The sequence below is a fragment of the Streptomyces sp. NPDC126503 genome, from assembly GCF_040302405.1.
In the GTDB taxonomy this organism is placed as follows: Bacteria; Actinomycetota; Actinomycetes; order Streptomycetales; family Streptomycetaceae; genus Streptomyces; species Streptomyces gulbargensis.
On the sequence record NZ_JBEORS010000006.1, the window covers coordinates 1 to 57,671 of the forward strand.

The window sequence follows — 57,671 nt, forward strand, 5'->3', positions numbered from 1 at the left end:
CGCCGAAGCTGCCCATGGTCCAGTATCGGGGCGCGGCGCCTTTTCCGGCGGTGCCGGCCGACTGTCAGGCGTACTGGGCGACGAGGCTGCGCGGGCGGATGTCGGTCCAGTGGGCGGTGACGTACTCCAGGGCTTCGCCCCGACCACCGGGGCCCCAGACGCTGGTCCAGCCGGCCGGGACGGCGGCGAACGCGGGCCACAGGGAGTGCTGTCCCTCGTCGTTGACAACGACGTGGAAGGTTCCCTCGGCGTTGTCGAACGGGTTGACGGAATCGCTCATGACTGGCTCCTCATTTCATTCTTCTGCAGGGCGGAGAGCTTCTCCGAGATGATGCTTCCGACACGGGCGAGTGGTTCCGGTTCAGCCATCCGGAGATGGTCGCATTCCAGGGTGTGGTTCTCGACGATTCCTTCGGAGAAAGGAATCCAGGTGGCCGCGAGAGCGCCTTCCGGCTCCCCCGGCCGGCGGGCGGTGAAGAACACCACGTCCGTGTCGGCGCGGCCGGGGACGTGCCGGGCCATGAGCCGGGCGTGGGTGTCGGAGGCGGCGAGGACGGCCCGGAGTTCGGCGGTGGTGAAGCCGGCGAGCACGGGGTCCTCGTGGCGGAGCCGTTCCACCGCGGCGGCGAGGTCGTCCGCGGGGGTCGGGCCGGGCCGGTCCCCCGGCTCCGGGGCGGGGCGCTCCCCGGGCGGCAGGACGGGGACGCTGCCGGGGCCGGTGTGGTGCGCGTCCATCAGGGCGAGCAGTTCGACGCGCTCGCCGGCCTCCCGGAGCCGTACGGCCATGGTGTGGGCGACGAGGCCGCCGAAGGACCAGCCGAGCAGCCGGTAGGGGCCCCACGGCTGGACCTGCCGGATGCGTTCCAGGTAGGCGTCGGCCATCTCCTCGACGCTCTCCGGCCGGTGGCCCGGGTCGCTCAGGGCGCGGGCCTGGAGGGCGTAGAGCGGCTGGTCGGGTCCCAGGTGCCGGGCGAGGCCCGCGTAGGCCCAGCCGACGCCGGTGCCGGGGTGGACGCAGAAGAGGGGGCGGCGGGCGCCGGCCGGGCTCAGCGGCAGCAGCACGCCGAGCGCGGAGGCGGACGCCCCGGCGGCCGGGCCGTCGCCGAAGGGGTCCAGGTCACCGCCGAGGAGACCGGCGGGGGTGGGGGCGCGGAACAGGTCCCGGACGGTCCGTTCGACGCCGAGGACACCGCGCATCCGGTTGACGAGGCGGACGCCGAGCAGCGAATGCCCTCCCAGGGCGAAGAAGTTGTCGTCGACCGAGACGCGGGGCACGTCGAGGATCTCGGCGTAGAGCGCGCAGAGCACCTCCTCCCGGGCGTTGCGCGGCGGGCGTCCGCCCGGCGCGGCGGCGGGCCGGTGGGGCGCGGGCAGGGCCGTACGGTCCGGTTTGCCGTTGGCGGTCAGCGGGAGGGCGTCGAGGACGACGACCGCGGCGGGCACCAGGTGGCCGGGCAGCACCCGGCGCGCCTCGGCGAGGAGTTCGGCCTCGGTGACGGTGTCGCCGGCGCGCGGGACGGCGTAGGCGACGAGGCTCCTGTCGCCCGGGCGGTCCTCGCGGACCACGACGAGGGCCTGGCCGACGGCCGGGTGGGCGGCGAGGGCCCGCTCGATCTCGCCGGGTTCGATCCGGACGCCGCGCAGCTTGACCTGTCCGTCCGCCCGTCCCAGGAAGCGGAGTTCGCCGTCGGGGGTCCACAGGACGCGGTCGCCGGTGCGGTACATGCGGCTGCCGTCGGCCTCGAAGGGGTCGGGCACGAACCGTTCGGCGGTGAGGCCGGGGCGGCCCACGTAGCCGCGCGCGAGGTGCCCGCCGGAGATGTACAGCTCGCCCGGAACGCCGGGGGGTACGGGGCGCAGGGACTCGTCGAGGACGTGGCTGCGGGTGTTGTCCATGGGGCGGCCCAGGTGCAGGCCGGTGCCGCGCAGCTCGCGCTGCCGGGTGGTGAACCACTGGTTGTGGGAGGCGAAGGTGGTCTCGGTGGGGCCGTAGGAGTGGACGAGGACGGTGTCCGGGCAGTGGGTCAGGACCCGCCGGACGGCGGCGGGCGAGGCGACGTCGCCGCCGGTCCAGACCTCGCGCAGGAGGCGCAGGGTGTCCAGGCCCTCGTCGGCCATCACGTGGAAGAGGCCCACGGTGAAGTAGGCGGTGGTGACGCCGTGGTCGCGGACGGTCCGGGCGGTCTCGGCGAGGTCGGTGCCGTCGCCGCGCATCAGGACGAGGCAGCCGCCGGCCAGGAGCGGGGCCCACAGTTCGAAGACGGAGGCGTCGAAGCCGGTCGCCGAGTGGACGAGCATGCGCCGGCCGGGGCCGAAGGAGAGGTCGCGGTCGGCGGCGAGCTCCACCACGTTGCGGTGGGTGACTCCGACGCCCTTGGGCCGGCCGGTGGAGCCCGAGGTGAACATCACGTACATCAGGTCGTCCTCGGAGGCGGTCGCCTCCTCGGCGGGTGCGCCGGCCGCGGGCTCCCCCGCCGGCGCGTCCACGAGGAGCACCCGTACGCCCTCCGGCCGGGGATGGGCGCGGTCGGTGGCCACGAGGCGGGCGCCGGAGTCCTCGAGCAGGAGCCGGAGGCGGGCCTCGGGCAGCCGGGGGTCGAGCGGCAGGTAGGCGGCGCCGCACTTGAGCACGGCGAGCGCCGTCACGACGAGGGGCACCCCGCGGTCGAGCAGTACGCCGACGGTGTCGCCGCGGCCCGCCCCGGCGGTGCGGAGCCGGGCGGCCAGGGCCTCGGCGCGGGCGTCGAGTTCCCCGTACGTGACGGTCTCCGCGTCCGTGACGAGGGCGGGCGCCCCGGGGGTGCGGGCGGCGCGGCGGGCGACGAGCGCGTGGACGGTGCCCCGTTCGGTGACGACGGCGGCGGTGTCGTTGTAGGCGTCGACCAGCTGGAAGCGGTCGGTCTCCGTGAACAGGGGCAGCTGCCCGAGGCGTACGGAGGGGTCGGCCGCGGCGGCGCGCAGGGTGCGTTCCAGGTGGGCGGCGAGGAGGGCGGCGGTGGGGGCGTCGAAGAGGTCGGTGGCGTATTCGAGTCCGCCGGTGAGACCGGCGGGCCGGCCGTCGGCGTCCCGCCGCTCGTCCAGGGCGAAGGTGAGGTCGAACTTGGTCGTGACGGTGGTCAGGAGCGCGGGCCCGTCCTCCCGGAAGAGGTCCTTCGCGGCGGCGGCGCCCGCGACGCCGCGGGTGTAGTCGTGGTGGAGCTGGACGACGACCTGGGCGAGCGGGTGGTGGGCGGTGGTGCGGGGCGGGTTGAGGTGCTCGACGACCCGGTTGAAGGGGAGTTCCTGGTGCGCGTAGGCGGCGAGGTCGGTGCGCCGGACGCGGTCGAGGAGTTCGGTGAAGGCGGGGTCGCCGGAGGTGTCGGTGCGCAGGACGAGGGTGTTGACGAAGAAGCCGACGAGTCCGCCGAGGAGTTCGTCGTCGCGGCCGGCGGTCATGGTGGCGACGGGCAGGTCGGTGCCGGCGCCGTGCCGGGTGAGGACGGCGGCGAGCGCGGCCTGGAGCACCATGAAGAGGGTGGCGCCGCTGTCGCGGGCGAGGGTCTCCAGGGCCTCATGGGTGGCGGCGTCGACGGTGACGGGGGCGCGGGCCCCCCGGTGGCTCGCCTCGGCGGGGCGGGGGCGCGCGGCGGGCAGGTCGAGGGCGGCGGGGGCGCCGGCGAGGGTCCGCTCCCAGTACGCGCGGTGGGCGTCGGCCCCGGGTCCTTCGAGGAGGTCGTGCTGCCAGAGGGTGTAGTCGGCGTACTGGACGGGCAGCGGCTCCCACGCGGGGGCGTGGTGCTCGGCGCGCGCCCGGTAGGCGGTGGCGAGGTCGGCGAGGAGCGGGCCGGTGGACCAGCCGTCGGCGGCGATGTGGTGGACGAGCAGGACGAGGACCTGTCCGGTGCCGTCGTCGGGGGTGAGGAGCGTGGCCCGCAGCGGGGTCTCCCCGGCCAGGTCGAAGACGTACCCGGCGGCCTCGGCGGCTTCGGCGGGGAGCCGTCCGGCCGGGACGGTCCGGTGGTCGAGGGCGGGACGGACGCCGGTGAGGATCTCCTGGTGGGGTTCGCCGTCGACGGCCCGGTAGCGGGTGCGCAGCACCTCGTGCCGGTCGGAGAGGTCGGTGAGGGCGGCGGCCAGGACGGCCGGGTCGAGGGGCTCGGCCGGGCGCAGGACGAGCGGGATGTTGTAGGAGGCGCTGGGGCCTTCGAGGGTGTCGATGAACCAGAGCCTGCGCTGGGCCGACGAGAGGGGGAGGCGGTCGGGCCGGTCGGTGCGCGCGACGGGCCGGGTCCGGCCGGTGTCCGCGGGGGCGCCGTCGGCGGCGGGGGCGGTGGCGCGGGCGGTGATGCGGCGGGCGAGGGCGTCGGGGGTGGGCGCCAGGAGCAGGTCGCGGACCTGGACGTCGGCGTCGAGGCGGGCGCGGATCCGGTTGGCGAGCCGGACGCCGCTCATGGAGTGGCCGCCGATGGTGAAGAAGCCTTCGTGCGGGCCGACGCGGTCGAGGCCGAGGACGTCGGCGAACAGGGCGCGGAGGGTGTCGACGAGTTCCGTGGCGGCGGATCCCGCCGCCTCGGGGCCGGCCGGGGCGGGCGCGGCGGCGGCGGGCGCGGCGGCGCGGGCCTGCCTCGCGTCCAGGGCGCGGCGGTCGGCGGCGGGGATCAGCGTCTCGTCCCGTACGGGTGTGCCGGGGGTGTCGGCGGCGGCGCGCAGGGCGCGGGCGAGGGCGGTGAGGAGGAGCCGGGGGACGTCCTCGTCGAAGACGTCGCGGGCGTACTCGAGGGCGAGGCTCAGCCCGGTGGGCGCGCCGGTCGCGTCGCGGTGGTCGACGCAGGCGGCGGTGAGGTCGAACTTGGTGGTGGCGGGGGCCTCATCGGTCGCGAAGCGGCCCGTGAGGCCGCCGAGGGTGAAGGTGTTCTCGTCGGGTCCCGCCGTGCGCAGGGTGAGCATCACCTGGAAGACGGGGTGGACGCCGGGCAGGCGGGGCGGGCCCAGCCGTTCGACGAGCAGGTCGAAGGGGAGCCCCTGGTGGGCGAAGGCGTCGAGGTCGGTGTCGCGGACCCGGTCGAGGAGGGCGGTGAAGGCGGGGGTGCCGGAGGTGTCGGTCGGCAGGACGACCGTGTTGACGAAGAAGCCGACGAGGTCGTCAAGGGCCTCGTCGTCGCGGCCGGCGACCGGGGTGCCGAGGGCGGTGCGGTCGCCCGCTCCGGCGGCGCGCAGCGCGAGGGCCAGGGCGGCCTGGAGGACCATGAGCACGCTGGCGTCGTGGGCCTCGGCGAGGCGGAGGAGCCGGGCGTGGACGGCGGGTTCGAGGACGGTGGTGACCAGGCCGCCGGCGTGGTCGCGGACGGCGGGCCGGGGCCGGTCGAGCGGCAGGGCGGTGACGTCGGGCAGGGCGGAGAGGGCGGCGCGCCAGTGGGTGAGGCCGAGGGCGGCGGCGGAGCCGGGATCGCCGGGGTCGCCGAGCACGTCGTGCTGCCAGAGGGTGTAGTCGGCGTACTGGACGGGCAGCGGCTCCCACGCGGGGGCGCGGCCGGCGGCGCGGGCCGTGTAGGCGCGGGCGAGGTCGGCCGTCAGGGGGCGCAGCGACCAGCCGTCCCCGGCGACGTGGTGGAGGAGGACCGCGAGGGTGGCGCCGGGCCCGTCCTCGGGCTCGAAGAGGCAGACGCGCAGGGGGAGTTCGCGGGACAGGTCGAAGGTCTCGGCGGTGAAGCGGGCGATCGCGGCGGGGAGTTCGGCGGCGGGCAGGCCGACGGTCCGGAGCCGTACGGCGCCGGCGGTGAGGACGTGCTGGTACGGCTCGTCCTCGGGGGCGAGGAGGACGGTGCGGAGGACCTCGTGCCGTTCGGTGAGGTCGGTGACGGCGGCGGCGAGGGCCGCCCGGTCGGGGGCGGCGTCGAGGTGGAGGACGATCGGCATGTTGTAGGCGGCGGAGGGTCCCTCGAGCTGGTTGACGAGCCACAGGCGCCGCTGGGCGTGGGAGAGCGGCACCCGGTCCCCGGGCGGCAGCGGGTCCTCGTGGACGACGGGCAGCCGGGGGTCGGTGGTGCGCAGCACCTTGCGGTTGATCTTGCCGGAGCTGGTGCGGGGCAGGGCGACGACGACGGAGACGGCGGCCGGTACGGCCGCGGCCGGCATCCGCTCGCGTACCCACGCGCGCAGCTCCTCGGCGCCGGTGCCGCCGTCGGTGACGGTGAAGGCGACGAGCCGCTTGACGCCGTCGGTGTCCTGCTGGGCGACGACGGCGGCCTCGCGGACGGCGGGGTGGCCGGCGAGGACGGAGTCGACGGCCGCCGGGTCGATGCGCTGCCCGCCGATCTTCACCTCGTCGTCGAGACGCCCGTGGTAGAGGATCTGCCGGTCCTCGGAGAGGCTGACGAGGTCTCCGGTGCGGTAGGCGCGCTCGCCGTCCAGCTCGGTGAAGCGGCGGGCGTTGAGTTCGGGGCGGTGGAGGTAGCCGCGGGTGAGGCCGCCGCCGAGCAGCCACAGCTCGCCGGCGACGACGGCGGCGCGGACGCCGGCGAGGGGCCGTCCGATGGGGACGGGGCCGGCGGCGTGCCGGGTGAGGTCGGCGACGGTGGCGACGACGGTGGTCTCCGTCGGCCCGTACGCGTTGAGCAGTCGCACCGAGTCCCCGACGAGGCCGCGCCACTGGGCGATCCGCTCGGGCAGGGCGGCCTCGCCGTAGATCATGACGGTGCGCAGGCAGGCCGGGAGGCGGACGGAGCCGGTGGTGAGGACGTACACCAGCTCGTGCCAGTAGGCGGCGGGCAGGTCGAGGAACGTGATGCCGTGCCGCGCGCAGCCGGCGAGGAGTTCGCCGACGTCGAGCATGTCGTCGGTGCGCAGGACGAGGGTGCCGCCGGCGCCGAGGGTCGTGAAGATCTCCTGGATGCTGGCGTCGAAGTGCAGGGGGCTGAACTGCAGGACGCGGGCGTCGGCGCCGATGCCGTAGGCCGGGGTCGCGCCGGCGATGAAGTGGGCGAGGGAGTCGTGGGCGACGACGACGCCGTTGGGGGTGCCGGTGGAGCCGGAGGTGTAGATGACGTAGGCGGCGCCCTCGCCGGCGCCGGGCCCGTCGAGGACGAGTTCGCCGTGGCGGGCGACCTCGGCGGGTGCGGGGGCGGCGTCGCCGCAGGCGTCCCGGAGGATGGCGGCGTTGCGGGCGTCGGGTGCCTGGATGTCGAGCGGCAGGTAGGCGGCCCCGGTGGTGAGGACGGCGAGGAGGCCCACGATCGCGTCGGTGCCGCGCGGCCGGTGGAGGGCGACGAGACGGCCGGGACCGGCGCCTCGGGCGGCGAGTTCGGTGGCCCGGGCGCGGACGGCGGCGCCGAGTTCGGCGTAGCTGAGCCGGATATCGCCGTGCACGAGGGCGGTTGCCCCGGGGCGGGTCCGCTCCTGCCGGGCGATCAGGTCGAGCACGGGCGGGGCGGTGGCGGGAGAGGGTCCGCCGTCGAGCAGGTCGTCCGTTCTGGGGGGCATGCCGAGTTCCTCCGGTAGGGGCAGAGAGACCGGGGCGAACGGTTCCTCTCGCCTCCGTGGCCTCCACGCTAGGGGCGGCCCGGGGCCGTCCGGGGCAGGAGACGCGGCAGCTCCGGGCGGCAGAAGGAGCCGCCCGGAGCTGCCGGTCGCGGATGCGGTCGGGATGCGGAGGGGACGCGGTCGGGATGCGCGGTGGGTACGGAGCCGTGGGTACGGGTCAGGGGCGCGGGTCCGGGGTGCGGCGCGCGCCGGCGCGGGTGCGGCGGGCGAGGGCGGGGGCCCGGCCGGGCGTGCCCGGGGAGGGCGTACGGGAGGCGTCGCGCGCCCCGGGCGCCTCCCCGGCCGCGTCGGCGAGGCGGCGGGCGAGGGCGGCGGCCGTCGGGTTGCGGAAGACGTCCTTCAGGGTGAGGTCCTGGCCGAACTCGCCGCGGATGCGGTTGAGGAGCCGTACGGCGAGGAGCGAATGGCCGCCGTTCTTGAAGAAGTTGTCGTCCCGGCCGACCGGCCGCCCGCCGAGCACGTCCCGGAAGAGGGCGAGGAGCCGTTCCTCCCGCGCGTCGGCGGAGGCGGTGCGCTCCTCGTCCCGCGCCGGCCCCTGCGGCGTGCCGGTGTCGACGGCGACGCGGACGGGGGTGAGGTACTCGGGCAGCCGCCGCGCCGCCCAGGTCAGCAACTCGGCCTCGGTGGTACGCGCGCCGGGCGCACGGGTGACGGAGGCGTGCAGGCGGTCGTCGTGGAGCTCCAGGCTCGCCCCCGTCACCGCCGGGTGGGCGAGGAGGGCCTCCTCGACCCGGCCCGGTTCCACCGGATAGCCGCCGACGGTGAGCGTGGCGACGGGCCGCAGGGTGCCGTCGGCGGCGACGTACGCCCGCCGGCCGGTGGCGCGCGGGGTGCCGCCCGGCTCCGCGCTGTGCAGTTCGCCGGGCACGCGGACGGGGGCGGGGCGGCCCCGCTCGTCGAGGACGGTCGGCCCGCCGCCGGCCGGGGCGGGTGGGGTGTACGGGGCGTACGCGGGCTCGGAGAGGGCGGCGCCCGGGTCGGCGGCGAAGGCGTCGAGGGTCTCGGTCAGGCGCCGGGCGAGGAGTCGCGCGGTGGCGGGGTCGTACAGGGCGGTGGCGTACTCCAGGGCGCCGCGCAGCCCGCCGGGGCCGCCGTCGGCGTCGGTCCGTTCGGTGAGGGCGAAGGTGAGGTCGCTCTTGGCGCCGGTGCCGGTGAGGGGAACCGGGTCGCCGTCCAGGACGGACCCGGAGCGGCGGCCGGCCGGGCCGGCGGGGGCGTGGACCTGGAGCATCACCTGGACGAGCGGCGCGTGCGCGGCGGAGCGGTGCGGGCTGAGGTGCTCGACGAGCCGGTCGAAAGGCAGGTCCTGGTGGCTGTAGGCGGCGAGCCCGGCCTCGCGGACGCGCCGGACCAGATCCGTGAAGGCGGGGTCGCCGGAGGTGTCGGTGCGCAGCACCAGGGTGTTGACGAAGAATCCGACGAGCGGGTCCAGGGCCTGGTCGGTGCGCCCGGCGACGGTGGTGCCGAGGGCGATGTCGGTGCCGGCGCCGTGCCGGGTGAGGAGGGCGGCCAGGGCGGCCTGCACGACCATGAAGAGGGTGGCGTCCTCGGCGCGGGCGCAGCGCAGCAGGGCGCGGTGGGTGGCGGCGCCGACCTCGAACGTGGTGACGGCGCCGGCGCCGTCGCTCTCCGGGGGCCTGGGCCGGTCGGTGGGCAGGGCGAGCAGCGGCGGCAGGCCGGCGAGCGCGTCGCGCCAGTGGGCGAGCTGCTCGGCGGCGACGCCGTGGGGCCCGTCGAGGAGTTCCCGCTGCCAGAGCGTGTAGTCGGCGTACTGGACGGGGAGCGGCCGCCAGTCGGGCGCGCGGCCCTCGGCGCGGGCGCGGTAGGCGGTGTCGAGGTCGGCGAGCAGGCAGGGCGTGGACCAGCCGTCGCCCGCGATGTGGTGGACGAGCAGGACGAGGGTCTGGGGGGCGGGACTTGTACGGTCGGCGGTGCGGGGGGAGCCGGGGGCCCCGGCGGTGCGGGCCCCGGTGGTACCCGTCGTGCCGGCCGCCGCGGTCGTCGCCCCCGCGTCGGTGACGAGCGTGGCCCGGAAGGGCGGCTCCGCGGCGAGGTCGAAGACGTACCCGGCGGCCGCGTCGACCGCCGCCCGCACCGCCTCTGCTCCCCCGGCGCGTACCAGGTCGAGGACGGGCGCCCGGTCCGCGTCCAGCACGACCTGGTACGGCTCGCCGTCCGCCGAGCGGTGGACGGTGCGCAGCACCTCGTGGCGGCGGGCGACGTCGGCGAGCGCGGCGGCCAGGACGGCCGGTTCGAGCGGGCGGCGGAGCCGGATGACGACCGGGATGTTGTAGGTGGCGCCGGGTCCTTCGAGGCGGTCCACGAACCACAGGCGCCGCTGTGCGGCGGAGAGCGGGAGCCGGGCCGGGCGGAGGGCGGCGGGTACGGGACGGAGCGCGGGCCGCGCGGGTCCGTCGCCCCGCTCGTCGAGGCGGCGCAGCAGCTGCCGGGGGGTCGGGGCGAGGAAGACGTCGCGGATGGCGGCCTGGAGGCCGAGCGCCGCGCGCACCCGGTTCGTCAGCTTGCCCGCGAGCAGCGAATGGCCGCCCAGTTTGAAGAAGTTGTCCTCCGGGAGGACGTCGTCGCGGTCGAGCACCGCGGCGAAAAGGCCGCACAGGATCTCCTCGCGGGGGTCGGCCGGGGCCGTGCTCCCCGCCCGGCCGCCGCCGTCCGCACCGGTCGCGGCGCGCGCCGACTCCGCCTCGGCGCGGGCGGCGGCGAGGGCCTCGTGACGCCGGTCCAGCGCGCGCCCCTGCTCCTCCGTGACCAGCGCGACGGCGCTGACGGGCGTGTCGCCGGGGTGCCGGGCGAAGGCCGTGAGGGCGCGGCGGAAGAGGCCGAGGAGGAGGCGGGCGGTGTCCTCGTCGTACAGGTCGGTCGCGTACTGCAGGGCCAGGAGCAGCCCGCCGGGTCCGCCGCCGGTGCCGGTCCGCTCCTGGCAGTGGAAGCTCAGGTCGAACTTGGCGGTGGCGAGGTCGGTGTCGGCCGGGACCGCGGGGATGCCGCCGATCTCCGTCCGCGTCTCCTGCCGGGCCCCGGTGGCCACCATGACCTGGAAGAAGGGGTGGCGGCCGAGGGACCGCTCGGGGTTGAGGTCCTCCACGAGGAGGTCGAACGGCAGGTCCTCGTGCGCGAAGGCCGCCAGGTCAGCGTCCCGTACCCGGCGGACGACCCCGGCGAGGGTGGGCTCCCCGGAGAGGTCGGTGCGCAGGGCGAGCGTGTTGACGAAGAAGCCGACCAGGTCGTGGAGCGCCTCCTCGGGCCGGCCGGCGACGGGGGTGCCCACCACGAGGTCGGGGCCCGCTCCGGCGGCGCGCAGGGCGAGCGCCAGCGCGGCCCGGACGACCATGAAGAACGTGGCCCGTTCGGCACGCGCCACCGCGGACAGCGCCCGGTGGGTCGCCGCGTCCAGCTCGGCGGTGACGCTCGCGCCCCGGTGGGTCGGCTCGGTGGGCCGGGGCCGGTCGGCGGGCAGCCGGGTCTCGGCCGGGATGCCGTCGAGGGCCGTACGCCAGTGGGCGAGTTGCTCGTGGGCGGTGCTCCCGGGGTCTCGCGGGTCGCCGAGCATGTCCCGCTGCCAGAGGGCGTAGTCGGCGTACTGGACGGGCAGCGGTTCCCAGCCGGGGGCCCGGCCGCCGGCGCGGGCCCGGAAGGCGGTGTCGAGGTCGCGCAGGAGGAGTCCGGCGGACCAGCCGTCGGTGGCGATGTGGTGGACCGCCAGGACGAGGACGGCCGCGCCCTCGCCGGGGGTGCTGAACAGGGCGCAGCGCAGCGGGAGTTCGCGGGTGATGTCGATCGGCCGGCGGGCGAACTCCGCCGCCCTCTCGTCGGTCTCCCCCGCCGCGCACTCCACCGTCCGCAGGCGCACGTCGGGATCGGTGACGACGCGCTGGTACGGCTCCCCGTCCACCGCCGGGTACACGGTGCGCAGCACCTCGTGCCGCTCCACCACGTCCCGTACCGCGGCCTCCAGGACGGCCGGGTCCGGCCGCGTGGCGAGCCGGAGCACCACGGGCGCGTTGTAGGCCGGGGAGGAGCCCTCCAGCCGGTTCAGGAACCACAGACGCCGCTGGGCGTAGGACAGGGGGATCACAGGTGCTGCCTCTCGTGAGTGGCGGGGCGGGTGGGTGGGGCCGGTGGCGGGGACCGCCCCGGTGCGGCCGGGGTCAGGCGTCCCGCGCGGCCGTCAGCTCCTCGATGCGGGCGGCGAGGTCGCGCAGCCGGGGGTGGGCGTAGACGGCCTTGACGGGCAGGGCGACGGAGAGTTCGGCGCGGACCCGGGAGACCAGCTTGATGGCGAGGAGGGAGTGTCCTCCGAGTTTGAAGAAGTTGTCGTCGGGGCCGATGGAGTCGGCGCCCAGGACCTGCGTCCAGACACGGGCGATGAGTTCCTCGGCGGGCCCCCGGAGGCCGGTGTCGTCCGTGGGGGCGGCGGCGTCGCCGGCCGCCGGGGTGTCGGCGCGGGTGGGCAGGGCGGAGCGGTCGAGCTTGCCGCTGGGGGTGGTGGCGAAGCGGTCGACCGCGACGAAGGCCGAGGGCAGCATGTAGGCGGGCAGCGTGTCCGCGAGGGCGGCGCGCAGGGCCGCGGCGTCGCCGCCGCGGTGGTAGGCGAGGAGGGCGGGGCTGCCGCCCGCGTCCTCGCCGAGGATCACGGCGGCCTCGGCGACGCCGTCCTGCCGGGTGAGGACCGCCTCGATCTCGGGGAGTTCGATGCGGTGGCCGCGCAGCTTGATCTGTCCGTCGGCGCGGCCGAGGTGGACGAGCCGGCCGTCCGGCAGGAGGCGGCAGCGGTCGCCGGTGCGGTACATGCGGGAGCCGGCGGTCCCGGCGGCCGGGTCGGCGACGAAGCGCTCGGCGGTCAGGGCGGGCCGGTTGCGGTAGCCGCGGCCCACGCGCGGTCCCGCCAGGTACAGTTCGCCGGCCTCGCCGGGGCCCACCGGGGCGAGGTCGTCGCCGAGGAGCCGCGTCCGCAGGCCGGGCAGGACGGTGCCGATGTGCGGCTCGCCCGGCCGGTCGATCCAGCCGGCGGTGGCGTCGACGGTGCACTCGGTCGGCCCGTACACGTTGAGGGCGCGCAGGACGCCGGCGCCGTGGGCGGCGGCGAGCCGGTCCCAGAGGGCGGGGCCGATGGCCTCGCCGCCGACGAGCAGGGTCAGCGGGCGGGCGCCGCCGGCGGGGGTGAGGAGGTCGAGGAGGGGGTCGGCGTGCGAGGGGGTGATGTCGAGGTCGGTGAGGGCCTGCGCGTCGATGAACGCGGCGAGGAGCGCCGGGTCGCGGCGGGTGTCCTCGTCGATCATGACGAGGGTGTCGCCGCGGCAGAGCCGTACCCACTGCTGCACGGAGGCGTCGAAGGACGGTGAGGCGTTCCAGCCGACGCGGCGGGCCTCGCCGGTGGCGGCACCGGCCCGCTCCAGTTCGGCGAGGAGGAGGGAGGCGGCGGCGCGGCCGATCTCGACGCCCTTGGGGCGGCCGGTGGAGCCGGAGGTGTAGATGACGTACGCGAGGGTGCCGGCGGTGACGGGGGCCGGGCGGTACGGGCCGGGGCCGGCGGCCTGCCCTGCGGGGGACGCGGTCAGCTCGGCGAGCGTGACGGTACGGGTCCCGGGGGCGGCCGGACTGTCGCCCGCGCCGTCCACGACGACCAGGTCGGCGCCGGAGTCCTCCAGGAGGTAGCGGCGGCGTTCGGCGGGCAGGGCCGGGTCGACGGGCAGGTAGGCGGCACCGGCGGTGAGGGTGCCGATGAGCGCGGTGACGAGCCCGGCTCCGCGCGGCAGGCAGAGGGCGACGACGCTCTCGGGTCCGGCGCCGAGGGAGGTGAGCCGGGCGGCGACGCCCGCGGCCTCGGCGCGCAGCTCGTCGAAGGTGAGGTCGCGGTCGGCGGCGACCACGGCCGTGCGCCCGCCGGGGGCGGTGGCGAGCCGCGCGAGCAGGTCGGCGTGGCCGGTGCCCGCGGCGCAGGCGGCGCAGGAGCAGCCCGGGGCGGCGGAGACGGCGGAGGCTCCGGGCGCGGGAAGGACGGCGGTGACGGGCTCGGGGAGGACGGCGGTCATGGCGCGGCTCACATTCCGTACGGGGTGGCGGAGGGGGCGACGGTCGGGGCGCAGTCGGACAGCGGCACGGGCTCGCCCATGGCGACGAGGATCTTGCGGGCGCCGGTGTACGACTCGCGTCCGTGCGCGCAGAGGATGTTGTCGACGAGCATCAGGTCGCCGGCCTGCCAGCTCTCGCGCACGGTCACGGCTTGGTAGGCGTCGTTGACGGCGTCGACCTCGGCGTCGGTGAGGACGGTGCCGTCGCCGAGCCGGGTGTCGAAGGGCAGGCCGTCGGCGCCGAAGGTCTCGGTGAGGACCTCGCGGACGTCCTCGTCCAGGCTGCGGGCGTTCCAGAAGGCGAAGTGGTTGAACCAGACCCGCTCGCCGGTGACCGGGTGGGTGACGATCGCGGAGCGGAGCTGGCGGGTCCGCAGGGTGTCCTCGTCCAGCCACTCGTAGCCGATGGAGTGCGCGTCGCAGTATTCCTCCGCGCCCGACGGCGCGTCGGAGGAGAACGCCTTGCGCCATGGCATGCCCGCGAGGTCGGAGTAGTTGCGGACGAGCAGCCAGCCGGCCTTCTCGAAGCGGGCGACGAGCTCGGGCGGCAGCAGGGCGAGCGCCCGGCGCATGTCGCCGATGGTGGTGGCGCCGCCGGTCTCGGGGGCGGTGACGCAGCCGAACAGCAGCACACCGGGGAAGTCGAGGGTGTAGCTGTTCTCGTTGTGGAGGCGGATCGGCTGGGCGGCCGGAAGATCGGTGGAGGAGAAGACGCCCTCGCCGAAGTCGGTGCGCGGGGTGGCCTTCTCCTTGTAGCCGGCGCGCTCGGCGACGAGCGCGTCCCGGGCCTCCGCGAAGGTGGCGGCGTCCGTGACGGGCAGGCCGCGCAGCATGACCGCCCCGGAGCGGTGGAGTTCGGCCTGGATGGCCGGGCGGTGCGCGGTCAGCCAGGCGGTGGCCTCCGTCATGGTGGTGAGGCGTGGCACGTGGACGACGGCGGGCTTGCCGGGCTCCCGGACGACGGCGAGTCCGTCGGTGGCGGGGGCCGGGGCCGGGGCCGTGGCCGGGTTGGGGGCGAAGGTGGTCATGGCGGGTTCCTCGTGTTCGGTGGGAGGGGGCAGGGCGCGGGGCGGGCTCAGGCGGTGGTGGCCCGGGCGGTGGCGCGGAACGCTTCGAGGACCGGGTTCAGGCGGGCGAAGAAGCCGGGGAGGTCCTGCTGGAAGTAGAAGTGGTCACCGGGAAGGACCTCGGGGGTCACCTCGTGTCCGGCCACGAGGGCCCAGCCGCCGAGCATGTCCACCGGGACGATCGGGTCGGCGTCCCCGCCGAGGACGGCGACCGGGCAGTCGAGCCGCACGTCGGGGGCGGTGCAGCGGTAGGCGTCGTCGATGGCGAAGTCGGCCCGGATGGACGGCAGGACGATCTCGCGGAGCTCCGGGTCGTCGAGGATGCCGTCGTCGGTGCCGCCGCGCTCCTTGATGGCGGCGACCAGCTCGTCGTCGTCCAGCCGCTCCGGGTGCACCGGGGCCTGGTTGGGCAGGACGGGTGCCCGGCAGGCGGAGGCGACGAGCCCGTGCGGGGTGCGGCCGGCGGCCTGCAGGGCCCGGGCCACCTCGAAGGCGACCAGGGAACCCATGCTGTGCCCCAGCACGACCAGGGCGCCGGTGTCGGCCGGCAGAGCCTCGGCCACGGGCAGCGCCAGGTCGTCCACGGAGCCGGGCAGGTCCTCGGAGAAGCGGGCGCCACGGCCCGGGTACTGGCCGATGAGCAGGCGGACGTCGGCGGGAAGGTGCGCGCGCCAGCCGCTGTACGCGTGGGCGTTGCCGCCCGCGTGCGGCAGGACGAGCAGCGAGAGGCGGTGGGGGCCGTCGCCGGGCAGGTCCCAGACGACGTCCTCGGGGGCGGGCGCGAAGGAGGAGGCGCTCATGAGCTGATCCGATCTGTCTCGGTACGGCGGCGGAGGGCCGGGCGGGCCTTCCGGGGCGCCGGAGCGGTCGTGAGGGTGTCGATGTGCGCGGCGAGCCGGGCGGGGGTGGGGTGCTGGAAGACGTCGCGCACGGTGAGGCGTACACCGAGGGCGGCGGCGATGTGGTTCGTGAGGCGGGCGGCGAGGAGGGAGTGTCCGCCGAGGGCGAAGAAGTCGTCATCGATGGTGAGTTCGGTACCGGCGGGCGTGTCGAGGGTGCGGGCCAGGAGAGCCAGCAGCGTCTCTTCGAGCGGGGTCCTCGGGGCACGTCCGCCGGTGGTGAGGGTGGCAGGGGTGGGCAGGGCCCGCTTGTCGATCTTCCCGTTGGGTGTCAGCGGCAGCCGGTCGAGCACCGTCACGTAGGTCGGGACGAGGTGTTCGGGCAGCCGGTCGGCCACATGCCGGCGGATGTCGTCCGAAGGCGTGTCACGGCTGGTGACCAGGTAGGCGGCGAGCCGGTCCTGGTGGACGGTGACGACGGCCTGCGTCACGTCCGGGTGGGCCAGCAGCGCGGCCTCGGTCTCCCCCGGCTCGACCCGGAAACCCCGGATCTTGATCTGATCGTCCACCCGGCCCTCGTAGACGAGCCGCCCGTCCCGGTCGAAACGCGCCAGATCGCCCGTGCGGTAGAGACGCGAGCCCGCCCCGCCGAACGGGTCCGGCACGAACCGCACAGCGGTCAGATCCGGACGCCCGAGATAACCATGGGCCAGCCCCTCACCCGACAGATACAACTCACCGATGACGCCCGGCGGGCACAGGTGGAGGGCGCGATCGAGCACGTAGGCGCCCTTGTTGAGCAGCGGGACGCCGATGGGGACGGGAGTGGGGGCACCGGCTTCGACGGTGTGGGTGGTGGTGAAGCCCATCGACTCCGCCGGCCCGTACCCGTTCACCACCCGGATCGCGGGTCGCAGCTCCTGAAGCTTGCGCACATGCACCGGGGAAGCGGCCTCACCACCGGTGAACGCGACCGTGACCGTCTCGAACGCCTCCGGATGCTCGTCCACCAGGAAGTTGAACAGACTCGCCGACAACTGCAGCATCGTCACCCCGTGCCGCCGCGACAGCGCACTGATCAACACCGGCTCCGGACGCTGCCCCGGCTGCAGCACCGTCGTCCCGCCGTGCAGCAGCGCACCCCAGAACTCCAGACTGAACGCGTCCCACGACACCGGCGAGCACTGCAGGAACACCTCGTCCGGACCGAAGTTCCCGTACGACTGACCACTCACCGTCGACACCAGATTCCGGTGCGACGACACGATCCCCTTCGGCCGCCCCGTCGACCCCGACGTGAACATCACACACGCCGGATCGTCCGCACCGACCGCGACACCGGGGTTATCGGCAGGGTGGGTGGCGTCCGGATCCGTGGTGTGAGTGATCCAGGGGCCTTCGAGGCGCCCCGCGAGCCCCGGCGCGGTCACGAGATGCCCGATCCCGGCGTCCACGGCCGCCGAACGCAGACGCTCGTCGGGGAAGTCGGGATCGAGGAGGGTGTACGCCGCTCCCGTCTTCACCACGGCCAGCACCGCGACCGCGAAGTCCGCGCCCCGCTCGAGGAGCACGCCCGCCAGGCCGCCGCGTCCGAGGCCCTGGGCGTGGAGAAGGTGCGCCAGGCGGTTGGCGGAGGCGTTGAGTTCGGCGTACGAGATCCGCCGGCCGCCGTCCACCAGCGCCGTACGGCCCGGGTGGAGCCGTACCCGCTCCTCGAAGCGGGCGACCAGGGAGGCGTCGCCGGTGTCGGCGGTGGTTCCCGACCACGGTCCGGTGAGCAGGTCACGCTCGGCGCGGGTGAGCACGTCGAGGCCGGAGAGCCGGCGGCCCGGGTCGGTCAGCACCTGGTCGAGGACGAGGCGGAGGACGGTGGCCATGCGCCGTACCGTCTCCGGGTCGAACAGGTCGGTGGCGAAGAGGATGGCGCCGTGCAGGCGCCGGCGGTCGTCGGAGCGGAGCAGGAATTCGAGGTCGAACTTGGCGGCGCCGTTGCCCGTGAGGGCGACGGCGCCGGTACGGACGCCGGGAAGGTCCAGCCGGGGCGCGCCCCCCGTTTCCAGGCCGAGGCAGATCTGGAAGAGAGGGTGGCGGGCGAGCGTACGGGCCGGGTTGACCGCTTCGAGGACCAGGTCGAAAGGGGCTTCCTGGTGGGCGAAGGCGTCCAGGTCGGCCGTCCGCACCCGGCTGAGGAGTTCACGGAAGGTGGGGTCACCCGCGCTGTCCGTGCGGAGCACGAGGGTGTTCACGAAGAACCCGACCAGTTCTCCCAGGGCCTCGTCGCCACGGCCCGCCACCGGTGAACCGATCGCCAGGTCGGCTCCCGCGCCCAGCCGGGTCAGGGCGGCGACGAGGGCGGCGTGCACGACCATGAAGGGGGTGCAGCCCTCCTCGCGGGCGAGCGCGGCGATGCGCTCGAAGACGTCCTGCCCCAGGTCGATCTCGGCCTGGCCACCCCGGTGGGAGGCGAGCGCGGGGCGCGGCCGGTCGGGGGTCAGCCCGTGTTCCTCCGGGAGACCGTCCAGGGCGGTGCGCCAGTAGGCGAGTTCGCGGGTCAGGAGACTCCGCGGGTCGTCCGGTGAGCCCAGGACCCGCCTCTGCCAGGCGGCGTGGTCGGCGTACTGGACGGGGAGCGGTTCCAGGCCGTCCCCGCCGTAGGCGCGCTCCAGGTCCGCGAAGAAGGCGCCGTTCGACAGTCCGTCGGTGGCGATGTGGTGCACCACCAGCGACAACACCGATGACCCGTCGGCAAGTTCGAGGAGCAGTGCGCGCAGGGGGAGGTCGGCGGACAGGTCGAAGACGTGCCCCGCCGCCGCCGCCAGCTCGGCGTCCAGGCGGTCGGCCGCCACCGGCCGCCGTTCCACCGTGACGCGGGCCCGTTCGGCGGGGAGGATCCGCTGACGCGGCTCTCCGTCGACGGCCTCGAACACGGTCCGCAGCGGGGCGTGGCGGGCGACGACGGCGTTGAGCGCCGACGTGAGGGCTTCGGCGTCCAGGCCGCCGTCCACGCGGACGGCCATCGGCACGTTGTAGGCCGCGCTCCCGCCGTCCAGCTGGGACAGCAGCCACAACCGCCGCTGCCCGAACGACGCCGGGGGCAGCTCGCCGTCGCCCTCCCCCGCCACGAGCGGCGGAAGGGCCGTGCGCTCACCGCCCTGTGCGGAGATCAGCTCCGCGAGGCCGGCCACCGTCGGCCGCCCGAAGACGTCCCGGATGGTCAGCCGCGCGCCCACGGCCTCCGCGATCCGGTTCGTGAGGCGGGCGGCGAGGAGGGAGTGTCCGCCGAGGGCGAAGAAGTCGTCGTCGATGGTGAGTTCGGTACCGGCGGGCGTGTCGAGGGTGCGGGCCAGGAGAGCCAGCAGCGTCTCTTCGAGCGGGGTCCTCGGGGCGCGTCCGCCGGTGGTGAGGGTGGCAGGGGTGGGCAGGGCCCGCTTGTCGATCTTCCCGTTGGGTGTCAGCGGCAGCCGGTCGAGCACCGTCACGTAGGTCGGGACGAGGTGTTCGGGCAGCCGGTCGGCCACATGCCGGCGGACCGCGTCAGGAGAGACGGACGTGCTGGTGACCAGGTAGGCGGCGAGCCGGTCCTGGTGGACGGTGACGACGGCCTGCGTCACGTCCGGGTGGGCCAGCAGCGCGGCCTCGGTCTCCCCCGGCTCGACCCGGAAACCCCGGATCTTGATCTGATCGTCCACCCGCCCCTCGTAGACGAGCCGCCCGTCCCGGTCGAAACGCGCCAGATCGCCCGTGCGGTAGAGACGGGAACCCGCCCCGCCGAACGGGTCCGGCACGAACCGCACAGCGGTCAGATCCGGACGCCCGAGATAACCATGGGCCAGCCCCTCCCCCGACAGATACAACTCTCCCGTCATTCCGGGCGGGCAGAGGTTCAGGTACGGGTCCAGGACATGAGCTCCCTTGTTGACGAGGGGCGTCCCGATCGGAATCACCGTCTGCCTGTCCCACGCCTCGACGGTGTGGGTGGTGGTGAAGCCCATCGACTCCGCCGGCCCGTACCCGTTCACCACCCGGATCGCGGGCCGCAGCTCCTGAAGCTTGCGCACATGCACCGGGGAAGCGGCCTCACCACCGGTGAACGCGACCGTGACCGTCTCGAACGCCTCCGGATGCTCGTCCACCAGGAAGTTGAACAGACTCGCCGACAACTGCAGCATCGTCACCCCGTGCCGCCGCGACAGCGCACTGATCAACACCGGCTCCGGACGCTGCCCCGGCTGCAGCACCGTCGTCCCGCCGTGCAGCAGCGCACCCCAGAACTCCAGACTGAACGCGTCCCACGACACCGGCGAGCACTGCAGGAACACCTCACCCGGGCCGAAGTTCCCGTACGACTGACCACTCACCGTCGACACCAGATTCCGGTGCGACGACACGATCCCCTTCGGCCGCCCCGTCGACCCCGACGTGAACATCACACACGCCGGATCGTCCGCACGGATGGCCAGACCGAGATTGCCGTCCGCACCGGACTTCTCGCTCTCCCCGGCCAGATGGGTCGCCCACGGTCCTTCGAGGCGCCCCGCGAGCCCCGGCGCGGTCACGAGATGCCCGATCCCGGCGTCCACGGCCGCCGAACGCAGCCGCTCGTCGGGGAAGTCGGGGTCCAGCAGCACATGGGCGGCGCCGGTCTTCAGGACGGCGAGGACGGCGGTGGCGAAGGAAGTTCCGCGTTCCAGGAGGACACCGGCCAGGTCACCCCGCCCCAGTCCGCGCGAGCGGAGGAGGTGCGCCAACCGGTTTGCGGAAGCGTTGAGTTCGGCGTACGAGATCCGCCGGCCGCCGTCCACCAGCGCCGTACGGCCCGGGTGGAGCCGTACCCGCTCCTCGAAGCGGGCGACCAGGGAGGTGTCGGTGGGGGTGCCGGCCGGGCCGGCCCATGCCCCGGTGAGGAGGGCGCGTTCCGCGGGGAGCAGGACGTCCGGATCGGCGATCCTGGCGGCGGCCGAGCCCGCGGCGTCCGCGAGGAAGCCGCTGACGAAGGCGGCGAAGCGGTCCTGGTGGGCGGCGGTCAGCTCCGGGTCGACGTCCGTGACGGGGGTGTCGAAGTCGATGCGGAGACCGTGGGCGGCGCCGAGATCGAGGACGGCGACGTTCAGGCCGTGGACCGGGCCGTTGCTCACGTTGTGGTTGACGGTGGGATGGCCGCAGACGGTCAGTTCGGCGTGGAAGCCCATGATGTTGAGGACCGGACCGGCGGGCCGGCGGCCGGCGAGGGATCCGGCGTCCCGGCGCAGGTCCTCGTAGCGGGTCCGCTGATGGCGCAGTCCGTGCTTGACCTCGGCGGCGACGGCGCGGACCAGCTCGCCGAAGCGGTCCCCGGGGCGTACCGCGAGGCGCAGGGGGACGATGTTCGACATCATGCCGGGGGTGCTGCGGGCGGTGCGGGTGGTGCGGCCGGTCACCGGCAGGGCGATGACGAGCTCCTCACGGGCGGTGACGCGGTGGAGGTAGGCCGCGAAGAGGGCGACGAGGAGGACGGACCAGTTGACGCGTGCGGCGCGGGCGGCGGTACGGAGCCGGTCCGCATCGGCGGGCGGGAGGAGGACGCTGCGCCGGGCGAAGGGCAGGCGGCCGTGGGCGGCCGGTGCCCGGTCGCGGCCCCGGACGAGGTCGGCGGGGGCGTCCGGGGCTCCGGCGAGGTGGACACGCCAGGCGGCGAGGTCGGCGGCGGCCTCGTCGGAGGCGCGGTACGCGGTGTCCTCGGCGAGGAGGTCGGCCAGGGAACCGAAGGGGGACGGGCCCCAGGGTTCGCCGGCGACGGCCCGCTCGTACAGCTCGACGAGCCGGGCGAGGGCCAGGGAGGCGCCGGCGCCGTCCACGACCAGGTGGTGGAAGCCGTAGAAGTAGAAGAACCGCTCCTCCCCCAGTTTGACGAGCGCGCACCGGACCGGGGGTTCGCCGGTCAGGTCGAACGGCGTGCCGATGAGTCCGTCGACGAGTTCCCAGGCCGCCGCCTCGGGGTCGGCCGCGCCGCTGACGTCGGCGAACGGCAGGGTGCGGGTGCCGGCGTCGGCGTCGAGGAGCTGCCAGACCCGCTCGCCGTCCTCCTCGAAGCCGCGAACGCGCAGGAAGTCGGCCTCCTCCACCAGGCGCCGCCAGGCGGCCGCCATGAGGTGGGGGTCGACGGGGCCGTTGATCTCCCGGCACTCGCCGACGTTGTACGAGACGCCGGTGGGGTCGAGGAGGTGGGCCGTCCAGATGTCCCGCTGGGCCACGGAGAGCGGCAGCCGCACGGCGGCCGGTGCGGATGCGACGGGCGTGTCGAACGGCATGGGGGCTCCTGTGGGGTCACGTCACGGTGGTGGCGGCCCCGGGTGGCATCCCGGCCGGGGCGGCCCTGGCCATACAACCCCTGCGTGTGGGCCCCGAGCGGCAGTTGATCCGGCGGTACGGCAGCGGAACGGCGGCGCTGCGGCAGTCAGGCGGCAGCGGGGGCGGCGACGGCGGGGGCGGCGGAAGCGCGGGCTTCCGGCATTCCGGCGGAGGCGCAGGAGGCGGCGTGCGCCGGGGGGCCGGGCTCCTGGCGGGCGGCGAGGGCCCGGACGACGCGCAGCACCCGGAAGGTGGAGCGGCCGTGGTCGGTGCCGGGGCGGATGACGCCGCCGATGAGCAGCGTCCGGACCATGCGGCCGCAGTCCGGCAGGGACCGGCCGGTGAGCCGGACGACCTCGTCCAGGTCGAAGTCGTCCCCGGCCGCCGTGCACAGTCGGCCGACGAGTTCCCGCGACGAGGCGGGGAGTTGGGCGAGGGTGCGGTCGACGCCGTCGCGGAGGTGGGAGCCGGAACGGCCGTCGGCGAGGTGGTCGAGGAGCGCCGCCGGGTCGGTCTCCACGATGCCGCGCAGGGTGGGCAGGTCGCAGACGGTGAGCCAGGACGCGGCCGCGGCGAGGGCGAGCGGGTGCCCGTCGAGACGGTGCGCCACCCAGGCGACGTCGGCGAGGCTGCGCTCGTCGGGGACGATGTCGGGGCGCACCTGGCGGATCCGGCCGAGGAGGAACCGTACGGCGGGGGCGTCGGCGCCGGCCGGGGCGTCGGGCCGCGGGGCGTCGAGAGGCGCGAGGAGGAAGAGGCGTTCGCCGGGGACGTTCCAGGGCGTGTCGGCGGTGACGAGGACGCGCAGGCCGGGGAGTTCGCGCAGCAGCCGGGTCAGGCGCGGGAAGTCGAGCCGGGCCGGCGCGGCGCCGTCGAGGACCAGGAGGGCGTCGCGGTCCCCGAGCGCGGCGAGGAGGGCGGCGGGCGGCTGCTCGTCGGCGGGGGCGGGGGCGCCGTACGACGCCCCGGCACCGGTGCCGTACGCAGTGGTCGTATCAGGGTGCGTACGGGGCTCGGGTGTCTGGAGGTGGGCGGCGCAGGCGGTGGTCACGGCGAGCAGCGGGTCGTCGTCGGGCGGCAGGGAGTCGGTGACCGCCCCGGGGGCCGTGTGCCAGAGGACGGGGAAGCCCGCGTCGTGCAGCCGGGCGGCGGTCTCCAGGGCGAGCCGGGTCTTGCCGACGCCGCTCAGACCGACGACGGTGACGAGGCGCTCGGCGCCGGAACGCAACTCCTCGGCGAGGACGGTGGCCTCGGCCTGGCGGCCGATCAGGGGGTGGAGGGGGGCGGGCGGCGCGCACCGCTCCAGGAGCAGGTGCCGGCTGCCGCCGCCGTGGTGGCCGCGGCGCACGGCCTCCTCGAGGGCGGTCCTGGCACGGGGGCCGAGCCGTAGCCCGTCGGCTATCAGGCGGATCGTTTCGGCACGCGGTCGGAGGGCCTTGCCCTTCTCCAGGTCCCGGATGGCGCGGACGCTGATGGTGGAGAGGTCCGCGAGTTCGCGCTGGGTGAGCCCGATGCGGAGGCGGTGTCCGCGGATGAGGGTGCCGAGGGCGGCGGTGGCCGTCGTCGTGCCCTCGGGGGAGAGACCGGTCGTCATGGAGAACTCCCGCTGGTCAGGTGGGGGCGGGGCCGGGCGGCGGCCGGCCTGGTCGGGGCCGGTCGCGGCGGTGACCTCGCCGTCTGCTGGGGTCCAGACTCCGAAGGCCGCCTATCGACGGGGCATCGCGTCACTAACCGGGGAAGGCGCCGCTCCCGGGGTCGCACGCGGTCCGCCGGCGGCCGCGTGACAGCGGTCCGGGCGGGCGTGATACCGGGGGCGGCACGGTGATAGCGGGGGGATAGGACAGCGGCCGGTGCGGTGAATCCGCTGCTCCCTACGTTGGTGGTCAGAAGGAAACGCCAGCCCCGCAGAGACGGAGAATCCGATGTCGAAGACCACCGCCCCCCGCCGCACCGCCCTCCGCGCCGCCGTCACCTCCGCGCTGATCGTCCTGGTGACGGGCGTCGGCCTCCAGACGAGCTGGGCCGACGAGACCGCCCCGGCCACCACCACCCCGGGCACCTCGGCGACCCCCACCCCGGGTGCGACGGGCGGCACCGGCACCACCGACGGCAACAACCCCTGGGACTGAACACCGCACCGTACGCCGGTCACGAGCGGACCGGTCACCCGGCCCCCCCGGCCTGCGGCCCCCGAGCCTCCCGCCCGCGCGGTGAACGCCCTCCGCCCGGGCGCCCCGCTCTCAGGCACCCCCGCTCACTCGAACCCCCGCTCACCGCGGTCGCCCTCGCTCACCGCGGTCGCCCTCGCTCAGCAGGCGCCGAGCAGCCGCTCCGCCTCCGCCAGCTCCCGGACCATCCGCCGCTCCCGGAACACCGCGACCGCGGGCGTCAGCAGCTCCCGCGAGCGCCCCGGCTCCTCCTTCAGCAGCCGAGCGAGGTCGAGGCGCGCCAGTGCGCCCCCGCTAAAATCCATGATCTGCTCCCGCGCGGCGACCGCCCGGTCGTAGAAGTCACGGGCCCGGTCCGGCCGCCCCATCATCGCGAAGGCGTGCCCCAGGTCGCGCAGCAGGTGTCCTTCGCCGATCACGTCGCCGGAGTCCCGGCAGAGTTCCAGCACCTCGGTGAAGGTGAGGACCGCCAGGTCGCTCTGCCCCTGTTCCAGGAGCACCTGGCCGACCCGCCGCAGGGTCCGGGCGCGACCGCCCGTGTAGCCGACGCCCTCGTAGATGTCGAGCGCCTCGTCGAGCTGCCGCTGCGCGAGGCCGATCTCGCCCTGCCGCATGCGGATGTGGGCGCTCTGGGTGAGGACGATGGCGCGGCCGACGACGTCCCCGGCCCGGTCGAAGTCGGCGAGGGAGCGCCGGTAGAGCTCCAGGGCGGTGGCGTCGTCGCCGCCGGTCCGGGCGATGAGGGCCATGTCGCGGCGGCAGAGCGCCTCGCCCATGGGTTCGTCGAGGGCCTGGAAGACGTCGAGTGCCGAGGTGAGGGCCTGCCGGGCGGTGTCGTACTGGCTGCGGCTCATGTAGAGCGAGCCGAGGGAGGCCCGGACGGCGGCGGTGCCGCGCAGGTTGCCCGCCTTGCGGACGGCGGCGAGGGCGGTGAGATGGGTCCGTTCCCAGAGGTCGTAGTGGCCGCGCACCTCGAACAGGGTGACGAGGGAGGTGGCGAGGTCCCAGCAGAGGTCGTGCAGTCCTTCGTCGGCGGCGTGCCCGACCATGCCGCACAGGGCGGTCTGTTCGGCGTCGAGCCAGGCCAGGGGGTCGGCGAGGGTGTCGTCGGTGTACGCGGCGGGCGGCTCCCAGCGGGAGGCGTCGCCGTGCAGGACGGTGAAGTCACCGCCGTAGACCTTGCGGTGGGCCTCCTGGGCCAGGTGCATCCAGCCGCCGGCCATGCGGGCGAAGGCGGCGCGCCGGGCCTCGGGCGGGTGCTGGGCGGCCAGCTGTTCGCGGGCGTAGACGCGGATGATCTCGTGGAAGCGGTAGCGGAAGCCGCCGGTCGGTTCGACCCCGGCGACGTCGAGCATCTGCACGTCGACGAGGGGTTCCATGAGGTCGGAGGGGAAGGGGCGGCGGTCGTCGAGGAGAGCGCCGGCGAGCCAGCTCGGCAGGGTGGGGGCCTGGGCCATGCTCAGCAGCCGCAGCAGGCCGCGGTCCTCGGGGGCCAGTCCCTCGTAGGTGAGGGAGAGGCTGGCCCGCATGGTCATCTCGCCGTGGGTGAGCTCGTCCAGCCGGTTCCGTTCGTCGGCGAGCCGCTGCACCATCGAGGCCAGCGTCCAGTGCGGGCGGGCGGCGAGGCGGGCGGCGACGATCCGCAGGGCGAGCGGGAGCCGGCCGACGGTGCGGACGAGGGCCTCGGCGGCGACGGCCTCGCCGGCGACCCGGTCCGCGCCGATGATGCGCGCGAGGAGTTCCAGGGCACGGTCCTCGTCCAGGACGTCGAGTTCGACGCGGTGGGCGCCGGGCAGGGCGGTGAGACGGGCGCGGCTGGTGACGAGGACGGCGCAGCCCCGGCTGCCGGGGAGCAGCGGCAGGACCTGACCCTCGCCCGCGGCGTCGTCCAGGACCACGAGGAGGCGGCGGGCGGCGAGACGGGTGCGGTACATCTCGGCGCGCTCGTCGAGGGTTTCGGGGATGAGCTGGCCGGGGATGCCGAGGGCGCGCAGGAACCGTCCGAGGACTTCGACGGGGGTGGCGGGGGCTCCCGTGGTGCCGCGCAGGTCGCAGTAGAGCTGTCCGTCGGGGAAGCCGGTCTCCGCCAGGGCGTGGGCGACGTGGACGGCGAGGGTGGACTTTCCGGTGCCGGGTTTTCCGGTGATGGCGGCGAGTCCGACGGTGGCCCGTCCGTCGTCGCCGGTGAGCGCCTTCTCCAGGGCGGCGAGCCGCTGTGCGTCTGCGACGAAGTCGGCGGTGTCGGCGGGCAGTTGGTGCGGCACTGTGTCGTGGCGTGCGGGGGCGGAGCCGGGTGCGGGCGCCGCGCCGGCGGTTGGTGCCTCCTCCCCCTCCTCGGCCGGGCGGGCGGCCGGGGCCGGGACGGCGGGAGCGGACGGGGCGGCGGGCGCCGGGAGTTCTCCGGCGAGGATGGCCGCCTCGAGGTCGCGCAGTTCGCGGCTGGGTTCGAGGCCGAGTTCCTCGGCGAGGTAGCGGCGGGCGGCGCGGAAGGCCTCCAGGGCTTCGGCCTGGCGGCCGGACCAGTACAGGGCCTGGATGAGCTGCCCGTGGAGTTTCTCGCGCAGCGGGTGTTCGTGGGTGAGCATCTGAAGCTCGCTCACCAGGCGGTCGTGGTGGCCGAGTTCGAGTTCGAGCCGGATGCGGAGCTCGACGGCGGCGAGCCGCTCCTCGTTGAGCCGGCGGGCCCTGTTGGCGAGCGGGCCGGAGTCGAGACCGGTGAGGCAGTCCCCCTGCCACAGGGTGACGGCCGATCTCAGGATCCCCACCGCTTCCTCCGGGCGCCCGGTCTCGCCGAGGCCGCGGGCGCGCTGGACGAGTGCCGTGAAGAGGGCGGCGTCGACGTTGTCGGCGCCGGTGTGGAGGACGTAGCCGGGCGGCCGGGTGACGAGGGAGACCTCGCCGTCGGCGGCGGCGAGCATCTTCCGCAGCCGGGAGACGCAGATCTGGACCTGGGTGCGGGCCGTCTCCGGCGGGTTGTCCTCCCAGATGAGGTCGACGAGCTGACTGGTGCTGACGACCCTGTTGCTCTCCAGGAGCAGCGCGGCGAGGATCATCTCCTGCCGCCCCGGGGGCACGCGCAGCGGCCCGGCGGCCCCCTGGACCTGCAGCGGCCCCAGGACCCGGAAGGTGAGCCGGGGCCCGTCCGGGTCGCTCTGATCCGTTAACCCGCCGTCGGCAGCAGCCACTGATTCCCCCACGCAACAGATGAGTCGACACGCCGGACAGCACCGGACGGGACCGGACCGCGCAGGTACACGCCGGGACGCCAGGATCGAGTGAAGACAGTCTCCACATCCCTCCCTGTCCTGTCCATGCCGTGAAGATCCCTGTCGCGATAAGCGGGCGATAACAGGGAGTTGGGCGCGCGCCGCATCGTGGACGGGAAGGGGAAAGGGGTGGGCGCCGTTGAACGGCCATGACGACACGAGGACGCTACCGAGGGGAGGGGCGGGACCGGTGGATCTGCTGACCGCCGCGGGCGCCGATCACGTCCGTCTGCTCTACGACTACCTCGACGCGGGAGACCCGGACGGATGCGGTTCACTGCTGCACGAGGCGGTGGTGGTGGAGTTCCCGGGGCGTCCGCCCGCCCGGGGCCGTACGGAGGCACTGCGCGCCCACGCCCTCCCCCGCGTCCGCCACGCCGTCGACCGCCTGACGGCCCGCGACCGCACGGTGACCGTCACCGGCCGCCGGATCCCCGCGGACGGCACCGCCCGTGAGCAGGGTTTCGTGGACGTCTTCACCGTCGGGGACGACGGCCTGCTGCGCACCTGGACGCGCTCCTTCACCGCCGTACCGTGACGGCCGCCCGGAAGCACCGGACGACCCCGGCGGAACACCGCCGGGCCCCGGGCGCACGCCGGACGGCCCCGCCGGCCCCGCGGGCCGTGCCGGGTAGGGGCCCCGCCCGCCGGCGGCGCGCCGGGCGCCGGTTCCCTGTCCCCGCGCGCCCGTGGCGGGCGGCCGGGTCCGTCAGGCCTCGAGCGCGTCCGCGACCGAGCCGTAGAGGGAGAACACGGTGTCGGCGCCGGTCAGCTCGAGCACCCGCATCACGCCGGGGGTGACCCCGGCCAGGCGCAGCTCCGACCCCGCGGCGACCGCCGCCGCGCGGGTGCGCAGCAGCAGGTTCAGGCCCGAGGAGTCGCAGAAGCCGACCTGCGCGAGGTCGACCACCAGCGCGGGCGGCCGCTCCTCGGCGAGGCCGGTCAGCCCCTCCTGGACGGCCGCCAGGGTGTCGAAGTCGAGGTCCCCGGCGATCGTGACCACGGCCACGCCCGTCTCGGTCCGGTGCGTCCGCAGCGACACCGCGGCCTCGGCGCGCGGCACCTCGGCCGGTGACGCCTCCGGCCCGGGTGCGCCCTGCGCCGCGGTCTCCTGCCCGTTGTCGGCTCGCATCGTGATGGTGTGCTCCTTGCGTACGAACGGAAAAGGGGGCTACCCGCGCTCAGGTCCCTGGACCGAGACGCCGACGAGGCAGGTGTCGTCGTCCGTGTCCGAGCCGCTGTAGCGCAGGAGGTGGTCCAGGCGCGCCTCGAGGGAGTTGGGGCGCTCACCGGACTCGCTGTCGGCCTTCTCGGTCAGGGCGACCAGGTTCGCCAGGGAGGTCTGCAGCCCCTGGTCACGGCGTTCGATGAGGCCGTCGGTGTACATCACCAGGACGTCGCCGGGCTGGAGGTGGACCTCGTCCTCGTCGTACTCCGCCTGTTCCAACACGCCGAGGAGGATACCGCCGAGCTGCGGAAGGGTGGTCGCGCGCCCCTCCCGAAGGAGGACCGGAGGCAGGTGCCCGGCGCGCGCCCAGCGCAGACGGCGGGTCGCGGGGTCGTACAGGCCGCAGGCCGCGGTCGCCGTGAGGTTCTCGGTGAGCTGGTGCGTGATGCTGTTGAGCCAGGTCAGCAGCTGCGCGGGGCCCGCGCCGGTGGCGGCGAGGCCGCGCAGGGCGTTGCGCAGCGCGACCATGCCGGTGGCGGCGTCGATGCCGTGGCCGGCGACGTCGCCCACGCAGAGCAGCACCTCGCCCGAGGGCAGGGTGAGGGTGTCGTACCAGTCGCCGCCGACGAGGTGCTCCTTCTCGGCCGGCCGGTAGCGGACGGCCACCTGCAGGTCGTGGAGGCTGAAGGTGCCGCGGGCCGGCGGCATGATCGCGTGCTGCAGCTGGAGGACGAGGCGGTTGCCCTCGGCCGCCTGCAGCTCGGTCTGGATCAGCTGGTCCCGCGTCGCGGCGAGCGCCACCTCCGTCCAGTGCTGGGCGGAGATGTCCTGGTACGCCCCCCGGACGACGCGCAGGCCCGCGTCGGGGTCGCGCACCGGCTCGGCGACGATACGGATGTGGCGGGCGACGCCGTCGGGGCGCTGGAGCCGGAAGGCGGTGGACGCCGGCCGCTCGTGGTGCAGCAGCGTGCGCAGGAACCGGCCGATGTTGTGCTGGTCGTCGGGGTGGACGTGTTCGGCGAGCTGGTCCAGCGGGATCGGCTGCGCGGTGGGTGACAGGCCGTGCAGCTCGTAGACGGTCTCGTTCCAGGCGATCTGGCCGGTCTGCAGGTTCTCCTCGAAGCCGCCGATCCGTCCGAGGCGCTGGGCGTGCTGGAGCAGCCGCGCCACCCGGGGCGTTCCGTCGTCGAGGCGCCAGACCACGGCCACGCTGTCGCCGTGGCGGCTGATGCTCACCCGGGCCCGGGCGCTGAGCGGCACGCCTTCGACCATGGCGGTGAGCTTCATGTTGGTGGCGCGGAACGGCTCGCCGGTGACGAAGACGTGCTCGACCTTCTCCATCAGGCCGCCGGCCTCCGCGGCGAGCGGGTACGCCTCCAGGAGACCGGCGCCCACGATGGCGCCGGCGGGGCGGCCGGCGAAGTCGACGAAGGCCGGGTTGACGTACCGGATGGTGAATTCGAGGGGCATCTCCGCGCTGTCCGGCGCCATCTGGAGGATGAGGCACGGGTCGGAGAGGCCGTCGACGAGCCGGCGGAGGTCCTCCAGGTGCGCGTCCGGCGCGTCCTGTTCGGTGCCGCCGAGGTCGGACCAGGTCTCCAGGGTCGCCGCGGCGAGCTCCGCGAGCGCCTCGAACTGCCGCTCCAGCGACTGGGACAGCGCCGGCAGCCGGTCGGGCCAGCAGATCTCCAGGACGCCGGTGAGGCGTCCGCCGATCCCGGCGGGGACGGCGAGCCGCCCGCCGCCCACGTCGTGCTGCCCGATCGACGGCAGGGCGGCGTCGGCCAGGGTGGCGTAGCCGACGGCGGCCCGCTCGTCGAGGGCCCGGCGGGCGGGCGTGGGCACACCGGGCGGCACGTGCCGCCAGCGGGTGGCCTCCTGGGAGCTGAAGCCCGCGCTGCCGGCGAGGGACAGGGACTGGTCGGGGTGGGCCGCCCAGATGGCGACGGCGACGGCGCCGAGCGGGCGGAGCGCCTGGTCGAGCATCGAGCGGGCCGCCGCGCCGGTGTCGCCGCCCGCGAGGGCGTGCGCCTCGGCGCAGCGCAGGCGCAGCGCGGCGGAGTCGGCGGCGGGCTCCGCCGAGGACCGGACGAAGTCGCGGGCGATGGCGGAGATCCGGTCCTCGGCCGCCTGGTTGACGAGATCGGCCGCGAGTTCCAGCACGGAGACGTCGGCCTGGGCGGCCAGGTCCGACAGCTGGACGGCGGCTTCGGCGGGGCTGCAGCCGAGCCGCTCGATGAGCATGCCCATGGCCATCTCGACCAGGGCGCGCCCCGCGGCGTCGGCGTGGGCCCGCTGGAGCTCCTGGCGCAGCCGCTCGACGGTGGTCGCGAGCCGGCCCACGGCGGAGGCGTCCGCGCCGCGGCCGGGCGCCGCGTCCTGCTCGCGGGCGGCGGCGGACGCGGGCCGCACGGCCGGGTCGCGCTGCGAGCCGACCCTGGGGCCGTCGGCGGACACGGCGGCGAGGCCGCCGTGCGCGCCGGGCGGTTCGGAAGACTGGTGCACGTCAGGACGCTCCTCGGATCCGTGGAATGCTATCGGCCGGTGCGCCCTAAAGCGCCAGGTGGTGCTTGAGGCGGCTGATCAGCTCCCCGGAGTCGACCGGCTTGGTGATGTAGTCGGTGGCTCCCGACGCCAGGCTCTTCTCCCGGTCGCCGACCATGGCCTTGGCCGTGACCGCGATGATCGGCAGCCGGGCGTGCTCCGGCATCGCCCGGATCGCGGCGGTGGCCGTGTAGCCGTCCATCTCCGGCATCATCACGTCCATCAGGATCACGTCGATGTCGGGGTGCGCCGCGAGGGCGTCGAGCGCCGCCCGCCCGTTCTCCGCCTGCATGACGCGCATCCCGTGCAGCTCCAGGACGCCGGTGATCGCGTACAGGTTGCGGTCGTCGTCGTCGACGACCAGGGCGGTACGGCCCGCGAGGGACGTGTCCACGTCCGACTGCCAGGCGACGCTCGTGGTGTCCGTGCCGCGCACCAGCGGGACGACGTCCCCGGGCCGGTCGGCGCTCATGTGCAGGGCGATGCGCTCGCGCAGCTCGTCGAGGCTGGTGATCACCTCCAGGAGCCGTGCGCCGTCCTGCCGCTTGAGCAGGCGCTCGTCCTCGGACGCGACGCCGCGGCCGCTGTGGACCAGGACGGGCACCGACTGGAGGGCCGGGTCGCGTTCCATCCCCTCCAGCAGGGCGAAGGCCGCGCCGTCGGCGAGGTCCAGGTCGAGGACCAGGCAGTGGCAGGGGTGGGTGGCCAGGGTGCTCGCGGCCTCCTGGGCGCCGACCGCCGTGATGACCTCGACCCCGCGCTGACCGGGCGCCTCGGCCTGGCGGTGCAGATCGCCGAGCGCGCTCTCCGCCACCAGCGAGAGGAGGCCGTTGGGCCGTGCCTCGACCACGAGCAGGCGGCGCTGCTGGGCAGGTGACGCACCGGCCGCCGGGCCCTCGTCGTACGTGACGGTTCCCTCGATGGCGACCTGCTCGCGCGCCTCCAGGGGGCGTGCCGGCGAGGTCTCGGCGAAGTCCTTGTGGACGGCCGGCAGGTAGAGGGTGAAGCTGCTGCCCTTCCCCAGGGTGCTCTCGGCGGTGATCGCCCCGCCCAGGAGGTAGGCGATCTCACGGCTGATGGACAGGCCGAGGCCGGTGCCGCCGTACTTGCGGTTGGTGGTGCCGTCGGCCTGCTGGAAGGCGCCGAAGACGGTCTCCAGGTGCTGGGGCGCGATACCGATGCCGGTGTCGTGCACCCGGAACGCCAGTACGAGGCCGTCCCGGCGGACGATGTCGGGGATCCCGGCCTCGTCGGCGGGCTCGATGTGCAGCTCGACGCCGCCCTGTTCGGTGAACTTGACCGCGTTGGACAGCAGGTTCCGCAGGATCTGGCGGAGCCGGTAGTCGTCGGTGAGGAGCTCCTCGGGGACGTCCGGCGAGGTGCGGACGGCGAACGAGAGGTTCTTCTGGCCGGTCAGCGGCCGGAAGGTGGCCTCGACGTACTCCAGGAGCACGCTCACGGGGACGACCTCGGGGGTGACGTCCATCTTCCCGGCCTCGACCTTCGACAGGTCGAGGATGTCGTTGATCAGCTGCAGCAGGTCGGAGCCGGCCGAGTGGATGATCCCGGCGTACTCGACCTGCTTCGCGGTGAGGTTCCGGGACGGGTTCTGGGCGAGCAACTGCGCGAGGATGAGCAGGCTGTTGAGCGGGGTGCGCAGTTCGTGGCTCATGTTGGCCAGGAACTCCGACTTGTACTTCGAGGCGAGCGACAGCTGGTGGGCCCGCTCCTCCAGTTCCTGGCGGGCCTGCTCGATCTCCAGGTTCTTGGTCTCGATGTCGCGGTTCTGCGCGGCCAGCAGGGCCGCCTTCTCCTCCAGCTCGCTGTTGGAGGCCTGCAGTTCCTCCTGGCGGGCCTGGAGTTCCTGCGAGCGGACCTGGAGTTCGGCGGTCAGGCGCTGGGACTCCCCGAGCAGCTCGTCGGTGCGGGCGTTGGCGACGATCGTGTTCACGTTCACCCCGATCGCCTCCATGAGCTGGTCCAGGAAGTCCCGGTGGATCTGGGTGAACCGGTGCACCGACGCCAGCTCGATGACGCCGAGCACCTGCTCCTCGACCACGATGGGCAGGACGATCAGGGACAGCGCCTCGGTCCGGCCGAGACCGCCGGCCACCGGCAGGTAGTCGGCCGGCAGGTCGTCGACGGCGATGGGGCGCCGGCCGCGCGCGGCCTGGCCGACGAAGGACTCGCCGAGGCGGAAGCGGGTCGGGCGGGCGCCGTCCGGGAAGGCGTAGGAGGCGACGAGCTGCAGGACGGTGCCGTCGGCCGTGTCCTCGGCCAGGTAGAAGGCGCCGCACTGGGCGGAGACCAGCGGCGTCAGCTCGTCCATGATGGACTCGGCGACCACCGTCAGATCGCGCCGGCCCTGCATCAGGGCGGTGATGCGGGCCAGGTTCGTCTTGAGCCAGTCCTGTTCCTCGTTGGCCCGCGTGGTCTCCCGCAGGGACTCCACCATGAAGTTGATGTTGTCCTTGAGGTCGGCGACCTCGCCGGAGGCGTCCACGGTGATCGACCGCGTGAGGTCGCCCTCCGCCACGGCGCTGGTGACCTCGGCGATCGCCCGGACCTGCCGGGTCAGGTTGCCGGCCAGCTCGTTGACGTTCTCGGTGAGTCGCTTCCACGTGCCGGAGACGCCGGCGACCTCCGCCTGGCCGCCGAGCCGGCCCTCGCTGCCGACCTCGCGCGCGACGCGCGTCACCTCCGCGGCGAAGGAGCTCAGCTGGTCGACCATCGTGTTGATGGTGGTCTTCAGCTCCAGGATCTCGCCGCGCGCGTCCACGTCGATCTTGCGGGTCAGGTCGCCGCGGGCGACCGCCGTGGTGACCTGGGCGATGTTGCGCACCTGACTGGTCAGGTTGTGCGCCATGAAGTTGACGTTGTCGGTCAGGTCCTTCCACGTGCCGGCCACGTTCGGCACCCGGGCCTGGCCGCCGAGGATGCCCTCGGTGCCGACCTCCCGGGCCACCCGCGTCACCTCGTCCGCGAAGGCCGACAGGGTGTCCACCATGGTGTTGATCACACCGGCGAGGGCGGCGACCTCGCCCTCCGCCTCCACCGTGATCTTCTGCGACAGGTCGCCCCGGGCGACCGCGGCCGCGACCTGGGCGATCGACCGGACCTGGCCGGTCAGGTTGAACGCCATCACGTTGACGTTGTCGGTCAGGTCCTTCCACGTGCCCGAGACGCCGCGCACGGTGGCCTGGCCGCCGAGGTTTCCGGCCGTGCCGACCTCCCGGGCCACGCGCGTCACCTCGTCCGCGAAGGCCGAGAGCTGGTCGACCATCGTGTTGATGGTCTCCTTCAGCTCCAGGATCTCGCCCCGCGCGTCCACCCGGATCTTCTGGGTCAGGTCGCCCTGGGCCACCGCCGTGGTGACCTCGGCGATCGCGCGGACCTGCGCGGTCAGGTTGTCGGCCATCACGTTGACCGACTCGGTCAGGTCGCGCCAGGTGCCCGAGACGCCCTTGACGTCGGCCTGGCCTCCGAGGATGCCGTCGGTGCCGACCTCGCGCGCCACACGCGTCACCTCACCGGCGAACGAGCCGAGCTGGTCGACCATCGTGTTGATGGTGCTCTTCAGCTCCAGGATCTCGCCGCGCGCGTCGACGGTGATCTTCTGCGACAGGTCGCCCTCCGCCACGGCGGTCGCGACCTGCGCGATGGCGCGGACCTGGCTGGTGAGGTTGCCGGCCATGAAGTTCACCGAGTCGGTGAGGTCCCGCCACGTACCCGAGACGCCCTTGACGTCGGCCTGGCCGCCGAGGATGCCCTCGGTGCCGACCTCGCGCGCCACACGCGTCACCTCACCGGCGAACGAGCCGAGCTGGTCGACCATCGTGTTGACGGTGTTCTTCAGCTCCAGGATCTCGCCGCGCGCGTCCACGGTGATCTTCTGCGACAGGTCGCCCTTGGCGACGGCGGTCGCGACCTGCGCGATGTCGCGGACCTGGGTGGTGAGGTTGCCCGCCATGGCGTTGACGGAGTCCGTCAGGTCCTCCCACGTACCCGAGACGCCCGGGACCTGGGCCTGTCCGCCGAGCCTTCCCTCGGTGCCGACCTCCCGGGCCACCCGCGTGACCTCCGAGGTGAACCGCGACAGCTGGTCGACCATGCCGTTGAAGACCAGGGCGATCTCGCCCAGCAGGCCGTCCGCGTCGGAAGGGAGCCGGGTGCCGAAGTCACCGTCCCGCACCGCCGTGAGGCCCGCGAGCAGCAGCCGCAGCTCCGCCTCACCGACCTGAGCGGCCGAGGACTCCGTGTCCATGCCCGCTCTCGCGGTTCCGGGCGCTGTAGAGCCAGCCATCGAACGTCGCCTCCGTAGATCGCCGGGCCAGTGCCCCGACACTCCCGTTCCTCCGCCCGACCGCCACCTGGCATTCCGCCAGATCTCGGGGCGCGTACCGCCCGGAGGCTACCCCACGGTTCACGGGCCCCCGCAAACCCGCTCCCCACCTCCTCCACCTGGTTCGGGGCAGGCCGACGCGGGCCCGCCGGACACGTGCCGCCCTCCCGTATGTCCACGGAAACGGGGTTCCAACCCTCCCCGGGCGAAACGGGCCGGAAACCTGCGGCCCCGGCGTCGCGGGCGGCCCCCCGGAGGCGGTACCGGGCCGGTGGGGACGGGTGTCGCGATAGGGTGTACCACTGAAAGACGTTGCCCGCCGGAGCCGGCGGACCCGAGAGGGGGCCGGGTGGCGGGCGGATCGTGGAGGAGTCCGAACGTAGATGTCCCGCATGCGGTGGGCGGGTCCGGCGTGACGGGGTCGACGAGGGCCGCGTTGGAGGTGAGCCCGTTGCCCGGTCGTTCCGGGATACGTGTCGGCGGTGAGGTCAGCGAGCTCACCCGCCGGCCCTGGGAGGACGCCCTGTCCCGGCTGGCCAGGCAGCACACAGGTGTGACCTACGTGGAACTGGCGGACGTCGCCTTCGTCGACGTGGCCGGGGCGACGGCGCTCGCGGTCACGGCCATGGGCCTGCCCGAGGGACGGATGGTGGTGGAGCATCCCCCGCCCCAGCTGCTGCGGGTACTGGACATGTTCTGGCCGGAGCTCCCGCAGATCGAGGTGGTGCGGCGATGAGCACGGTGAGCACCGACGAGACGTTCGTGCACCCCGCGCTGTTCTACCGCACCGACGCGGAGTACGCGCGGCAGACGGTGGCCTTCCTGCGGAAGGGCCTGGCCGGCGGCGAGCCGATGGCGGTCGCGGTCCCCGGCCCGAACCTGGAGCTGATCCGGGACGGTCTGGGCGCCGACGCCGAGGGCGTCCTCTTCCTGGACATGACCGACGTGGGCCGCAACCCCGGGCGGATCATCCCCCGGGTGCTGCGCGGCTTCGCCGACGCCCACCCCACGGGGCGGGTGCGGATCATCGGCGAGCCGATCTGGGCGGGGCGCAGCGCGGTGGAGTACCCGGCGTGCGCCCAGCACGAGGCGCTGATCAACGCGGCCTTCGAGGGCCGGGCCGTGACGATCCTGTGCCCGTACGACGAGGCGCGGCTGGATCCGCAGGTGATCGCCGACGCCCGCATGACCCACCCCACGCTCATCACCGACGGGCGCGAGGAGAGCAGCGACGCCTACGACTGGGAGGCGGTCGTCGCCCGGTACAACGAGACGCTGGCGCCCCTGGCCGAAACCGCCGTCTTCGCCTTCGGCAGTGACGAGCTCCCCGAGGTTCGCCGGTTCGCCACCGCGCAGGCCGCCCGGCTGGGTCTGGCCGGTCAGCGGCTGGGCGACGCCGAGCTGGCCGTCGCCGAGCTGACCACGAACAGCGTGGTGCACGGGGGCGGGCGCGGGACGCTGACGATCGGGACCGAGGCCGGACACCTCGTCTGCGAGGTCCGCGACGCGGGCCGCCTCACCGATCCCCTGGCGGGGCGCCGGCCCCCGCAGCCGGGTCAGATCGGCGGGCGGGGCCTGATGCTGGTCCACTACGTGGCCGACCTGGTGCGTGTGCACACCGGCGACGCGGGGACGACGGTGCGCTTCTACTTCGGCCTCTAGCCGGTGCTCCCGGGAGGCCGCCCCGCGGTCCTCCCCGAGGAGGGGGCCGCGGAGGTGACGGGATCCTTCCGCGGGGACCGTCAGCCCATGGGGCCGCCGAAGGGGCCGCCCAGGCCGTAGTACATGCCCAGCCGGGTGCGGTAGTCCGGGTCCTCCAGGTGCTTCTCCCGGTGGAACTCCGGAGCGTCCTTGATCTGCTCCTTGGTCCGGTCGACGTGGATCGTCCGCTCCTCCGGGTCGACCCGGACCACGGCGCTCGCCGGAAGGAGGACCTCCTTGCCGAAGATCCACGGGCCGGTGTCCACGACCAGATAGGCGTCCCCGGCCTCGTCGGAGTGCTTGTCCACCTTGCCGATGGCGCCGTCGGTCGCCTCGACCCTGTAGCCGGTCAGATCGGTGCCGGCCGTCCGGCCGGCGGTCGGCCGATAGCTCCACACATGCTCCGTCACGCGAAACAACTCCTCCGGTGGTCGAGGGCCGGGCGGCTCGCCGCCGCCCGGCCTCTTCGGGTGCCCGGCGCAGGGCCCCGGGGGTCCTCCGCCTCACGGTCCGCGTGCCCCGGCCGGGCCCGCACATTCCCTCGTTCGTGGAGACGGGAAGAGGCGTGAAACGCCGTTCCGGGGTTACGAGGGAGAGGTACGGCGCCGGTCTGGCCCGGCGCACTCCCCCCCACGGAACTGGTAACGATGTCTGACTCGAGCCGGGACAAGACCACCCAGCCACCCCTGCCGGCGAGGCCGCTCCCCACGTCCCCCGTGGCGCCGTGGAACACCACGGCCCGCCAGGTACGGGGCGAGAGCGATCTGCCCGTCGAGACCACGTTCCACTACGACCCCGACGATCCCTGGGCGGTCCGCGTCACCTTCCGGCTCTCCCTGGGCCACGTCGTGGACTGGACGTTCTCCCGGGACCTGCTGCGCTCCGGGACACGTGTCCTGAGCGGCGAGGGCGACGTCCGTCTGTGGCCGCTGCGCTGCGGCGGCCGGGAGGGACGCGTGCGCCTGCGGCTCGGCCAGACGGGGGCGTACGCGATGGTCGACGTCGACCGGGCGGGGCTGCGGAGCTGGCTCACGACGACGTACGCCGCCGTGCCGGAGGGGGAGGAGGCCGCGCGGATCGACTGGGCGGCCGAGGCCTCCCGGCTTCTCACGGGGCCGTGACCCGGAGTCCCGCACGAGGGGACGATCCGGTCGGCCGCGGACGTACACGCGTGAACGCGTACACAACAACGAACACGGACGACAGGAGGAATGACCGATGCTGGACAACTGGCGCGCACAGGCCGCCTGCCAGGACGCCGACCCCGACCTCTTCTTCCCGGTGGGTACCGGTGGACCGGCACTCATCCAGGCCGAGGAGGCGAAGGCGATCTGCCGGCAGTGCCCTGTCCGCGCGGAGTGCCTGCGCTGGGCCATGGACGACTCCCGCCAGGTCACGGGCGTGTGGGGCGGGCTGCGCGAGGACGAGCGGCAGGCGCTGAAGCGCAGGGAGCGCCGGCGGGCGGCCGAGGAGCGGCAGGGCCCCCGTTGACCCCTCTCCCCCGGCCCGCCCGTCGCTCGGCGGAACGGCTCCACCCGGACACGCCGGAACGGCCTCACCAGAAGGGGGTTGGTGAGGCCGTTCCGCCGTCGGCGCCCCATCGGCGCCGGTCCTTCGCCTACGAGCGGTCGAGCATGCCCTCGCGCAGGCGGGTCAGGTTGCGGGAGAGCAGGCGGGAGACGTGCATCTGGGAGATGCCGAGTTCCTTGCCGATCTCCGACTGCGTCCGCTCCTCGACGAAACGCAGGTGCAGGATGCGGCGGCTGCGCTCGTCGAGCTGGCTGAGCAGCGGCGCCAGTGTGTGGAAGTCCTCGAAGAGTTCGAGCGCCGGGTCCTCCACGCCGATGAACTCGGCGAGGGCCGTGGCGTCGTCCTCGCCGTCCGGACCGATGGCGGCGTCGAGCGACGCGGAGTTGTAACCGTTGGCGGCGATCCGCGCCTCGATCACCTCGTCCTCGGAGAGGTTCATCAGGCTCGCAAGCTCCGCCACACTCGGCGACCGGCCCAGGCGCGAGCTGAGCTCCTCGGTCGCCCTGGCCAGCTCCACCCGGGCTTCCTGCAACCGGCGCGGCACGTGGACGGCCCAGGAGGTGTCCCGGAAGAAGCGCTTGATCTCGCCGACGATGTAGGGGACGGCGAACGTGGTGAATTCGACCTCGCGGGAGAGGTCGAAGCGGTCGATGGCCTTGATCAGGCCGATGGTGCCGACCTGGACGATGTCCTCCATCTCGTCGCCACGGGCGCCGCGGAAGCGGCCCGCCGCGTAGCGCACGAGCGACATGTTCATCTCGATCAGCGTGTTCCGTACGTACTGGTATTCATGCGTCCCCTCCTCCGTCACCGCCAGCTTCTCGAAGAACACCTTCGACAGCTCGCGCGCGTCCTTGGGAGCGACATCGCGGGGGGATTCGAGTACGGGAAGACCCTCCATCCCCGTCTCGACACCAGTCCTCGTCTCCGTCGTCACCTCGGTCGGCACTCTGATGACCTTCTCTCGTACGTCGGTAGCGGTTGCCCCCGTGGGGGTTCCGCGTACCCCCACTTGCGCGGCTCATGCCGGTAAAACGTCAGCGGATCGAGAAAAATTATTCACGATCCGCCGGGGCCGCTCGACGAGGGTGTCATACGAGGGGGAGACGGGCCCGTACGCGCTTCCCGGAACGCTGGGGTTCCACGGTGACGCTCTCGCAGACCGCCCGTACGATCTCGAGGCCGTGCTGCCCGATGCGCCGGGGGTCCCGGGGGCGGGTGACGGGGGCGGCTGCGAGCCGGTCGGTGACGGAGATGTCCAGGGCGTTCTCGAAGCGTTCGACGAGGACCTCGCAGGGGCCGGGCGCGTGGCGCACGGCGTTGGTCACGAGTTCGCTGACCACCAGGCGCGCCAGGTCGACGTGGTCCGGGGAGACGGGGCGGCCCCGGGTGTTCGGCGCGGCCATGAGGAAGTCGGCGACGAAGTCACGGGCCGCCGCGATCACCCCGGCCCCCAGGTCGGAGTCCTGGTAGGTCACGCTCGCCGACTGCAGCGGCCGGCGCAGCGGTTCCCCCCTGGTCATGACCTCACTCATCGCCCGTCCTTCCTCGCGTGACTGCCGCCCTTCCCCCGGGCCGTACGCCGACAGGGTACGGAGAGCCGGGTCGCGCCGTCCTCCACGGGGACGCGGCCGGGCCCGGGACAAGGGTGGGGGCGCCACCCCGTCGGAGGGTGGCGCCCACAGAGCTTCGCGTACACATGTCGATGGCTTTCGGGGCTCCGCTACCAGCGGTACCAGCGGCCCGTGCCGCCCTTGGGGCGCACCAGGAAGCCCAGCAGCCAGACGACGAACACGATCACGGCGATCCACCACAGCGCCTTCACCGCGAAACCGGCCCCGAAAAGGACCAGAGCGAGCAGCAGAACCAACAGAAGGGGAACCATTCCTATCAACCTCCAGGCCTCCGCCTGCCCCGCAACCCGTCGGATATCCGTCCCGCGCGGGGGTTTCCCCCGGCGGATGGCGAGCGGCCGCGGGCGGCCCGGGCGCCCCGGCGGTGCCCCAACGAATCGAGGCCGTATCGGATGCGTCCGATACGGCCTCTGACCTGCGTCACGCAAGTCGGGACGACAGGATTTGAACCTGCGACCCCTTGACCCCCAGTCAAGTGCGCTACCAAGCTGCGCCACGTCCCGTTGCCCGTCTGACCTGGGGTTTCCCCCCGGCGCAGGCACACGAGAACAATACCGCACTTTGCTCGGTGGTCACGAACCCCTTTCTCCTCGGTCGGCGGAGGGGTGCGCGCGGCCAGGATGGTCACGCTCCGTGACGCGCGGGGGCGCCGGTGGACGCTTCCGCGCGCCCCCGGCGGGTGGGAGCGGAAGGGGGGCGAAGGGGCGGCGGCCCCGGGATTCCAGGGAGGCGCACGCGGGGCTCAAGATCCGGAATGCCGCTTGTTTGGGGATGAAGGGGCTCATGAGGTGACCCGGGAGGGCTCCTGGCCATATGCCCGGCGGTTCGTTGCCCTTGGCATGTGGCAGAAAGATGTCCACGGCGCAGGGAGTCCCGATCGGACCGAGCAGGCCAAGAGCACACGAAACACAGTCGGTTTCAATCGTCAACAGCTCGTGTTTCGGACAAAAATTGTGGCGATATTGATCCGTCCCATAAAGATCAACACCATGAAGAGGTCGGCCTGTTCGGGACGGGACCACTGCCGATGCACCACCTGTTCGGACCCGCCGAGCAGGCGTTTCGCAGGGGAGGGACTCGAATGGACGGCTACTTCAGCAGTCGGCTGCATCACGAACTCAGGGAAACGGTCCGTGACTTCGCAGAGCGTGAGGTTCGGCCACGAATAGCCGAGATGGAGGAGTCCCGGACGGTTCACCACGAGCTGTCGCGGATGATCGCCGAACAGGGCTGGCTGGGAGCGACAATCGGCCAGGAGTACGGCGGGATGGGCGCCGGCCACCTGGCCAAAACCATCATCATCGAGGAGCTCTCCCGGGTCAGTGGTGCCATGGGTGCCATGGTCCAGGCCTCACAGCTGGGCACCGCCAAGATCGTTCACTTCGGCAGTGACGAGCAGCGCAAGACCTGGCTTCCGGCCATCGCCGCCGGTGACTGTCTGCCGACCATCGCCGTGACCGAGCCCGAATCCGGCGGCCATGTCCTCGGCATGAGCGCCACTGCCGTGCGCGACGGCGACGACTACGTCCTCAACGGCAGCAAGGTCTACGTCGGCAACAGCCACGTGGGCGACCTGCATGGCGTGGTGGTCAGAACCGGCCCTGGCTCGAAGGGACTCACCGCGTTCCTGGTCGAATCCGATCGCCCGGGGTTCCGTACCGGTCCGCAGCAGTCCGCCATGGGTCTGCACGGCTTCAGCTTCGGTGAGCTGATCTTCGAGAACTGCCGGGTGCCGGCGTCCAACCGGCTCGGCGACGAGGGTGACGGCCTCTCCGTCGCGTACTCCTCCAGCGTCCTGTACGGCAGGGCCAACCTCACCGCCGTCTCCCTCGGCATCCACCGGGCCATCCTGGAGGAGACCACCCGCTTCGCCACCGAGCGCATCCGTTACGGCAAGCCGCTCTCCGACCTCCCCACGGTCAAGCTGAAGCTCGGTCAGATGCAGTCGCGTCTGATGACGGCCCGGCTGACCGCGTACCACGCCGTGCACCTGCTCGACCAGGGGCTGTCCTGCGACGCGGAGCTCATGAACGCCAAGCTGGTCAACGTCGAGTCGGCGATCGACTCCGGCCGCAACGCCATGGAGATCCATGCCGCCGCCGGCCTCTTCACCGACCGGCCCATCGAGCGGTACGTCCGCGACGCGCACCACATCTTCGCCCCGGCCGGCACCTCCGACATCCAGCTCCTCCGGCTGGCCGAGGTGGCCCTCGGCCAGGACAAGGGCAGTTGGTCGGAGCGGCTGTCGGAGGTCGTCCGCACCCCGGCACCGGATCACCTGCACATCTGACCGGACACACCTACGGCCGGGCCCGGGGACGGTGAGGACCGTCCCCGGGCCCGGCCGTGCGTGACCGGCTCAGAACATGCCGTCCTCACGGCGGTGGATCTGCTCCATGAGCTCCGCCGCCATCGCCTTGATCGTCTCCAGTCCGGCCCGCCCCCACGGCCTGACATCGGTGTCGACCACGCAGATGGTGCCCAGCGCGACGCCGGTACGGTCGATCAGCGGGGCGCCCATGTAGGAGCGGATGCCGATCTCGTCCACGACCGGGTTCCCCGCGAAACGCGGGTAGTCGCACACGTCCTCCAGGACGAGGGCCTTGCGCCGGACGACGACGTGCGGGCAGTAGCCGTGGTCGCGGGCCATGAAGCGGCCGACACCGCCACCGCCCGCGGCGGCCGCGCCCAGGTCACTGCCCGAGTGGGTGCCCGCCGGGGTGTGCAGTCCGGCGAAGAACTGCCGGTTCTCGTCGATGAAGTTGACCATCGAGTACGGGGCACCGGTCACGTCCGCGAGCCGGTGGGCGAACTCGTCGAAGGCCGGCTCCGGCCGCTCCCCCAGGCCGAGTTCGCGCAGCCGCTGCACACGGGCCGGCGCGTCCTTGTCGATGGGGGTCAGCAGGAGGTGACCGGTCGGATCGTAGGTCATGACGTGGCTCCGAAGCTCGGCGCGGGGGCCGGGATGGTGGTGAGCAGATGCTGGACGAGGGTGAGCAGGGTGCGGATGCCCGAGCTGGAGATCCGGGCGTCGCACAGGACGACCGGCACTTCCGGCTTGAGGTCCAGCGCGGCCCGCACCTCGTCCGGTTCGTAACGGAAGGCGCCGTCGAACTCGTTGACCGCCACGACGAATTCGATGCCCCGCCGCTCGAAGAAGTCGACGGCGGAGAAACAGTCCTGGAGCCTGCGGGTGTCGGCCAGGACGACCGCCCCGAGCGCCCCTTCGGAGAGCTCGTCCCACATGAACCAGAAGCGCTCCTGGCCCGGGGTGCCGAAGAGGTAGAGCACGTTGCGCTCGTCGAGGGTGATGCGGCCGAAGTCCATGGCGACGGTGGTCGTGGTCTTGCCCTCCACCCCCTCCAGGCTGTCGGTGGCGGCGCTGACCGAGGTCAGCAGCTCCTCGGTACTCAGCGGTTCGATCTCGCTGACGGCGCCCACGAAGGTGGTCTTGCCCACACCGAATCCACCCGCGATCAGGATCTTCAGCGCGGTCGGGAAGGGATCGGTCGCGGAACTGTCGTGGCGCTCAGAGCCGTTGTCGTAGGCCATCGAGCACTGCCTCCAGCAAGGAACGGTCGGTGGGATTGGCGTGGAACCGGGGCGCCCTGGCGGTGAGCGCCCCGCAGTCCACGAGGTCGGAGATGAGGACCTTGGTGACGACGGCCGGCAGCCGTAAGTGCGCCGCGATCTCGGCCACCGAGGTGGGACCGTCGCACAGCCCGAGGGCCAGGCTGTGTTCGGGACCCAGGTGCGGCTGCGGGGACGTGCCGGTCGCCATCACCATCGAGAGCAGGTCCAGCGCGGTGCTGGGCTTGGTGCGGCCGCCGCTCACCGTGTAGGGACGGATCAGCCGGCCGGCCGCGTCGTCGAGCCAGGGCCCGTCCTGATGGGGGGTCGCGTTCACTGCCCTGTGCCACCTGCCGCTCCGGCCGCCTGCCGGGCCGGGGTGACGAGATACGGCCGGACGCTCTTGACGAGCATCGCCATCTCGTAGCCGAGGACCGCGGCGTCCGCCTCGCGTCCGGCGAGCACGGCCAGACAGGTGCCGGAGCCCGCGGTGGAGACGAAGAGGAGGGTGGAGTCGAGCTCCACGACGACCTGGCGCACCTCGCCGCCGTCGCCGAAGCGGGCGCCCGCGCTGCGGCCGAGCGAGTAGAGCCCGGAGGCGAGGGCGGCCATGTGGTCGGCGGCGTCGGGGTCGAGGCCGTGGACGGACTTGACGAGGCCGTCGGAGGAGAGCAGAACCGCGTTGCGGGTGTACGGGACCCGCTGGACCAGGCCGCTCAGCAGCCAGTCGAGATCCGAGGAATGGCCGGTCGGCACATTGCTCGCCATGGTGCATCTACTCCTTGTGCGCGTCACCGGGACGCAGCGGTTCATGGGGGGCGGGCTGGGATTCGGCGAGGCCGATTCCGCGCTGGAATGCGGCCATCAGGCCGGGGTCGTGCAGGGCGTGCTCCTCCGGCTTGCGGGCGGCCGGCTCGTCGCGCAGCTGCGGGACGAGGTGCTCCTGGGCGCGCCGCTTGGGGAGGAGGGGCCGGCCGGGGGCCTCGGTGCGGGGGGCCGGGGGGACCGGGCGGGCCGTGGGCTCCGGGCCGGCCGACGGGGCCGGTATCGGGGCGGCGGGGCCGGGTGTGGGGGCCGGTCCGTGGTCCTGGTAGCCGTTCACCGGCGGGGTCGTACGGGAGTACGGGTTCGGGGGCGGGGGCGTGGCCTGCGCGCGGGCCTCCTCGGGGCGGGCCGCGGACCCCTCGTGCCGGGCCGTGGCCGGTTCCGGGGCGGGTGCGGTGGGACGGACGGGCGCCGGGGGCCGGGGCGCGGGGGCCGGGTCGGCCGGGGCCGGTGTGGCCGGTGCCTGGAGTTCGGCGGCGGGCTGCGCCTGGTTCTGCAGCGCCACCTGCTGGGGCGGTACGGCCGGGGATCCGGCGGCGGCCGCGGCCTGCCGCTCGTGCTGGGCGAGGCCCTCGGGGTCGGCGCCGAGCAGGCCCTGCGGCAGGACGAGGACGGCCTGGACGCCGCCGTAGATGTTCGACTGGAGCCGGACGGCGATGCCGTGCCGGCGGGCCAGCGCCGAGACCACGAAGAGGCCGATGCGGCCGTCCTGGAGCAGGTGCGCCACGTTGACCTGGTCGGGGTCGGAGAGCAGGGCGTTCATCTTGTTCTGCTCGGTGACCGGCATGCCCAGGCCCCGGTCCTCGACCTCGATCGCCAGTCCGGCCGTGACGTACTGGGCGCGGAGGAGCACCGTGGTGTGCGGCGCGGAGAACAGGGTGGCGTTCTCGACGAGTTCGGCGAGGAGGTGGATGACGTCGGCGACGGCGTGGCCCCGGAGCGTGCCGTCGATCGGCGGCACCAGCTTGACGCGGGGGTACTGCTCGACCTCGGCGATGGAGGACCGGAGCACCTCCGTCATGGTGACCGGGTTCGACCACTGGCGGCGGGAGATGGCGCCACCGAGCACGGCGAGGTTCTCGGCGTGCCGGCGGATGCGGGTGGCCAGGTGGTCGACGTGGAACAGGCCCTTGAGCAGCTCCGGGTCCTCGACCTCGTTCTCCAGTTCGTCGAGGAGCTGGATCTCGCGGTGGACGAGGGACTGCAGGCGCCGGGCGAGGTTGACGAAGACCTCGACCTTCTGTTCGTTGCCGACGCTGCTGGAGAGCCGGGAGGCCTGCACGACGGCGGCGACGGCGGCCTCGTGCGAGCGGCTCAACTCCTGCCCGAGCAGGTCGAATTCGTCGCCCGAGGCGGCGGCCGGGGGCAGCGCGGGCCGGGGGGGCGGGCTCTCGCCGCGGCGCAGTTGTTCCACGATGGCGCGGAGTTCGCTCTGACTGCGGGCGCTGGAGCGGCGCAGGGCGTTGCAGCGGTCCAGGACGGCCTTGGCGGCCCGGTCGGCGCCGAGCGCGGCGGCGGTCACGGAGGCGACCGTGAGGGCGGCGGCCCCGGTGAGCGCGGCCCAGAGGCCGGGGGTGGGGCCGGCGCCGGTGGAGCGGATGGTGAAGAGGACGGCGGCCGCGCCGCCCAGGGCCACCGCCACCGCGGGGAGCACGGAGGTCCGGAGGAGCTGAGGTCGTATGCGGGCTTCCGTCGGGACCTGTCCGGGGGTCCGCGCCGGTGGATTGCCGCTGGTACCGGGGGCGGAGCGGGCGCCTGACCGGCCGTGCCGCCCGCCTTCGCGGCGTTCGGACCGCGAGGAGGGTGCGCGAAGTTGAGACATGAGTGTCCTTGGTACGTGCCCGGGAATCGGCGTACTGCGGGATGTTCTACGGGGAGGGTGGACTACGGGGGTGTGCTGCCGGGGGTCGTGCGGGTGCTGCGTACGGTACGTGCGGGGGTGGGGTGTGTGGTTCCGATGAGCCTACCGATGATCATCAACCACACACTGTAGTCGCCAACCGTTCCTCGGCGGCGCGCAGTTGGCAAACTTACCCGTAGAGCGCCCGAGTCTGGTATCACCCCTCGCACGTCAGGCCGAGAACCGATGGCCGAAAGACGACGGGTTGGCGGGGGAAGGCGGGAACGGAAGGGGTTGGGGGCGCCGTGACGCCCCCGCCCTCCACCGGAATCGGCCGTGACCGGAATCCGCCGGACCGGCCCCCGGTCGGCCGTTCCGCGTCTCGCCAGGGGCGCCCACGACCTCCGGCCGTCACACCCCGGGCCCCTTCCCGGCTCGCCCGGCCCCCGCGCGGACCCCTGGCCGCCGGGGCCGCCGCGCCGCCCGGGCGGTGACCCTCGGTGAGAGCGGAATCCCCCCGGCCACCTGCGGGGACCTGGGCGGGCGGCCCGCCGCCACGGGTGCCGGGGACGGTGAGGCGGCGACTTCGTAGACTGGGACAAACACCTCGGTAACGGTCAAGATCTTCGGACCGGGGAAGGCGAAGGACGAAGCGGATCGGAGCGGACATTGCGACGGCGTCCCCAGGAGCCCGTCGGTGATCCCGAAGGCCTGTTCGACATGGCGGACCTCATGGCCGCGGCGGGAACGAACGGGGCGAGGGAGGACCGGCCGTTCCGTGACGGGCCCGAGGCGGGCAGGCTGCTGCGGGTGACGGAGATCCACGCGGAACCGGCCGCCGCCGCCTCCTGGCGGGGCCGCCAGATCATCGCGCGCTTCCCGGGCGCCCGGCTCGTCGAGACGGACTCCCACTGGCGCATCCCGCACCTGCACGGCAACGAGGGGAACGTCGAGCGCTGGGTCAGGATCAAGAGCGAGACCCTGGTCCTGGGCGAACGCTCCTCCCTCACCGTCCGGCCGAACGGCCGCTCCGCCGACTGGATCGCCCCCGGTCTGTCCAACGGATGCGCCATGGCCTGCGCGTACTGCTACGTCCCGCGACGCAAGGGGTACGCCAACCCGATCACCGTCTTCACCAACGTCGACCGCGTCCTGGGCGCCCTCGGCCGCCACATCGCCGCCACCGGCCCGAAAAGGGAACCCAACCAGTGCGACGAGCGGGCGTGGGTCTACGACATCGGGGAGAACGGCGACTGCTCGGTCGACGACCTGATCAGCGACAACACCGCCGACCTCGTCCACGCCTTCCGCCGCTGGCCCACCGCCAAGGCCTCCTTCGCCACCAAGCTGGTCAACCCCGATCTGCTGCGGCTGGACCCCCAGGGCCGCACGCGGATCCGCTTCTCCCTCATGCCGCCGGACGACTCCCGCCTCCTCGACATCCGCACCAGTCCCGTGCCGGCGCGCCTCGCGGCCGCCGCCGACTTCCTGGACGCCGGGTACGAGGTGCACTTCAACCTCTCCCCGGTGGTGATCCGGCCGGGCTGGCGCGAGGCCTGGGACGACCTGCTGCGGATGATGGACGACGTACTCCCCCCCGCGGGTGAAGGAACAGGCCGCGGCGGAGATCATCATGCTCACCCACAACGAGGACCTGCACGGGGTCAACCTGGGCTGGCACCCCCGCGCCGAAGAGGTCCTGTGGCAGCCGGATCTCCAGCAGCCCAAGAGGTCCGAGAACGGCGCCCTGAACGTGCGCTACCGCAACACGGTCAAACGTGAGGCGGTGGAGACGCTGCGCCGCGTGATCGAGTCCCGCGCGCCCTGGCTGCGGGTTCGGTACGCGTTCTGACGTCCGCCCGGCGGGTGGCGGGAGCGTGGGGGCGCCCCGACGGTTCAGACGTACGTGACCGTCACCCGCTCGAACCCGAGCGCGCGCAGCAGCCCCTGGAGCATCGCGGTCGTGTTCCGCTCGGCGCGGGCCGTCAGGTCGGACTCCCGGGCCGCCTCGCCGATCTTTCTCGCGGCGAGGACGTTGACGGAGCGCTCGCTCGCGGGATTGTCGGAGAAGAGATCACCGATCCGGTCGAGCAGTCCCCGCTCCTTGGAGACCGCGTAGGAGCGCTCCGGGTCCAGGGCGGGCGCCGCGAGACGGGCGTGAGGGAGGCGCAGGGTGGCCGTGGTGCGCTTCGCGTCGACGGTGACGGCGTCCTCCCCGATCCCGCCGAGTTCCACGTAGGCGCTGACGCCGCCGGTCGCGACGTACAGGGTCCGGGTGCCGCGGATCGCGTCCGGCAGGAAGCGGGCGTCGTGTTCGAGGTCGACCACCACCTGGTAGGTGCCGGCGGCTCCCTCGTACCGGTGCATGTCCTGGACGGACTTGAGGACGGCCGGCCCGGAGCGGTCCTTGACCTCGGTCCCGAACACGTCCAGCCCCGGCAGGCGCAGCACCTGCCCCACCAGCATCAGGGCGAGGGCCAGGGCGAGCAGCACGACGGCGGCGACGGGCCATCTCCGGCCGGGCCGGTCCCGCCGCCCGGGGCGCGGGGAACTCTTCTCGGTGTCTTCTCCCATGTCCGTCTGCTGCCCGCCGAACCGCATGACATGTCCAACTCGGCGCCGTCTGGGCCAGGTTGTGGCCACGGCGTCCGCTGGGGACCGTGGGGCGGCCTCACCGGGCCCCTCGCATACCGCCACCCGTCACGGGTACGCGGGCCCCGAGACAGGCGGTCCCGCACCTGGGGGAGCAGGCACATGATCGAGTGGAGAAGTCCCTTCAAGAGCCGGCGCCGCGACCAGGGGTCGCCGGAGGCGCACCAGTGGTCCGGCGGGCCCGCATCCCGGGAGGGAGGCGGTGAACCGGCGCCGGAGGCACGCCCGGTGGACACCACGGTGACGCGGCCGGAGCCGGTCGCGGAGGAGCCCCGCCCGCGCGGTCCGGGCAGGGTGGTCCGGTTGCTCGTCGCCCTGCTCGCGCTCGCGGGCATGGTGGCGTTCGCCCTGGTGCTCGCCAAGCTCACCCTGGTGGAGTCGCCCGCGTCGGAGCGTCTCACCCACACGAATCTGACGCCCGGCCGGTCGATCGAGGCCTATCTGCAAAGGCCGGCCTTCGTGGACACGGTCAAGCAGCTCGGCGGCAACCTGGCCCTGGGCTTCCCCTTCGGTCTGCTCCTGCCGTTGCTGTCCCGCAGGACCCGCGGCTTCCTGCGGGTGGCCCTCGTCACCGCCGGCACCATGCTGCTCGTCGAGCTCACCCAGGGCGCCCTCATCACGGGACGCGCCTTCGACATCGACGACGTCCTGCTCAACACGGCGGGCGCGCTGTTCGGCTACCTGCTCATCGGACGGCGCCTCGGCCGCGCCGTGCACCCGCGGACCCGTCGCCCCTGGTGGCGCCGGTCCGCGCCCGGGGCCGCCTCGGGGCCCGTGCGCGAAAGGGGGTGACGCGCCGGCCGGCCGCCGCCCGCCCCGTGCCTCAGCGGTCACCGGCCGGCCGCCGCCCGCCCCGTGCCTCAGCGGTCACCCGCCAGGTCGAGATCACGCCGGGACGTCCCGCCGGGGTCCTCCACCGGCATCGTCCGCCGCCACGGCCGGGCGATCGGACGGGAGACCCCGCGCCACCAGGCGTCCGCGGGCAGCTTCCCCGCGGGCTCGAACGGCTCCCCGGGACGAGGGAACGCCACCGCCTGCCCGGCCTCCTCGGCCGCGTCCTTCGTCCACTCCCCCGGCTCCGCCCACGCGTGCGGGGCGAGGTTGAAGGTCGCCCAGTGGATCGGCAGCAGGACCCCGGCCGGCTCGCCGCCCTGGAGGTCGAGGTGGGCGCGTAGCCCTTCGGCGGGGGTCATGTGGATGTCCGACCAGAATTCCGAGTAGGCCCCGATCTGGATCATCGTGGCGTCGAAGGGTCCGTGCTCGGCCCCGATGTCCCGGAAACCGGCGAAGTAGCCGGTGTCGCCGCTGTGGAAGATCCGGTGGCCGGGCCCGCGCACCACCCAGGAGGCCCAGAGCGTGTGCTGCCGGTTGCGTATGCCCCGGCCGCAGAAATGGCGGGCCGGGGTCGCCGTCAGACGCAGGTCCCCGATCTGTGCCGACTCGTTCCAGTCGAGCTCCCGCAGCCGGGAGGCGGGCACGCCCCACCGCTCCAGGTGCGCGCCGACGCCCAGCGGCACGGCGAAGACCGTACCGGTCCCCGCCAGCTCCTTGATCGTCGGCAGGTCGAGGTGGTCGTAGTGGTCGTGCGAGATCACGACCACGTCGACGGGCCCCAGCGCGGCGAGCGGGGCGGGCACCGGGTGGAGCCGCCGGGGGCCGGCGAAGGGGAAGGGTGAGCAGCGCTCGCCCCAGACGGGGTCGAAGAGGACCCGGTGCCCGTCGATCTCCGCCAGGACGCTGGAGTGCCCGGCCCAGGTGATCCGCAGGCCGGTGGCCGGAGGCCGGGCGAGGTCGGCCAGGGTGGTCGGGTGCACCGGGACCGCGCCGAGCGGAGCGCGCCGCGAGCGGCCGTCCTTCTCGAAGTAGACCCGCGCGAAGGCGACGGTGGAGCCGGTGGGCCCGCGCCGGGCCGGCTCGGGGTTGCGGAAGGCGCCGTCCGCGAAGTTCGGCGAGCGGTGGATGCGGGCGAGGCGCTCCCCCGTGGGGTCCGCGCCGAAGGACTCGGGGCGCGGTGCGCGCAGCCGGGCCCGGAGCGAACGGTCGGAGCCGGTACCGGTCACGAGGACCTCCTGATCTCTGGGGGTCGTTCCATTATGGGCGGGCCCCGGGAGGAACGGCCGCCCCGGCCGGGAAGCGGTCCCGGGTGACCGGTGAACGGTACGACCGGTACGGAAGCCTTGTAGGCTGCGCGCCGTGGCGAGAGTCCGGTTGACCGTGGCCGAGCGGCGCGAGGAGCTGCTGGGCGCCGCCGTCCGGCAGATCGAGGAGAAGGGCGTCGCCGCCTTCCGGATCTCCGACGTGGCCGCGGCGCTCGGTGTGAGCAACGCGCTGGTGATCTACCACTTCGCGACCAGGGAGCGGCTCGTCGCCGCGGCGTTCGCCCACGCGGCCGAGGCCGATCTCGCTCAGCTGCGGCGCCTGCTCGGCCGGCGCGTCCCGGCGGTGCGGCGGCTGCGGGCGGCCGTGCGCTGGTACGCCCCCACGGGCCAGGCGAAGGGCTGGCGGCTCTGGATCGAGAGCTGGGCCGCCTCCCTGCACGACCCGGAACTGCGGCGGGTCGCCGCCTCCCTCGACCAGGAGTGGAAGGCGGCCCTCGCCCGGGTGATGGCCGAGGGGGACGCGGCGGGCGAGTTCCGCTGCCCGGACCCGCCCGCCGCGGCCCTCCGCCTCACGGCCCTCCTCGACGGCCTCGCCGTCCAGACCACGGTCTACGCGGCCCCCCTCACCCGTGCCGCGATGCTCCGCTGGGCCGACGCGGCCCTCTCGCGCGAACTGGGCCTCCCGGAGGTCCCGGCGGGCGGCGCGGGGGCGGAGGTCGCCGGCTCCGAGGCGGAACCGGGGCCGGACCGGTCACCGGGGCCTGCGCCCGCCGGTTCCGGCTGAGCCCCGGCACGAGGTGCCCGGGCTGCGCCAAGAGCCCCGGCACCGCGCGGCCGGAAGCCACCGGTTCTCGAGCGGGCGGCAGGCCTCACGAGCGGGCGAGCGGGCGGCAGCCGCGGAACCGTCCTCGGCGCGCGCCGCACAGGCTCTCCCTCCGGGGAAACCGGCGGCGGCGCCGCTCAGAGGAGTTCGTAGACCGCCGAGACCGTCACGTGCTCCTCGATCTCACCGGGGGCCAGCGGGACCGAGGCTCCGTCGGCGGAGAGGGACGGGGACGCCGCGCCCTGGCCGGGGCGGGTGGTCTCGCCCTCGCTCAGGGAGACCAGGCGGCCGAGGCGGTGGCCGCTGAGGCGGGCGTGCTGCCGTGCCTTCTCATGGGCGTCCTGGTAGGCCGCCTCGCGGGCCTTGGCGCGCAGGGCTCCCGGGTCGGCGACGTCGAAGACGACGCCGTTCACGCGGCCCGCGTCGCGCGCCGCCTCGTTGACCGCGCCGATGACCTGGCCGGCCCGGTCGAGGGCGCGGACCTTCACCGTGAAGGACTGGACGGCCTGGTAGCCGCTCACCTTGCTCTCGCCGCCGGAGGTCTGGGTGTAGACGGGCATCACGGAGAGGCTGTCCGTCCGGATGTCCCGGTCCGCGATGCCCTGGGCGCGCAGGACCCGCAGGAGGTTCTCGGCCTCCGTGGTCTGCGCGGCCATCGCTTCCTTGGCGGTCGTGCGGTCGGCCTCCACCGCGATGGAGAGGAGCGCGAGATCCGGTGCGGCGGAGGCGCTGCCGCTGCCGGTCACGGTGACCGTCGCGGGGTCGGCGGCGGGGGCCGCGGCGAACGGGGCCGTCCGCACGGGCGCGGCGGCCTGCGCGGGGGCGGCTGCGGCGACGAGCCCGCCGAGGACGAGCGCGGCGGTGGCGAGGACCCCGGCTGTCCGGGCGGCGGTTCTTCCGGGGATCTGGGGCGTACGGGGCGTCACGGGCGGTCCCTTCGACGGTGACGGGGGCGGGAAGTCCGGCGCGCACATCCCAGCACCCGCCGCCGCCCCCTCCCGTACGCCACTCCTGCCCGGCCTCTCCCTTCACCTCCCCGTACCACGTCCGTACCGCCGGGTGCCTGCGCCGGCCTCCACAGGCCTGCGCGAGAGGCGCGTACACATCGGCGTGGAGGCCGAAGGTCCAGGCCACGCCCTCGCGCGGTCCGGGTCGCGGGCGGCACGCGGAGCCAGTACGTGCGGTGGCCGCCGTCGGGCTCGGGCGTGGAGTTGACGACCTCGACCATCGCCACGTCCTCGTCGTCGGGGAGTGCGGCGCGCGGCGAGGGGGCCCAGAGCACGCGTTCCGGTGCGGCGAGACCCGCCGTGCGGGAGGCGAGCCGGACGCCGTCACCGTGCCGCGCTGCGGCCGCGCGCGTGTCCCCTCGCCGTCTGCGACTACCACATCGGCTACGTCCACCTGGAGACGCTGCCGCTGTACGACGTGTTCGCGGGCGGGGTCCTGGAGCGGATCCCCGCCGGCTTCCCGGCCGCCTCGCGGACCCCAGGGGCATGAAGCCGGGCTACAGGGGCATGAGGTCGGGGCGCTTGGCCTCCACGTGGTCGCCGGAGCTCTCGCCGCGCAGCCGTCGCCCGATCCAGGGGACCAGGTACTCCCTGGCCCAGTGGATGTCGTCGCGGCGCACCTCGAGGGTGCCGCGCGGGGGGACCGGCGGCCACGGCTGGTCCGGGTCGGCCGGCACCGGCAGGCCGAGGACCTGGGCGGCGCGCAGGGCGACCCGGGTGTGGCCGTCGGGCGAGAGGTGCAGGCGGTCGCTGTCCCAGGCGCGCCGGTCCTGGACGGAGCGCAGCGACCACAGGTCGAGGACCGGGCAGCCGTAGCGGTCCGCGATGGCGCGGACGTGCGCGGTGTAGGTGGCGATCTTGCCGCGCAGGTGCCGGAGCACGGGCACGTCGCGGGTGTCGAAGCCGGTGGTCACCATGACCGTGCCGACGGCGGAGGTGAGGTCGGCGACGGCGCGCTCGAAGCGCTCGGCCACGTCGTCGGGGTCGGTGCCGGGGCGGATGATGTCGTTGCCGCCGGCGCAGAAGGTCACCAGGTCGGGTGCGAGTTCCTTCGCCCGCGGGACCTGTTCCGCGACGATCTGGTCGAGCAGGCGCCCCCGTACGGCCAGGTTGGCGTAGCGGAAGGCCTCGGGCTCCGGCAGCTGGTCGGCGAGGAGGACCGCGAACCGGTCCGCCCAGCCGATGTACGTCCCGCCGGGGCCGGGGTCTCCGACGCCCTCGGTGAAGCTGTCACCGATCGCCGCGTACGACCCGAATGCGTTCTTGTCTGTTGATCTCGAATCGTCTGCCACGGGGGCACATCCTTCCTTCCGGGATGTGACCTACGCGACCGTAAGGAGGGGTTGACGGCGGGTGACATATGCCACCGATAAAGATTTCCCCAAGGCCGGAACAAACCGGTGGCCCGGCACAGGAGTGCCGGGCCACCGCGGAGCCTGAGCGCGCGCCTTCGAGCGCGGCGGGTCAGATGGAGACGCCGTGCTGGCGGAGGTAGGCCAGCGGGTCGATGTCGGAACCGTAGCTGGGCGAGGTCCGGATCTCGAAGTGCAGGTGCGGGCCGGTGGAGTTGCCGGTCGAGCCGGAGAGGCCGATCTGCTGGCCGCCGCTGACGGACTGGCCGGCCGAGACGGCCAGGGAGGAGAGGTGGGCGTACTGCGAGTAGTTGCCGTCGGCGTGCTGGATGACGACCTCGTTGCCGTAGGCGCCGCTCCAGCCGGCGGAGACGACCGTGCCGGCGCCGACGGCGCGGACGGTGGTGCCGGAGGAGGCGATGAAGTCGGCACCGGTGTGGTAACCGGAGGACCACATGGAGCCCGAGGCGCGGTACGGGGTGGAGACGCCGCCGGCGACGGGGGCGACCCAGCCGGAGGAGGCCGTGGAGCTGCCGGTGGACGGCGCCGTGTCGGAGGTGGCCGTGGCCGGGGCGGAGGCGCGCTCGCTGCTCCGGGAGGCGCGGGACTCCTCCTTCTTCGGGGCGGCCTTGCGCTCCGTCTTCGGGGCGGCCTTCCGCTCGGCCTTGCGCTCCGCCTTGGGAGCGGCCTTCGGCGCGGCGGCGGTGTTCTCGCCGTTCAGCGTCAGCTTCATGCCGGGCAGGATCAGGGAGGGGTCCTCGCCGACGACCTGGCGGTTGTCCGCGTACAGCTTCTGCCAGCCGCCCTCGACACCCTGCTCGGTGGCGATCTTGGACAGGTAGTCGCCACTGACGACGGAGTACGTCCTCGGGGCGGCCTTCTTCGCGGCGGGCGCGGCCTGGGCGCTCTGCGCCACCTGGGCGGCGGCCACGGCGTGGGTCTGGACGGCGGCGGCCGGGGCGGCCTGCTCGGCGGCGTGGGCGCCGGTCGCGCCGAGGAGCGGAAGCGCGACGACGGCGCCTCCGGTGCCGGCGGCGACGAAACCGCGGGTGAGGGAATTGATCTTCGGACGGCGGTGCTTACCCTTCGCGGGCATGGCGAATTCCTCTCCGGCGCCTGCGAGGTGAGCTGTCGGGTTCGGACTGGAGATGTCCGGCCGCGTGTCCACGCGACTTCACCCCGAGCCGTCCTGCGTCGCGGGACCGGCGTACTTCCTGGGTCCCCCGCTCCTGCCACGCGAGTGGGCTGGGTATGAATTCCGGTCGGTGGCAGGATTCGGCGGTCCGACCGGAGTGACGGTGACGCTAGACGAGGGGGGTCGGCGGGAACAAGCCGTTCTTTTCCGACGGCATTCGCCGCCGTCGTTCTCCGCCGGAATTCCGGTCACCCTCCGTGGACCACGGACCCGCGATCCCCTTTTCCCGCAGGGCAATTGCTCCGGGCGGGCGGCCACGATCCGTCACTTCTATGACCCTGCTCACGCACGATGACTCATGTCACCTGCAACCAGCGCGAGTTACCGCCAATGCCTCAATTCGGACAGATCACTCATTCCTGTCCGCGGGGGTGCGTCAGGGGGGTCCCACCTGGATGATTGCGCCAGAAACCCCTCGCGCGTCGGCCACCGAACGCCTACCTCCAGGAGCATCCGTGACGCAGCAGCTGCCACAGATCCCGCCCATCGCGGCGAACGAGCCCGAACTCACCGGGGTCCGCAACTTCCGGGACGTGGGCGGCCTGCCGACGACCGACGGGCGCGCCGTGCGCCCCGGGCGCCTCTTCCGCAGCGGCCACCTCGCCCACGCGACCGAGGAGGACGCCGCCTTCCTCGCCTCGCTGGGCCTGCACACGGTCTTCGACTTCCGCAACGAGGCGGACCGGCGGGTGGAGGGCCCGGACGTCGAGCTGCCCGGCGTGCGGAACGTGAACATACCGCTGAACGACCCGGCCGACGGCAAGGAGTTCTGGAAGCTCGTCCGGGGCGGCGACCTCGCGCAGCTCCGGGAGATCCTGGGAGACGGCAAGGCCGCCGCCCGGATGTCCGATTCGTACCGGAAGATGATTGTGGAGCGGACGGCGGAGCACAGCCGGATCCTGCACTCCATGGCCGAGGAGAGCGTCCCGGCGCTGATGCACTGCGCGGCGGGCAAGGACCGCGCCGGGCTCTCGATCGCCATCACCCTGCTCGCCCTCGGCGTCGAGCGGGAGGCCATCGAGGCGGACTACGTGGTGTCGAACGACCCGCACCGCCGCTACAAGGTGCGCCGCAGCTCCACCGCCCCGGACGCGATGTCGCCGGAGGTGATGGAGCTGCTGAGCCCGCTGTTCGACGCGCGGGTGGAGTACCTGCGGGCCGCGTTCGAGACGATCGACGCCACCTGGGGCTCGCCGGAGGCCTATCTCACCCAGGGGCTGGGACTGTCCGCCCGGACCCGTGAGCTGCTGCGGGAGCGCCTGCTCACGGAGGCCTGACCCGGCCGGCCGCGCCTACTGGTTCTGGCCGCCGAGCAGGAAGAGCAGGTAGAGGAAGCCGGCGAAGAGGTGCCCGGCGATCAGATAGGCGAAGAGGCGGAGCACCAGCCCCTTGGGGAACTTCCCGCCGCCGCGTTCCTCGCCGGTCACCGGTGCGGACTTGTCTGGTATGTCGGGCATGTCGGTCCTTTCCTGAGGAAACGTCACGGGGTCCTCGTCACGGGTCGTCGCGGTCCGTCGGGGAGCCGCCCTCACGGGCCGTCGCGGGAACCGGCGCCGGCGCCCGAGGTCAGCGCCGGTGCGGGCTTCCGTCGCCGAGGCAGAGCTCGGCCACGGGACTCTGCAGCAGGGTGTGGACGAAGAGCAGCTCGGCGCCGGACCGGGTCGCGGCGCCGATGCGGTGCGGGGTCAGCGAGTCGAAGTGCGCGCCGTCCCCGGGGTCGAGGACGTGCACGGTCTCGCCGAGCGCCAGCCGCACCCGCCCCTCCAGGACGTGGATCCACTCCTCCCCCGGGTGGACCCGCACGATGTCGGCCCGGGTGGCGTACGGGACGTGGACCCGCAGGGCCTGGAGGGCGCGCCCGGCGCCGCCCGCCTGGCGGTAGATCCAGCCGTCCGCCTCGACCGGTTCGGAGCGTCCCGCCCGGACGACGGGGTCGTGCTCGGGCGGCGCCTCGCCGAGGAGGGCGGAGACCGTCGTACCGTAGATGCGCGCGAGGGCGAGGAGCATCGGCAGAGAGGGCTGCCGGTTCCCGGTCTCCAGGCGCGAGAGGTGAGCCGGGGAGAGCCCGGCGCGCTGGGCGGCCACCTCCAGTGTGAGCCCGCGGCGGCGCCGCAG

The 57,671-nt window shown here is 73.9% G+C and carries 38 protein-coding genes, 1 tRNA gene, 3 pseudogenes and 1 riboswitch (1 of these 43 running past the window's edge); of the genes and pseudogenes, 12 read left to right on the forward strand and 30 right to left on the reverse strand.

Annotated elements, in window-relative coordinates:
- Positions 1–64: 64 nt before the first annotated feature.
- The 8 genes from ABTY40_RS10115 to ABTY40_RS10150 all read right to left on the reverse strand — a co-directional run bounded on the left by ABTY40_RS10115 (position 65) and on the right by ABTY40_RS10150 (position 23,434).
- Positions 65–280 carry an MbtH family protein gene (locus ABTY40_RS10115; RefSeq protein ID WP_352059089.1) on the reverse strand — a complete coding sequence of 72 codons (216 nt, stop codon included), beginning with the start codon at positions 278–280 and terminating at the stop codon, positions 65–67.
- Positions 277–7,458, reverse strand: a complete 7,182-nt coding sequence (locus ABTY40_RS10120; protein WP_352059090.1) for a non-ribosomal peptide synthetase — start codon at positions 7,456–7,458, stop codon at positions 277–279. Before ABTY40_RS10120 ends, ABTY40_RS10115 begins: the two co-directional genes overlap by 4 nt.
- Before the next feature lie 217 nt (positions 7,459–7,675).
- Complete coding sequence (locus ABTY40_RS10125) at positions 7,676–11,611, reverse strand: condensation domain-containing protein (RefSeq protein ID WP_352059091.1); 3,936 nt, start codon at positions 11,609–11,611, stop codon at positions 7,676–7,678.
- A 73-nt stretch (positions 11,612–11,684) separates the two neighbouring features.
- Complete coding sequence (locus ABTY40_RS10130) at positions 11,685–13,568, reverse strand: non-ribosomal peptide synthetase (RefSeq protein ID WP_352059092.1); 1,884 nt, start codon at positions 13,566–13,568, stop codon at positions 11,685–11,687.
- A gap of 8 nt (positions 13,569–13,576) precedes the next feature.
- Positions 13,577–14,635, reverse strand: coding sequence for a TauD/TfdA family dioxygenase (locus ABTY40_RS10135; protein ID WP_352059093.1), 1,059 nt, complete (start codon positions 14,633–14,635; stop codon positions 13,577–13,579).
- A 47-nt stretch (positions 14,636–14,682) separates the two neighbouring features.
- On the reverse strand, positions 14,683–15,474 hold the full coding sequence (locus tag ABTY40_RS10140; RefSeq protein ID WP_352059094.1) for a thioesterase II family protein: 792 nt from the start codon (positions 15,472–15,474) through the stop codon (positions 14,683–14,685).
- Positions 15,471–21,800, reverse strand: coding sequence for a non-ribosomal peptide synthetase (locus tag ABTY40_RS10145; RefSeq protein ID WP_352059095.1), 6,330 nt, complete (start codon positions 21,798–21,800; stop codon positions 15,471–15,473). Before ABTY40_RS10145 ends, ABTY40_RS10140 begins: the two co-directional genes overlap by 4 nt.
- A gap of 146 nt (positions 21,801–21,946) precedes the next feature.
- Positions 21,947–23,434 carry a helix-turn-helix domain-containing protein gene (locus tag ABTY40_RS10150; RefSeq protein WP_352059096.1) on the reverse strand — a complete coding sequence of 496 codons (1,488 nt, stop codon included), beginning with the start codon at positions 23,432–23,434 and terminating at the stop codon, positions 21,947–21,949.
- A gap of 328 nt (positions 23,435–23,762) precedes the next feature.
- Between ABTY40_RS10150 and ABTY40_RS10155 the strand changes: the two genes are divergently transcribed.
- A complete protein-coding gene (locus ABTY40_RS10155; protein WP_352059097.1) occupies positions 23,763–23,969 on the forward strand; it encodes a hypothetical protein in 207 nt (68 codons plus the stop codon).
- Positions 23,970–24,148: 179 nt separating this feature from the next.
- Here ABTY40_RS10155 and ABTY40_RS10160 read toward each other — a convergent pair whose 3' ends face one another.
- Positions 24,149–27,193, reverse strand: coding sequence for an AfsR/SARP family transcriptional regulator (locus tag ABTY40_RS10160; protein ID WP_352059098.1), 3,045 nt, complete (start codon positions 27,191–27,193; stop codon positions 24,149–24,151).
- A 271-nt stretch (positions 27,194–27,464) separates the two neighbouring features.
- Between ABTY40_RS10160 and ABTY40_RS10165 the strand changes: the two genes are divergently transcribed.
- Entirely contained in the window at positions 27,465–27,812 is a 348-nt protein-coding gene (locus tag ABTY40_RS10165; RefSeq protein WP_352059099.1) for a nuclear transport factor 2 family protein, read from the forward strand.
- 171 nt (positions 27,813–27,983) lie between these two features.
- On the opposite strand, the gene ABTY40_RS10170 is transcribed toward ABTY40_RS10165, so the two are convergent.
- The 3 genes from ABTY40_RS10170 to ABTY40_RS10180 are packed head-to-tail and all read right to left on the reverse strand — an operon-like array spanning position 27,984 to position 35,250.
- The gene (locus tag ABTY40_RS10170) at positions 27,984–28,406 is read right to left on the reverse strand and encodes an STAS domain-containing protein (protein WP_352059100.1); all 423 of its coding nucleotides are present in this window, start codon (positions 28,404–28,406) and stop codon (positions 27,984–27,986) included.
- A 39-nt stretch (positions 28,407–28,445) separates the two neighbouring features.
- Positions 28,446–30,947, reverse strand: a complete 2,502-nt coding sequence (locus tag ABTY40_RS10175; protein WP_352059101.1) for a SpoIIE family protein phosphatase — start codon at positions 30,945–30,947, stop codon at positions 28,446–28,448.
- 46 nt (positions 30,948–30,993) lie between these two features.
- Positions 30,994–35,250, reverse strand: coding sequence for a hybrid sensor histidine kinase/response regulator (locus ABTY40_RS10180; RefSeq protein WP_352059102.1), 4,257 nt, complete (start codon positions 35,248–35,250; stop codon positions 30,994–30,996).
- A 520-nt stretch (positions 35,251–35,770) separates the two neighbouring features.
- Here ABTY40_RS10180 and ABTY40_RS10185 point away from each other — a divergent pair.
- On the forward strand, positions 35,771–36,064 hold the full coding sequence (locus ABTY40_RS10185) for an STAS domain-containing protein (RefSeq protein WP_502990541.1): 294 nt from the start codon (positions 35,771–35,773) through the stop codon (positions 36,062–36,064).
- On the forward strand, positions 36,061–36,990 hold the full coding sequence (locus ABTY40_RS10190; RefSeq protein WP_352059104.1) for an anti-sigma factor RsbA family regulatory protein: 930 nt from the start codon (positions 36,061–36,063) through the stop codon (positions 36,988–36,990). Before ABTY40_RS10185 ends, ABTY40_RS10190 begins: the two co-directional genes overlap by 4 nt.
- 80 nt (positions 36,991–37,070) lie before the next feature.
- Here ABTY40_RS10190 and ABTY40_RS10195 read toward each other — a convergent pair whose 3' ends face one another.
- Positions 37,071–37,439 carry a PRC-barrel domain-containing protein gene (locus tag ABTY40_RS10195; protein WP_352059105.1) on the reverse strand — a complete coding sequence of 123 codons (369 nt, stop codon included), beginning with the start codon at positions 37,437–37,439 and terminating at the stop codon, positions 37,071–37,073.
- A 237-nt stretch (positions 37,440–37,676) separates the two neighbouring features.
- Between ABTY40_RS10195 and ABTY40_RS10200 the strand changes: the two genes are divergently transcribed.
- Entirely contained in the window at positions 37,677–38,150 is a 474-nt protein-coding gene (locus ABTY40_RS10200; protein WP_352059106.1) for an SsgA family sporulation/cell division regulator, read from the forward strand.
- Between the two features lie 100 nt (positions 38,151–38,250).
- The gene (locus tag ABTY40_RS10205) at positions 38,251–38,520 is read left to right on the forward strand and encodes a WhiB family transcriptional regulator (RefSeq protein ID WP_352059311.1); all 270 of its coding nucleotides are present in this window, start codon (positions 38,251–38,253) and stop codon (positions 38,518–38,520) included.
- 127 nt (positions 38,521–38,647) lie between these two features.
- Here the strand turns inward: ABTY40_RS10205 and ABTY40_RS10210 are convergent, their stop codons facing one another.
- The 4 genes from ABTY40_RS10210 to ABTY40_RS10225 all read right to left on the reverse strand — a co-directional run bounded on the left by ABTY40_RS10210 (position 38,648) and on the right by ABTY40_RS10225 (position 40,696).
- Positions 38,648–39,460 (reverse strand): RNA polymerase sigma factor SigF, encoded by an 813-nt coding sequence (locus tag ABTY40_RS10210; RefSeq protein WP_352059312.1) that lies wholly within the window; start codon positions 39,458–39,460, stop codon positions 38,648–38,650.
- A 190-nt stretch (positions 39,461–39,650) separates the two neighbouring features.
- Entirely contained in the window at positions 39,651–40,082 is a 432-nt protein-coding gene (locus ABTY40_RS10215; protein ID WP_352059107.1) for an ATP-binding protein, read from the reverse strand.
- 200 nt (positions 40,083–40,282) lie between these two features.
- The gene (locus tag ABTY40_RS10220; protein ID WP_345283805.1) at positions 40,283–40,444 is read right to left on the reverse strand and encodes a hydrophobic protein; all 162 of its coding nucleotides are present in this window, start codon (positions 40,442–40,444) and stop codon (positions 40,283–40,285) included.
- Positions 40,445–40,622: 178 nt separating this feature from the next.
- Positions 40,623–40,696, reverse strand: a tRNA-Pro gene (locus tag ABTY40_RS10225).
- Positions 40,697–41,274: 578 nt separating this feature from the next.
- On the opposite strand from ABTY40_RS10225, the gene ABTY40_RS10230 reads away from it, so the two are divergent.
- On the forward strand, positions 41,275–42,483 hold the full coding sequence (locus ABTY40_RS10230; protein WP_352059108.1) for an acyl-CoA dehydrogenase family protein: 1,209 nt from the start codon (positions 41,275–41,277) through the stop codon (positions 42,481–42,483).
- Positions 42,484–42,552: 69 nt separating this feature from the next.
- Here the strand turns inward: ABTY40_RS10230 and ABTY40_RS10235 are convergent, their stop codons facing one another.
- From ABTY40_RS10235 to ABTY40_RS10255, 5 genes are read right to left on the reverse strand one after another with little or no spacing between them, the layout of a single operon-like run.
- Positions 42,553–43,125, reverse strand: a complete 573-nt coding sequence (locus tag ABTY40_RS10235; RefSeq protein WP_352059109.1) for a GAF domain-containing protein — start codon at positions 43,123–43,125, stop codon at positions 42,553–42,555.
- Complete coding sequence (locus ABTY40_RS10240; RefSeq protein ID WP_352059110.1) at positions 43,122–43,745, reverse strand: GTP-binding protein; 624 nt, start codon at positions 43,743–43,745, stop codon at positions 43,122–43,124. The genes ABTY40_RS10235 and ABTY40_RS10240 overlap by 4 nt, the downstream gene beginning before the upstream one ends.
- Positions 43,723–44,100, reverse strand: coding sequence for a DUF742 domain-containing protein (locus tag ABTY40_RS10245; protein ID WP_309055212.1), 378 nt, complete (start codon positions 44,098–44,100; stop codon positions 43,723–43,725). The genes ABTY40_RS10240 and ABTY40_RS10245 overlap by 23 nt, the downstream gene beginning before the upstream one ends.
- Positions 44,097–44,531, reverse strand: a complete 435-nt coding sequence (locus ABTY40_RS10250) for a roadblock/LC7 domain-containing protein (protein ID WP_309055214.1) — start codon at positions 44,529–44,531, stop codon at positions 44,097–44,099. The genes ABTY40_RS10245 and ABTY40_RS10250 overlap by 4 nt, the downstream gene beginning before the upstream one ends.
- 7 nt (positions 44,532–44,538) lie before the next feature.
- On the reverse strand, positions 44,539–46,410 hold the full coding sequence (locus ABTY40_RS10255) for an ATP-binding protein (protein ID WP_352059111.1): 1,872 nt from the start codon (positions 46,408–46,410) through the stop codon (positions 44,539–44,541).
- A 738-nt stretch (positions 46,411–47,148) separates the two neighbouring features.
- Between ABTY40_RS10255 and ABTY40_RS10260 the strand changes: the two are divergent.
- Positions 47,149–48,280, forward strand: a pseudogene (locus tag ABTY40_RS10260) (spore photoproduct lyase family protein).
- 44 nt (positions 48,281–48,324) lie between these two features.
- Here the strand turns inward: ABTY40_RS10260 and ABTY40_RS10265 are convergent.
- Positions 48,325–49,002: a DUF4230 domain-containing protein gene (locus ABTY40_RS10265; RefSeq protein ID WP_502990542.1), complete on the reverse strand. Its 678-nt coding sequence runs from the start codon at positions 49,000–49,002 to the stop codon at positions 48,325–48,327.
- A gap of 306 nt (positions 49,003–49,308) precedes the next feature.
- On the opposite strand from ABTY40_RS10265, the gene ABTY40_RS10270 reads away from it, so the two are divergent.
- Positions 49,309–49,872 carry a VanZ family protein gene (locus tag ABTY40_RS10270; RefSeq protein WP_502990543.1) on the forward strand — a complete coding sequence of 188 codons (564 nt, stop codon included), beginning with the start codon at positions 49,309–49,311 and terminating at the stop codon, positions 49,870–49,872.
- A 68-nt stretch (positions 49,873–49,940) separates the two neighbouring features.
- On the opposite strand, the gene ABTY40_RS10275 is transcribed toward ABTY40_RS10270, so the two are convergent.
- On the reverse strand, positions 49,941–51,140 hold the full coding sequence (locus ABTY40_RS10275; protein WP_352059112.1) for an MBL fold metallo-hydrolase: 1,200 nt from the start codon (positions 51,138–51,140) through the stop codon (positions 49,941–49,943).
- Between the two features lie 133 nt (positions 51,141–51,273).
- On the opposite strand from ABTY40_RS10275, the gene ABTY40_RS10280 reads away from it, so the two are divergent.
- Complete coding sequence (locus ABTY40_RS10280) at positions 51,274–51,963, forward strand: TetR/AcrR family transcriptional regulator (protein WP_352059113.1); 690 nt, start codon at positions 51,274–51,276, stop codon at positions 51,961–51,963.
- A gap of 176 nt (positions 51,964–52,139) precedes the next feature.
- Here ABTY40_RS10280 and ABTY40_RS10285 read toward each other — a convergent pair whose 3' ends face one another.
- Together ABTY40_RS10285 and ABTY40_RS10290 are read right to left on the reverse strand one after the other, a co-directional pair.
- Positions 52,140–52,928 (reverse strand): SIMPL domain-containing protein, encoded by a 789-nt coding sequence (locus ABTY40_RS10285; RefSeq protein WP_352059114.1) that lies wholly within the window; start codon positions 52,926–52,928, stop codon positions 52,140–52,142.
- A gap of 157 nt (positions 52,929–53,085) precedes the next feature.
- A pseudogene (locus tag ABTY40_RS10290) lies at positions 53,086–53,263 on the reverse strand (DUF6745 domain-containing protein); the annotation flags it as partial.
- Between the two features lie 71 nt (positions 53,264–53,334).
- Between ABTY40_RS10290 and ABTY40_RS10295 the strand changes: the two are divergent.
- Positions 53,335–53,499 (forward strand): annotated as a pseudogene (locus ABTY40_RS10295) (STM4011 family radical SAM protein); the annotation flags it as partial.
- A gap of 7 nt (positions 53,500–53,506) precedes the next feature.
- On the opposite strand, the gene ABTY40_RS10300 reads toward ABTY40_RS10295, so the two are convergent.
- Both ABTY40_RS10300 and ABTY40_RS10305 read right to left on the reverse strand, forming a co-directional pair.
- Positions 53,507–54,301, reverse strand: a complete 795-nt coding sequence (locus ABTY40_RS10300) for an SGNH/GDSL hydrolase family protein (RefSeq protein WP_345283837.1) — start codon at positions 54,299–54,301, stop codon at positions 53,507–53,509.
- Between the two features lie 172 nt (positions 54,302–54,473).
- On the reverse strand, positions 54,474–55,457 hold the full coding sequence (locus ABTY40_RS10305; RefSeq protein WP_352059115.1) for a M23 family metallopeptidase: 984 nt from the start codon (positions 55,455–55,457) through the stop codon (positions 54,474–54,476).
- 4 nt (positions 55,458–55,461) lie between these two features.
- Positions 55,462–55,618, reverse strand: a riboswitch (cyclic di-AMP (ydaO/yuaA leader).
- A gap of 393 nt (positions 55,619–56,011) precedes the next feature.
- Here ABTY40_RS10305 and ABTY40_RS10310 point away from each other — a divergent pair.
- Positions 56,012–56,833 carry a tyrosine-protein phosphatase gene (locus ABTY40_RS10310; protein WP_352059116.1) on the forward strand — a complete coding sequence of 274 codons (822 nt, stop codon included), beginning with the start codon at positions 56,012–56,014 and terminating at the stop codon, positions 56,831–56,833.
- 15 nt (positions 56,834–56,848) lie between these two features.
- On the opposite strand, the gene ABTY40_RS10315 is transcribed toward ABTY40_RS10310, so the two are convergent.
- Positions 56,849–57,004, reverse strand: coding sequence for a DUF6126 family protein (locus ABTY40_RS10315; protein WP_502990550.1), 156 nt, complete (start codon positions 57,002–57,004; stop codon positions 56,849–56,851).
- A 118-nt stretch (positions 57,005–57,122) separates the two neighbouring features.
- Positions 57,123–57,671, reverse strand: partial view of a helix-turn-helix domain-containing protein gene (locus tag ABTY40_RS10320; protein ID WP_352059118.1) — the 3' portion only. 81 nt of this gene lie beyond the right edge of the window; only the last 549 of its 630 coding nucleotides appear in the window; the start codon falls outside the window, past its right edge; the stop codon is at positions 57,123–57,125.

Coding starts and splice junctions, on each gene's coding strand:
- ABTY40_RS10190 (WP_352059104.1), top strand. CDS start 36,061: ATGAGCACGGTGAGCACCGACGAGACGTTCGTGCACCCCGCGCTGTTC.
- ABTY40_RS10170 (WP_352059100.1), bottom strand. CDS start 28,406: ATGCGAGCCGACAACGGGCAGGAGACCGCGGCGCAGGGCGCACCCGGG.
- ABTY40_RS10235 (WP_352059109.1), bottom strand. CDS start 43,125: ATGACCTACGATCCGACCGGTCACCTCCTGCTGACCCCCATCGACAAG.
- ABTY40_RS10215 (WP_352059107.1), bottom strand. CDS start 40,082: ATGACCAGGGGGGAACCGCTGCGCCGGCCGCTGCAGTCGGCGAGCGTG.
- ABTY40_RS10220 (WP_345283805.1), bottom strand. CDS start 40,444: ATGGTTCCCCTTCTGTTGGTTCTGCTGCTCGCTCTGGTCCTTTTCGGG.
- ABTY40_RS10230 (WP_352059108.1), top strand. CDS start 41,275: ATGGACGGCTACTTCAGCAGTCGGCTGCATCACGAACTCAGGGAAACG.
- ABTY40_RS10265 (WP_502990542.1), bottom strand. CDS start 49,002: ATGGGAGAAGACACCGAGAAGAGTTCCCCGCGCCCCGGGCGGCGGGAC.
- ABTY40_RS10145 (WP_352059095.1), bottom strand. CDS start 21,800: ATGCCGTTCGACACGCCCGTCGCATCCGCACCGGCCGCCGTGCGGCTG.
- ABTY40_RS10135 (WP_352059093.1), bottom strand. CDS start 14,635: ATGACCACCTTCGCCCCCAACCCGGCCACGGCCCCGGCCCCGGCCCCC.
- ABTY40_RS10210 (WP_352059312.1), bottom strand. CDS start 39,460: ATGGAGGGTCTTCCCGTACTCGAATCCCCCCGCGATGTCGCTCCCAAG.
- ABTY40_RS10140 (WP_352059094.1), bottom strand. CDS start 15,474: ATGAGCGCCTCCTCCTTCGCGCCCGCCCCCGAGGACGTCGTCTGGGAC.
- ABTY40_RS10130 (WP_352059092.1), bottom strand. CDS start 13,568: ATGACCGCCGTCCTCCCCGAGCCCGTCACCGCCGTCCTTCCCGCGCCC.
- ABTY40_RS10180 (WP_352059102.1), bottom strand. CDS start 35,250: ATGGACACGGAGTCCTCGGCCGCTCAGGTCGGTGAGGCGGAGCTGCGG.
- ABTY40_RS10255 (WP_352059111.1), bottom strand. CDS start 46,410: ATGTCTCAACTTCGCGCACCCTCCTCGCGGTCCGAACGCCGCGAAGGC.
- ABTY40_RS10305 (WP_352059115.1), bottom strand. CDS start 55,457: ATGCCCGCGAAGGGTAAGCACCGCCGTCCGAAGATCAATTCCCTCACC.
- ABTY40_RS10120 (WP_352059090.1), bottom strand. CDS start 7,458: ATGCCCCCCAGAACGGACGACCTGCTCGACGGCGGACCCTCTCCCGCC.
- ABTY40_RS10200 (WP_352059106.1), top strand. CDS start 37,677: ATGTCTGACTCGAGCCGGGACAAGACCACCCAGCCACCCCTGCCGGCG.
- ABTY40_RS10250 (WP_309055214.1), bottom strand. CDS start 44,531: ATGGCGAGCAATGTGCCGACCGGCCATTCCTCGGATCTCGACTGGCTG.
- ABTY40_RS10150 (WP_352059096.1), bottom strand. CDS start 23,434: ATGACGACCGGTCTCTCCCCCGAGGGCACGACGACGGCCACCGCCGCC.
- ABTY40_RS10240 (WP_352059110.1), bottom strand. CDS start 43,745: ATGGCCTACGACAACGGCTCTGAGCGCCACGACAGTTCCGCGACCGAT.
- ABTY40_RS10115 (WP_352059089.1), bottom strand. CDS start 280: ATGAGCGATTCCGTCAACCCGTTCGACAACGCCGAGGGAACCTTCCAC.
- ABTY40_RS10155 (WP_352059097.1), top strand. CDS start 23,763: ATGTCGAAGACCACCGCCCCCCGCCGCACCGCCCTCCGCGCCGCCGTC.